48 protein-coding genes, 1 tRNA gene, 1 pseudogene and 1 riboswitch (2 of these 51 running past the window's edge) are annotated in these 57,671 nt (G+C 36.4%); of the genes and pseudogenes, 17 read left to right on the top strand and 33 right to left on the bottom strand.

What is annotated here, in order from left to right:
• Both KIK00_RS03380 and KIK00_RS03375 read right to left on the bottom strand, forming a co-directional pair.
• Nucleotides 1–255: the start of an HlyD family secretion protein gene (locus KIK00_RS03380; protein ID WP_255815143.1), read on the bottom strand. 792 nt of this gene lie to the left of the window's left edge; only the first 255 of its 1,047 coding nucleotides appear in the window; its start codon is at nucleotides 253–255; the stop codon falls past the left edge of the window.
• Between the two features lie 13 nt (nucleotides 256–268).
• Nucleotides 269–1,600 carry a TolC family protein gene (locus tag KIK00_RS03375; RefSeq protein WP_255815142.1) on the bottom strand — a complete coding sequence of 444 codons (1,332 nt, stop codon included), beginning with the start codon at nucleotides 1,598–1,600 and terminating at the stop codon, nucleotides 269–271.
• Nucleotides 1,601–1,926: 326 nt separating this feature from the next.
• Here KIK00_RS03375 and KIK00_RS03370 point away from each other — a divergent pair, with 326 nt between their 5' ends.
• Nucleotides 1,927–2,709 (top strand): AraC family transcriptional regulator, encoded by a 783-nt coding sequence (locus tag KIK00_RS03370; RefSeq protein ID WP_255815141.1) that lies wholly within the window; start codon nucleotides 1,927–1,929, stop codon nucleotides 2,707–2,709.
• Between the two features lie 162 nt (nucleotides 2,710–2,871).
• Here the strand turns inward: KIK00_RS03370 and KIK00_RS03365 are convergent.
• A tRNA-Ala gene (locus tag KIK00_RS03365) sits at nucleotides 2,872–2,945 on the bottom strand.
• A 940-nt stretch (nucleotides 2,946–3,885) separates the two neighbouring features.
• On the opposite strand from KIK00_RS03365, the gene KIK00_RS03360 reads away from it, so the two are divergent.
• A complete protein-coding gene (locus KIK00_RS03360; RefSeq protein ID WP_255816648.1) occupies nucleotides 3,886–4,674 on the top strand; it encodes a PhzF family phenazine biosynthesis protein in 789 nt (262 codons plus the stop codon).
• A 301-nt stretch (nucleotides 4,675–4,975) separates the two neighbouring features.
• Nucleotides 4,976–5,797, top strand: coding sequence for an alpha/beta fold hydrolase (locus KIK00_RS03355; protein ID WP_255815140.1), 822 nt, complete (start codon nucleotides 4,976–4,978; stop codon nucleotides 5,795–5,797).
• Between the two features lie 81 nt (nucleotides 5,798–5,878).
• Here the strand turns inward: KIK00_RS03355 and KIK00_RS03350 are convergent, their stop codons facing one another.
• From KIK00_RS03350 to KIK00_RS03315, 8 genes are all read right to left on the bottom strand, one after another.
• Nucleotides 5,879–6,757 (bottom strand): glycerophosphodiester phosphodiesterase family protein, encoded by an 879-nt coding sequence (locus KIK00_RS03350; RefSeq protein WP_255815139.1) that lies wholly within the window; start codon nucleotides 6,755–6,757, stop codon nucleotides 5,879–5,881.
• A 16-nt stretch (nucleotides 6,758–6,773) separates the two neighbouring features.
• Nucleotides 6,774–8,177: a RagB/SusD family nutrient uptake outer membrane protein gene (locus tag KIK00_RS03345; RefSeq protein WP_255815138.1), complete on the bottom strand. Its 1,404-nt coding sequence runs from the start codon at nucleotides 8,175–8,177 to the stop codon at nucleotides 6,774–6,776.
• A 4-nt stretch (nucleotides 8,178–8,181) separates the two neighbouring features.
• Nucleotides 8,182–11,406 (bottom strand): SusC/RagA family TonB-linked outer membrane protein, encoded by a 3,225-nt coding sequence (locus tag KIK00_RS03340; protein ID WP_255815137.1) that lies wholly within the window; start codon nucleotides 11,404–11,406, stop codon nucleotides 8,182–8,184.
• A 71-nt stretch (nucleotides 11,407–11,477) separates the two neighbouring features.
• Nucleotides 11,478–12,290 carry a FecR family protein gene (locus KIK00_RS03335; RefSeq protein WP_255815136.1) on the bottom strand — a complete coding sequence of 271 codons (813 nt, stop codon included), beginning with the start codon at nucleotides 12,288–12,290 and terminating at the stop codon, nucleotides 11,478–11,480.
• 146 nt (nucleotides 12,291–12,436) lie between these two features.
• Nucleotides 12,437–12,931, bottom strand: a complete 495-nt coding sequence (locus KIK00_RS03330) for an RNA polymerase sigma factor (RefSeq protein WP_255815135.1) — start codon at nucleotides 12,929–12,931, stop codon at nucleotides 12,437–12,439.
• A gap of 134 nt (nucleotides 12,932–13,065) precedes the next feature.
• Nucleotides 13,066–14,097, bottom strand: a complete 1,032-nt coding sequence (locus KIK00_RS03325; protein WP_255815134.1) for a hypothetical protein — start codon at nucleotides 14,095–14,097, stop codon at nucleotides 13,066–13,068.
• Nucleotides 14,084–14,680: a nicotinamide riboside transporter PnuC gene (pnuC, locus tag KIK00_RS03320; RefSeq protein ID WP_255815133.1), complete on the bottom strand. Its 597-nt coding sequence runs from the start codon at nucleotides 14,678–14,680 to the stop codon at nucleotides 14,084–14,086. Before pnuC ends, KIK00_RS03325 begins: the two co-directional genes overlap by 14 nt.
• Nucleotides 14,681–14,705: 25 nt before the next feature.
• Nucleotides 14,706–14,814: riboswitch (TPP riboswitch) on the bottom strand.
• Between the two features lie 89 nt (nucleotides 14,815–14,903).
• On the bottom strand, nucleotides 14,904–15,515 hold the full coding sequence (locus KIK00_RS03315) for an alpha-ketoglutarate-dependent dioxygenase AlkB (RefSeq protein WP_255815132.1): 612 nt from the start codon (nucleotides 15,513–15,515) through the stop codon (nucleotides 14,904–14,906).
• A gap of 435 nt (nucleotides 15,516–15,950) precedes the next feature.
• On the opposite strand from KIK00_RS03315, the gene KIK00_RS03310 reads away from it, so the two are divergent.
• The gene (locus KIK00_RS03310) at nucleotides 15,951–18,560 is read left to right on the top strand and encodes a TonB-dependent receptor (protein WP_255815131.1); all 2,610 of its coding nucleotides are present in this window, start codon (nucleotides 15,951–15,953) and stop codon (nucleotides 18,558–18,560) included.
• Between the two features lie 124 nt (nucleotides 18,561–18,684).
• Nucleotides 18,685–19,314 carry a hypothetical protein gene (locus tag KIK00_RS03305; protein ID WP_255815130.1) on the top strand — a complete coding sequence of 210 codons (630 nt, stop codon included), beginning with the start codon at nucleotides 18,685–18,687 and terminating at the stop codon, nucleotides 19,312–19,314.
• Nucleotides 19,315–19,363: 49 nt separating this feature from the next.
• Here KIK00_RS03305 and KIK00_RS03300 read toward each other — a convergent pair whose 3' ends face one another.
• Both KIK00_RS03300 and KIK00_RS03295 read right to left on the bottom strand, forming a co-directional pair.
• Nucleotides 19,364–19,843: a MarR family winged helix-turn-helix transcriptional regulator gene (locus tag KIK00_RS03300; RefSeq protein ID WP_255815129.1), complete on the bottom strand. Its 480-nt coding sequence runs from the start codon at nucleotides 19,841–19,843 to the stop codon at nucleotides 19,364–19,366.
• A gap of 2 nt (nucleotides 19,844–19,845) precedes the next feature.
• Entirely contained in the window at nucleotides 19,846–20,334 is a 489-nt protein-coding gene (locus KIK00_RS03295; RefSeq protein WP_255815128.1) for a GNAT family N-acetyltransferase, read from the bottom strand.
• Between the two features lie 161 nt (nucleotides 20,335–20,495).
• Here KIK00_RS03295 and KIK00_RS03290 point away from each other — a divergent pair, with 161 nt between their 5' ends.
• Complete coding sequence (locus KIK00_RS03290) at nucleotides 20,496–21,476, top strand: BtrH N-terminal domain-containing protein (protein WP_255815127.1); 981 nt, start codon at nucleotides 20,496–20,498, stop codon at nucleotides 21,474–21,476.
• Nucleotides 21,477–21,565: 89 nt separating this feature from the next.
• Here KIK00_RS03290 and KIK00_RS03285 read toward each other — a convergent pair whose 3' ends face one another.
• The 13 genes and pseudogenes from KIK00_RS03285 to KIK00_RS03225 all read right to left on the bottom strand — a co-directional run bounded on the left by KIK00_RS03285 (nucleotide 21,566) and on the right by KIK00_RS03225 (nucleotide 38,606).
• The gene (locus tag KIK00_RS03285; protein WP_255815126.1) at nucleotides 21,566–22,981 is read right to left on the bottom strand and encodes an efflux transporter outer membrane subunit; all 1,416 of its coding nucleotides are present in this window, start codon (nucleotides 22,979–22,981) and stop codon (nucleotides 21,566–21,568) included.
• Between the two features lie 90 nt (nucleotides 22,982–23,071).
• The gene (locus KIK00_RS03280; RefSeq protein WP_255815125.1) at nucleotides 23,072–26,218 is read right to left on the bottom strand and encodes an efflux RND transporter permease subunit; all 3,147 of its coding nucleotides are present in this window, start codon (nucleotides 26,216–26,218) and stop codon (nucleotides 23,072–23,074) included.
• The gene (locus KIK00_RS03275; RefSeq protein WP_255815124.1) at nucleotides 26,218–27,405 is read right to left on the bottom strand and encodes an efflux RND transporter periplasmic adaptor subunit; all 1,188 of its coding nucleotides are present in this window, start codon (nucleotides 27,403–27,405) and stop codon (nucleotides 26,218–26,220) included. Before KIK00_RS03275 ends, KIK00_RS03280 begins: the two co-directional genes overlap by 1 nt.
• Nucleotide 27,406: 1 nt before the next feature.
• Nucleotides 27,407–27,862: a transcriptional regulator gene (locus KIK00_RS03270; RefSeq protein WP_255815123.1), complete on the bottom strand. Its 456-nt coding sequence runs from the start codon at nucleotides 27,860–27,862 to the stop codon at nucleotides 27,407–27,409.
• Between the two features lie 115 nt (nucleotides 27,863–27,977).
• Nucleotides 27,978–28,490: a GNAT family N-acetyltransferase gene (locus KIK00_RS03265; protein WP_047375086.1), complete on the bottom strand. Its 513-nt coding sequence runs from the start codon at nucleotides 28,488–28,490 to the stop codon at nucleotides 27,978–27,980.
• Nucleotides 28,491–28,627: 137 nt separating this feature from the next.
• The gene (locus tag KIK00_RS03260) at nucleotides 28,628–28,858 is read right to left on the bottom strand and encodes a DUF2007 domain-containing protein (protein ID WP_255815122.1); all 231 of its coding nucleotides are present in this window, start codon (nucleotides 28,856–28,858) and stop codon (nucleotides 28,628–28,630) included.
• A gap of 61 nt (nucleotides 28,859–28,919) precedes the next feature.
• Nucleotides 28,920–30,245, bottom strand: coding sequence for an L-lysine 6-transaminase (gene lat / locus KIK00_RS03255; protein ID WP_255815121.1), 1,326 nt, complete (start codon nucleotides 30,243–30,245; stop codon nucleotides 28,920–28,922).
• 112 nt (nucleotides 30,246–30,357) lie between these two features.
• The gene (locus KIK00_RS03250) at nucleotides 30,358–31,908 is read right to left on the bottom strand and encodes an aldehyde dehydrogenase family protein (protein WP_255815120.1); all 1,551 of its coding nucleotides are present in this window, start codon (nucleotides 31,906–31,908) and stop codon (nucleotides 30,358–30,360) included.
• 474 nt (nucleotides 31,909–32,382) lie between these two features.
• Nucleotides 32,383–32,571: a hypothetical protein gene (locus tag KIK00_RS03245; protein ID WP_047375099.1), complete on the bottom strand. Its 189-nt coding sequence runs from the start codon at nucleotides 32,569–32,571 to the stop codon at nucleotides 32,383–32,385.
• Nucleotides 32,572–32,655: 84 nt separating this feature from the next.
• Entirely contained in the window at nucleotides 32,656–33,522 is an 867-nt protein-coding gene (locus KIK00_RS03240) for an SPFH domain-containing protein (RefSeq protein WP_255815119.1), read from the bottom strand.
• Nucleotides 33,523–33,760: 238 nt separating this feature from the next.
• Nucleotides 33,761–37,042: pseudogene (gene ccsA, locus KIK00_RS03235) on the bottom strand (cytochrome c biogenesis protein CcsA).
• A gap of 277 nt (nucleotides 37,043–37,319) precedes the next feature.
• Nucleotides 37,320–37,898, bottom strand: a complete 579-nt coding sequence (locus KIK00_RS03230; protein WP_255815118.1) for a Crp/Fnr family transcriptional regulator — start codon at nucleotides 37,896–37,898, stop codon at nucleotides 37,320–37,322.
• Nucleotides 37,899–37,964: 66 nt separating this feature from the next.
• On the bottom strand, nucleotides 37,965–38,606 hold the full coding sequence (locus tag KIK00_RS03225; protein WP_255815117.1) for a cysteine hydrolase family protein: 642 nt from the start codon (nucleotides 38,604–38,606) through the stop codon (nucleotides 37,965–37,967).
• A 372-nt stretch (nucleotides 38,607–38,978) separates the two neighbouring features.
• On the opposite strand from KIK00_RS03225, the gene KIK00_RS03220 reads away from it, so the two are divergent.
• From KIK00_RS03220 to KIK00_RS03205, 4 genes are all read left to right on the top strand, one after another.
• Complete coding sequence (locus KIK00_RS03220; protein WP_255815116.1) at nucleotides 38,979–41,549, top strand: DNA translocase FtsK; 2,571 nt, start codon at nucleotides 38,979–38,981, stop codon at nucleotides 41,547–41,549.
• A gap of 63 nt (nucleotides 41,550–41,612) precedes the next feature.
• The gene (locus KIK00_RS03215) at nucleotides 41,613–42,260 is read left to right on the top strand and encodes an outer membrane lipoprotein carrier protein LolA (RefSeq protein WP_255815115.1); all 648 of its coding nucleotides are present in this window, start codon (nucleotides 41,613–41,615) and stop codon (nucleotides 42,258–42,260) included.
• A gap of 110 nt (nucleotides 42,261–42,370) precedes the next feature.
• Nucleotides 42,371–43,828 carry an LptF/LptG family permease gene (locus KIK00_RS03210; RefSeq protein ID WP_255815114.1) on the top strand — a complete coding sequence of 486 codons (1,458 nt, stop codon included), beginning with the start codon at nucleotides 42,371–42,373 and terminating at the stop codon, nucleotides 43,826–43,828.
• Nucleotides 43,829–43,949: 121 nt separating this feature from the next.
• Complete coding sequence (locus KIK00_RS03205) at nucleotides 43,950–44,591, top strand: hypothetical protein (protein WP_255815113.1); 642 nt, start codon at nucleotides 43,950–43,952, stop codon at nucleotides 44,589–44,591.
• An 88-nt stretch (nucleotides 44,592–44,679) separates the two neighbouring features.
• On the opposite strand, the gene KIK00_RS03200 is transcribed toward KIK00_RS03205, so the two are convergent.
• The 4 genes from KIK00_RS03200 to KIK00_RS03185 all read right to left on the bottom strand — a co-directional run bounded on the left by KIK00_RS03200 (nucleotide 44,680) and on the right by KIK00_RS03185 (nucleotide 48,054).
• On the bottom strand, nucleotides 44,680–45,741 hold the full coding sequence (locus tag KIK00_RS03200; RefSeq protein ID WP_255815112.1) for a 3-oxoacyl-ACP synthase III family protein: 1,062 nt from the start codon (nucleotides 45,739–45,741) through the stop codon (nucleotides 44,680–44,682).
• 230 nt (nucleotides 45,742–45,971) lie between these two features.
• A complete protein-coding gene (gene frr / locus KIK00_RS03195) occupies nucleotides 45,972–46,526 on the bottom strand; it encodes a ribosome recycling factor (protein ID WP_255816647.1) in 555 nt (184 codons plus the stop codon).
• Nucleotides 46,527–47,093: 567 nt separating this feature from the next.
• Entirely contained in the window at nucleotides 47,094–47,738 is a 645-nt protein-coding gene (locus KIK00_RS03190) for a hypothetical protein (RefSeq protein WP_255815111.1), read from the bottom strand.
• A gap of 130 nt (nucleotides 47,739–47,868) precedes the next feature.
• A complete protein-coding gene (locus KIK00_RS03185; RefSeq protein ID WP_255815110.1) occupies nucleotides 47,869–48,054 on the bottom strand; it encodes a hypothetical protein in 186 nt (61 codons plus the stop codon).
• A 301-nt stretch (nucleotides 48,055–48,355) separates the two neighbouring features.
• On the opposite strand from KIK00_RS03185, the gene KIK00_RS03180 reads away from it, so the two are divergent.
• Nucleotides 48,356–49,714, top strand: a complete 1,359-nt coding sequence (locus tag KIK00_RS03180) for a lipase family protein (RefSeq protein ID WP_255815109.1) — start codon at nucleotides 48,356–48,358, stop codon at nucleotides 49,712–49,714.
• A gap of 81 nt (nucleotides 49,715–49,795) precedes the next feature.
• Here KIK00_RS03180 and pyrH read toward each other — a convergent pair whose 3' ends face one another.
• Nucleotides 49,796–50,503: a UMP kinase gene (gene pyrH / locus KIK00_RS03175; protein ID WP_255815108.1), complete on the bottom strand. Its 708-nt coding sequence runs from the start codon at nucleotides 50,501–50,503 to the stop codon at nucleotides 49,796–49,798.
• A 166-nt stretch (nucleotides 50,504–50,669) separates the two neighbouring features.
• On the opposite strand from pyrH, the gene porQ reads away from it, so the two are divergent.
• The 5 genes from porQ (at nucleotide 50,670) to KIK00_RS03150 (ending at nucleotide 53,760) form a co-directional block, all read left to right on the top strand.
• On the top strand, nucleotides 50,670–51,662 hold the full coding sequence (porQ, locus tag KIK00_RS03170; protein WP_255815107.1) for a type IX secretion system protein PorQ: 993 nt from the start codon (nucleotides 50,670–50,672) through the stop codon (nucleotides 51,660–51,662).
• Between the two features lie 84 nt (nucleotides 51,663–51,746).
• The gene (gene cmk, locus KIK00_RS03165; protein WP_255815106.1) at nucleotides 51,747–52,421 is read left to right on the top strand and encodes a (d)CMP kinase; all 675 of its coding nucleotides are present in this window, start codon (nucleotides 51,747–51,749) and stop codon (nucleotides 52,419–52,421) included.
• A gap of 95 nt (nucleotides 52,422–52,516) precedes the next feature.
• Nucleotides 52,517–52,867: a YtxH domain-containing protein gene (locus KIK00_RS03160; protein WP_255815105.1), complete on the top strand. Its 351-nt coding sequence runs from the start codon at nucleotides 52,517–52,519 to the stop codon at nucleotides 52,865–52,867.
• 80 nt (nucleotides 52,868–52,947) lie between these two features.
• The gene (locus KIK00_RS03155) at nucleotides 52,948–53,256 is read left to right on the top strand and encodes a phage holin family protein (RefSeq protein WP_255815104.1); all 309 of its coding nucleotides are present in this window, start codon (nucleotides 52,948–52,950) and stop codon (nucleotides 53,254–53,256) included.
• 3 nt (nucleotides 53,257–53,259) lie between these two features.
• Nucleotides 53,260–53,760: a hypothetical protein gene (locus KIK00_RS03150; RefSeq protein ID WP_047375134.1), complete on the top strand. Its 501-nt coding sequence runs from the start codon at nucleotides 53,260–53,262 to the stop codon at nucleotides 53,758–53,760.
• A gap of 76 nt (nucleotides 53,761–53,836) precedes the next feature.
• Here KIK00_RS03150 and KIK00_RS03145 read toward each other — a convergent pair whose 3' ends face one another.
• The gene (locus KIK00_RS03145) at nucleotides 53,837–54,562 is read right to left on the bottom strand and encodes an RNA methyltransferase (protein ID WP_255815103.1); all 726 of its coding nucleotides are present in this window, start codon (nucleotides 54,560–54,562) and stop codon (nucleotides 53,837–53,839) included.
• On the opposite strand from KIK00_RS03145, the gene KIK00_RS03140 reads away from it, so the two are divergent.
• Nucleotides 54,548–57,157 (top strand): BamA/TamA family outer membrane protein, encoded by a 2,610-nt coding sequence (locus KIK00_RS03140; RefSeq protein WP_255815102.1) that lies wholly within the window; start codon nucleotides 54,548–54,550, stop codon nucleotides 57,155–57,157. The genes KIK00_RS03145 and KIK00_RS03140 overlap by 15 nt on opposite strands.
• Here KIK00_RS03140 and KIK00_RS03135 read toward each other — a convergent pair.
• A protein-coding gene (locus KIK00_RS03135) for a vancomycin high temperature exclusion protein (RefSeq protein ID WP_370647742.1) crosses the window boundary here: on the bottom strand, nucleotides 57,154–57,671 show its 3' portion. It continues 40 nt past the right edge of the window; 518 of the gene's 558 nt are visible here — the last part of the coding sequence; its start codon lies beyond the right edge, outside the window; the stop codon is at nucleotides 57,154–57,156. The genes KIK00_RS03140 and KIK00_RS03135 overlap by 4 nt on opposite strands.

Below are 57,671 nucleotides of genomic sequence, written 5' to 3'. Positions count from 1 at the left end.
ATCCAGTTCGATTATGACCAGGGTATCTCCTTTTTTAAACTTCTGGTTATCTTTATAATAAATTTTGCTTATGTATCCTCCTACTTTCACATTTACTGGTGACAGATAAGCATCAATCTGCGCATCATTAGTATGCTGATAATGGTATCCTTTCCAGATGTAAATACTTCCCCATATCACTAATGCAGCCAATAATGCATTCCCCAACCATTGGGTTATTACTACAACTGTTTTATCTGTTTTATTTTTATTCATATTGTTAAATTCATTAAAGTATTCCTGTAATGGCCAATAATCTGATATGGCTTAGTTTTAGTTCAGCCTGAGCAGTGATCAGATTGAATTTTGCTTCAAGAAGGATATTTTCAGCATCCAGCAAATCTGTTAACAGTGATTCCTGATTCAGATAACTATTTCTGATTACCCTAACTGTTTCCGAGCTTTTTTTGATATTTTTCTCAGCCATTTCCACACTCTCAAACGCCTGTTGCTCCTGTAAATATGCCTCGTTAACCCGAAACGTGATTTCATCTTTTTGTATGCTGGCTTTTTCCTTCTGCTGCTCATATATATTTTGGGCACGGGCAATGGAATGCCGGCTTTTATAAAGATTGTCAATAGAGAACTGTACCTGAATTCCTGTCTGGCCGAATCCCCACAAATCATTAGAATAAGGATAGAAAGAAATCTGGGGAAAGGTATAATTGTACTTCGAATACAAAGAAACTTTTGGCTGTAAATCTGCCTTTGTCTGCCTGATATTCAATTCACTCAATATAATATTACTATAAGCAATTTTATATTGCGGAGAGTTGTTCAGAGCAATATCAATATAATCAGGATGGGCTTCGGTTATGGTTTCAGGTTCAAAAATATCCTGATATGATATATCAAAAGGTATGTTGCTTTCACGGCCCATCAATATATTGAGCCGCTGTCTTGCAAGATCTATTTTCTTTTCAATGTCAGAAAGGTTCAGCTCCATCTGTGATAATTTAACCGATATTCTTAACACATCACTTTTCATTATCACACCATTCTTATATAAATTTTCTACAAGGGTAAACTGTTTTTTCTCTGCCGAAATTTCAGCCGAAATAAACGTCCGAAAATGCAAAAATTTGTAAAGATCATAGTAGGCAACCGCAGCATTATATTTTATATTATTCTTCTGCAGGTCAAACTCATACTGTTTTACCAGTTCTTCTTCCTGCTTCATTTTAATATTTCTTGTTTCTTTACCCCCACTGTACAGATTCAGATTTAAATGATATCCTGCACTATATCCGTAATGGGAAACGTTTACATTTTGCGGGGAGGAAAACAAGCCATTTTCGTAAACAAGAAATTTTGAATTGAGTCTAAAGTCTCCCCCGACAGAAAGCTCGGGTAAGAGTCTATTTTTTGCTTCATCAGTACCTAGTCGACTTTCTTTCCGGCTCAGGTCTGATAACTTCAACTGTCTGTTATGGAGTGCTGAAATATTCCAAATCTTTTCAAGTGTCAGTAGCTCTGTACTATCCGAAATTTGTGATTCTACCTGTTGAGAACAAAGAACAGCTATCATACTTAACGAAGCTATCAAGTTAGAATGTTTCATGTGAAGGCCTATTAAACTGTTGTTGATTTCTTTGTTTCCAGTATTTTATGACTGCTCTCAGTTCATCTACTATAAATGTTAAATCAGTTATAGGAATGAAAGGATTTAAATACATTGAATTGAAAATGAATTTAATTTTCTGCACCTCGCATTGAGCTGGATATTTTCCATTATAATCCATTTTTCCAGGATCTTTATTTATTTTTCGCATGTGGTTATAGAAATTTTTTATAACTAAAATCTTATTATATCTTGTTTACAAAATTATTTTAAGAGCATCCATCTTATTTTATATAATAAGCCCAAATTTTGTTTATTTTAGCCAAATGAATTTTCTGGAAGAGCTTAACAGGATTGTAGATCAGTATGATAATTCAATTTTAGTAATGCGGCAGCAGACCGAACAACGTCTGCCCGCCCATCAGCATAAAAAGGGACAATTGCTTTTGGTGTTAGGCGGAATTGCTTATCTACAAACAAGTGAAAGGGATTATTATATTCCTTCCAATCATTATATATGGATTCCGCAGAATTTTCCGCATAACCTGATGTACAATGCACAGGACCTCCATATTATTAATATTTATTTCCCGGAGGCTTATGTAGAAGAATTTTATAATAATCTGGGAATTTATCCCGTAAGCAGACTGCTTTCCGAGATGCTTTTTTTCAGTGAAAAGTGGCAGGGAAATTTTTTCCCGGGAGATTGGGAATTTGAATTTTTAAAAACATTATGGGGTTTATTGCCAAAAGAAAACTTACAAAAATTTTCAATCCAGCTTCCTACCACAGATGATGAGCGACTCAATGATATAACATCTGATCTGAGGAAAAGAATCAGCGAACCCCTTACTCTGCAAGATATTGCTTCAAAATTTGGACTCAGTGTAAGAAGCCTGACCAGGTTATTTCAAAATAAACTGCATATATCATTTATCCAATATATCAAAATGCTCCGCATTATCAGGGCGATGGAGCTTATCAAAAATACCAACTTAACGGTTACAGAACTTGCTTATGAAGTTGGATATTCAAACATATCTGCTTTTAGTAATACTTTTTTCCAGCTGACCAATATGCGTCCCACTGAATTTAAAGCAATGCTGTAAAATATAAATAAGAAAGGACATTTTCAGAAAAGTTTGCTGCAAATTTTATGAGTTTATTTAAAAATTTGTTAGCTGGGAAATAAAAAAACCTGCAAAACTAGAAATTTTGCAGGTTTTATCAATTTTTTTGTGCATTTTGAAGATTTCATCAGTTGCACCAAGTGGAGAATACGGGATTCGAACCCGTGACCTTTTGACTGCCAGTCAAACGCGCTAGCCAACTGCGCCAATCCCCCGTATCTTCATTAATTGTGAAGCGGGTACAAAAGTAAGTATTTAAATAATATATGCAAATGTTTTGTGGTTTTTATTTTATAAAAATTTGAAGGATTATCTATCCAACAATTCTTTTGCTTTAGGAATGGATAAATTAATTATGACGAGTAAATGAAAAAGATAAAAGGTTTCGACGAACAAAATATTTATTTGAACACAATATTAGGATGCTCAGTTTTTTTTGAAAGGTTTGTTCCATAGATCCATTTCGATATATCCAGATTACCTCATTTATAACACTACAGTACTGTATATTTTTCATAAAATGGAGTAACTTTTGTCCTTACGATAATTAAAGTAACTAAATCATTACATATCAAACAGGAAATAGTTATTGTCTTGTAGTATTTTTTTATTGTAAAAGTAATCCAATCACCCTTTTCGATCAATTGGTACATTTTTTTTTTAAAGTACCTTATAATATGATCCTTCCTCTTTCCTTTTAGTGAAAATAAGTCCTTCATAATCTTTGATAATCTTTACTAATTTTTAGTTTAACAAGTTTTTATGTTATCCTTATTTCATGTATTAGTTTTATTATTCCAAACATAGTGAAATACAAGTAATATTATTATGACCCTGATCATAATATTATATTAAAATATGTTAAACTTCTTCTGCAAGGGAACTTTTATTTGTACATAACAGTGACGGAATTAAAAAATAAAGAAATAAAAGTGACATTTTTTGTTGTGTGTTTTATTAATTTTTTAATAAAAAGCCATTATTAACTCGAAAAATTTAAATACATGATAATAAATAAAGATTTATTAATAATCTACGCTACCATCTTATAAGCCAACTTCAAAAAATGATTAAAAAAACAGCAGAATGATAAATCTATCAACAGCTGTCCGAAAAATAAAGTATCTTCGTTACAGACAGAAATTTTTATCAATCATGAAGTTAGAATTATATCAAATAGATGCATTTACTGAAAAAATTTTCCATGGAAACCCTGCATGTGTCGTTCCTTTAAAAACCTGGTTAGCTGATGAATTGCTTTTAAAAATAGCCCGCGAAAATGCCGTAGCCGAAACAGCTTTCTTTATTGACAATGGCAATACAATTCATCTGAGATGGTTTACACCTGAAATAGAGATGGACTTATGCGGACATGCTACTCTGGCCACAGCTCATTGCTTGATTTCAATCTTAAACTATCAGAGCAATAGAATCATTTTTGAAACTAAAAGCGGTGAATTAATAGTTGATGTTAAAGATGACACTTATTATATGGATTTTCCTTCAAGAATGCCCGAAACAGCAGTTCTTCCAGACACTATATCCAGATCGCTGAATATACAGCCCAAAGAAGTTTTCAAATCAAGAGATTATATTCTGCTATATGATTCTGAGGATGACATCAAAAATATCAAGATTGAAAGATCTGTTTTTGACCTTATCAATCTGGATCCTGGCGGCCTTGTTGTGACGGCTGCCGGTACAGACAGTGATTTTGTTTCAAGATATTTTACTCCACAGTCATCTATTCTCGAAGATCCTGTAACCGGCTCTGCACACTGCTCGCTCATTCCGTTCTGGTCTTCAAGATTAGGAAAAGATACGCTTTTTGCCCGTCAGCTGTCTGAAAGAGGTGGACAGCTCTATTGTGAAAACAAAAATGAAAGGGTTATTGTTGCAGGTAAAGCCAAAACTTATTCTATGGGATATCTATGGATAGAATAATATGATCCTGATCAAACTGAATAGTCAAACAGCTCGTTCCGGCGAACGATGTATTAGATTGGCAGCAAACAAAAAGGCATTAACTATCTTTGGTTAGTGCCTTTTCTGTAAAAAATTTCGATTCTTCAAAAGGTTGCAGACAAAAACGGATCAGATATCAAATAAAAATTTTTTATTAAATATGGACGAAATTAATCTAGTTTAATTTCAGTGAACTCAAACTGTCCTACATTTGTTAAAGAATTAAGACAACAAAAAAATTATCATATAAATTAATAATTAACATTAAAAATTTAAAACTATGAGCACACTTACATTAAAAGACGGAACCGAGATTTTTTACAAAGACCAAGGACAAGGACCTGTATTAATGTTTCACCACGGATGGCCATTATCATCTGACGACTGGGATGCACAGGTTATCTTTTTCTTACAGAAAGGTTACAGAGTAATTTCTCATGACAGAAGAGGCCACGGCCGTTCAAGCCAGAATATCTATAACCATACCATTGAGCAATATGCTTCCGATGCTGCGGAACTTGTAGAATTTCTTGATTTGAAAGATGTTGTTCATATAGGACATTCTACAGGTGGTGGTGAGGTGATCCGCTATGTACATAAATATGCCAATGGCAGAGCAAAAAAAGCAGTATTAATCAGTGCTGTTCCTCCGGTTATGGTAAAAAGCGAGAACAATCCTGATGGAGTTCCGATGGAAGTTTTTGACAACATCAGAGAACAGACATTAAACAACAGACAGCAGTTTTATTTTGATCTGACATTTCCTTTCTATGGTTACAACAGAGAAGGAGCTGACATCAAAGACGGTATTCAGAGAAACTGGTGGAGACAGGGAATGATGGGAGGAATTGTTGCTCACTATGACGGTATTAAAGCATTTTCTGAAACCGATTTCACAGAAGATTTGAAAGCAGTTGATATTCCTGTTTTGGTATTACACGGAGAGGATGATCAGATTGTACCTATTGAAAATTCTGCTATAAAATCAGCGAAATTATTAAAGAACGGTAAACTGATTACCTACCCAGGTTTTCCACACGGAATGCCAACCACAGAACATGAAACTATAAATAAAGATCTTTTGGAATTTATCCAGTCTTAACAGAACATATCTATATATAAAGAAAGGTGGGCTGCAATAGTCCACCTTTTGTTTTTGGTCATATTATAAAAATTAAACTGATCAATAATAAAGCTTTTTACGCTTCAGATAATTAATAAGTTCTTTCGGGCGGTCAGTCTGAATAATGTTGACTCCTCTATTAATATACCAATCATAAACATCAGCATTTTCCAGAACCAGATCATCATTATTTCCTGCATTATGATGCGGCCACAATGAATTGACCCAGATTTTGACCTTTTTTTCTCTTAAAGATTTAAAATCAATCAGATTTTTTTCCGTTGTTCCTACTGTAAATTCAAAACCATAAATCTTATAGTTTTTAACATATTCTGAAATTTTTTTAAGATCTTCACTGTTGCTCAACTGGATAATCGGCATATAGTGGATATCATTTTTAATATCTCCGTATTTCTGGTTAAATTCAGCATAAGATTCGTGGCCTTTAAACAAAATCTGATCTAGCATATTTCGTTTTTTCACCAAAGGATAAACCTGTTTTATGTAATCAAAACCTTTATCCAGATTCAGAAGAATTTTACCGTCTGTGATTTCTAGGATTTCCTGTAATGTGGGAACTCTCATTTGGGTCTCCACTCCCAGCCCGTCTCTCAGATGCAGTTTCTTGATTTCAGCTAGTGTAAAATCAGACGGTTTTCCCTTTCCTGTTGTCGTTCTGTCGATCGTATTATCATGCATCAGGATCAAAACACTGTCTTTGGTCATGGCAAGATCTATTTCAGCCATATCCACTCCTTTTTCAATGGCTTTTTTCACGGCCCACACCGAATTTTCCGGAGCCTCTCTCCAGTCACCGCGGTGAGCTACCACCATTACTTTGTTATCAGGAAAATCAGAAAGTGAAATTTTCTTTTGCTGTGCAATGAACAGGGAAGAAAAAATAAGAAGAAACAGTGGTAATAATTTATTGTTTAGCATAATTTCAAATGTTTAATTAATATCCTGGATTTTGTTTAATAGCAGGGTCTGTATTGATCTGTCCCTGCGGAACCGGCATCAGAAGATGATGAGGTTTGATCTGTGCGGTACTGTATCCGGGATTATTATTAAAATGATCCGTCATTACCGAGATCGCTTTTCCGGTTCTCACGAGGTCAAACCAACGGTGTCCCTCTCCTACAAATTCCAGCCTTCTTTCACGGTCAATTTCATTAAGCAAAGCATCTTTTGTTGAAAGGTTGACAGCAGCAATTCCTGCTCTGGTTTTAATTTTATTTAGATATACATTGGCGTTGATAACGTCATTCTGTTCGGCAAAACATTCTGCCATCATCAGAAAAACATCGGCTAATCTCAGCACCACAAAATTGCTTCCTCCATCAGCAATAGTATTCGATGTTTTCACTAATTTTTTACTGAAAGGAATTCCGTTTGAAGTAAGCCCGATATATGCAGAACGTCTGGTATCACTGGCTGAATAAAGGTTGTAAACTTCCTTGGTCGGAAGATTGTGTCCTTTGGCTCCTGAAACCGATCCGGAAGGACTGAACATCTGAAATGCCGTACTTCCCTCCGAATTGCCATTCAATCCTGAGGTGAACTGTACATCAAAAATAATTTCAGCATTATTTTTATTGGTGACATCAAAAATTTTATTGACATCCGGCAAAAGCTGATAGCCCAAAGATTCAATCTGATTTAAATAAGTCAATGATTCAGTGAATTTCTTCTGTGTCAGAAGCACTTTACCCATAATTCCCAACGCTGCTCCTTTAGTCACTCTCCCCTTTTGCGTAGTTGTTACCGGTAAAAGGTCAATAGCTTCTTTCAAATCCTTTTCTATGGCTGAATACACCTCTGCAGCAGGAGTTCTTGACTGCCCGAAATAATCGTTAACATTCGTAGTTTCTTTTAAAACCAACGGAACATCACCATAAATTCGCACCAGATTAAAATACATCAACGCACGCAGAAATTTCATTTCGCCAATCCTTGTATTCTTCAGAGCATCCGTCATATCAGGAATTTTTCCAATCCTCGTCAGAATAATATTTGCCTGCTGAATGCCTATATAATGGTCCTTCCACGCGCTTGCAATAAGGCTGTTATTAGGCTGAATCGTGAAAAAATCCAATTCACCATACGTAAAAGAATCATTGGCAGGAACCTCATCATAAGTATTATCTGAAGGTAATTCTCCCAAAGCCGGCATAGCCAGCTGATACTGTCCGGTATACTGAAGAGCTCCATACACTGAAATAATACCCTGTTCAATTTCAGAGGAATTGGTATAAAATTGTGATGAAACTTTCTGTGCCTCAGGATTGACATTCAAAAGATCGGACGAGCATGAGCACATCACTGAAAGGCTGAATATTGTAATGAATATTTTTTTCATGATTTTAAAATTTAAGGTTAAAGCCCATAGAATAAATTTTAGCTACCGGATAATAAGCCTGATCAAAGCCTTGCGTAAGAACATTATCTGAAGTAGCATCGATGTTCATTCCTTTATATTTTGACAGCGTGAAAAGATTATTTCCTACCAGATAAATCTGTGCATTTTCTATCCCGATATTTTCAAGCATAGATTTGGGTAAATTAAAAGCCAGGCGAAGCGATCTCAGTCTTACATAATCTGCATTTTTAAAGTATAAATTTGAAGTTCTGGCCTCTTTTCTGTTATTGGAGAAATTCATATTCGGCATCCCGAAAAATCCATCAGGATTGGATACTGCGTTGTAACGATTGTCAAAATAATACTGTGAGGCCATTCCGAAGCCTTCTCCTGATTCTAAAGTGGTTACAGCATCAGCATTATAGATTTTCTTACCAATTTCGCTGTATAATGAGAAGCTCAGCTCAAAAAGTCCGTATCTGAAATTATTATTGAAACCAAGAATGTATTTCGGAACCCCGCTTCCAAAGCTTCTTTTATCGTTGACATCAATTTTCCCGTCGCCATTCAGATCTTCCATAATATAATCTCCGACCATTGTTCCGGTAATATGTGGTGAATTTTTGATCTGTTCCTGAGTTTTATAGATTCCAAGGATATTGTAGCCATACATTTCACCAATAGAGCCGCCTACTTTGGTTACAGAGAAGTTATTTTCTCCCGTGATGATCTGGTTCTGGCCGTTTGCCAGTGCTAATACTTCATTTTTGTTGGTTGAAAAATTAAAGCTTCCCGAATAGGTAAAGTCTTTAGCGATGGTAAAAGTTTTTGACGCAATCTGTAATTCAAAACCGGAATTTTTGATTTTACCAATATTTTGAAGTGAAGTACTGAAACCAGATTGCTGCGGAACGGGAACATCCAATAGCAAACCATCTCTGTTGAGGATATAATAATCTGCAGAAATGTTCAGTACATTTTTAAACAAAGAAAAATCGATTCCGAAGTTGTTTGATCTGGACTTTTCCCAGGAAATATTCGGATTGGGAGCTGTTGCCGTTGTATATCCAGGTACTAAAGTTCCCCCAAAGTTATAATTATCAGGATTCATCAGTGAAAGTGCTCCGAAATTAGGAATCTGATTATTTCCGTTGCTTCCCAGGCTGTATCTAAGCTTCAAATCAGTCACAATTGTATTTTCAGGAAAGAAATTTTCGTTACTGATTGTCCATCCTGCAGAAAATGCATAGAAATTTCCCCATTTAGAATTTTTTCCGAAACGTGAAGAACCATCTCTACGATAAGAAGCCATCAGGTTATACTTATTGTCAAAGGTGTAATTAACCCTGGAGAAATAAGAGAACAGCCTCCATTTGTATTGTGTTAATGTATTTTTAAATGAAGTTCCGCCCGCAATATTTCGGATACTGTTATCAGGAAATGCTGTGGCTTCGGTTAAAAGCTGCGTATTATCTTCCTGCTGAAAAGACTGTCCTGCAATAGCATCCACCCGGTGAGAGCCCCACTTTTGATCAAATGAAAGTAAGTTTTCAATTAAATAATTTTTGCGGATATATTCTGTTCTGTTGGCAAAAGTAACATCCGGAGCTGCCGCTCTGTAAGCTCCTACTGTAGAAGGATCGAAGAAATTGTATTCGTAATTTGAATAATCTCCACCTACAGATAATCTGTATTTCAGACCTTTCAACAATTCAAGCTCAGTGAAAATATTTCCGAATGTTTTAAATAAAGTATATTTTCTGTTGGTCATATCCTGAACGGCAACGGGATTTTCTACCAAAGCTCCGTCAGTTGGTGTATTTCCTAAGATCTGCTGGGAAATAGCAAGACTTCCGTCATCATTGTAAGGTTTAAAGAAAGGATACATTGCCGTAGCCATCTGCAAAGGATTGTAGCTTCTTGAGTTTTCTGCCGCATTGATCGTCCCCGTTGCATAAGACGGAGTCATGGTTACTCCCACTTTCCATCTGTCTGTAAGCTCTGTCGAAAGGTTGATGCTTGTGGAAAATTTTTCGTAATCTGTCCCGATAACCAATCCCTTTTGTTTAAAATAGCTCATAGTAAAAGCATATTTGCTCTTATCGCTTCCTCCGGTAATATTCAGTGAGGTCTGGCTGATAGGTGCTGGCTTCATCACGGTATTCAGCCAGTCAGTATCTGTTAATCCCGGCTGTTTTGCAAGGTAAGGCGCCAAATAATCAGGAATTAATTCTCTTAAAGAGGCTCCTTTGCTTATTCTTGTGGCGTTATTATCAGAAATACTTCTGTTGCTGCCTTTAGAAAGATAATTGTTATCTCTGGCTTCCTTCAGAAAAGTGGCCATATCATAAGCGTTGACCAGTTTCACATTATCACTTCTCATTTGCATTCCGTAGTAAGAATCGAAAGAAACAGCCATTCTCCCCTTTTTTCCCTGCTTTGTTTCTATGATAATTACTCCGTTTGCTCCTCTGGAACCGTAGATTGCGGCAGAAGCGGCATCCTTTAAAATATCAATTTTGGCAATGGAATTAGGATCAATGGCATTCAGGTTGGAACCTTCAGTTAAGGGAAGTCCGTCTACAACAATCAGAGGATTGGATCCTGCTGTCAACGTTCCAATGCCTCTCACTCTTATTGATGGTGAACCTCCCGGCGTTGCATTGGCCTGAGTGATCTGAACTCCTGTTGCTTTTCCGGCGATAATGTCTCCAAAATTACTGGAAGCTACCCCTTTCATCTGTTTCTCATCAATAGAAGAAATAGAACCCGAATTGTTTTTCTTGCTCTGCTTCCCATAACCGACCAAAACAACCTCATCAATGTTCTTTTCTCTGGATTTTACAGTGTCTTTAATTGGATTTAAATACTCTGCAGACTGTTGAGCATTGGTTCTCTGAATTTTTGCCATTGCTCTTGCATTGAGACGAACCGTCACCGTTTTTTGATCTACATTAAAATCCAGACCGATATTCTTTTTCAGATAGTCCAAAGATGCTGATAACGACTGATAGTTAACCTGAGATTCATCCACCTGGATATTTTTCAGGTCTGAAACTGAATAAAAGAATTTTACGCCATGCTCTTTTGAAAGTTTTTCAAAGATTGTAATCAAAGGCGTTCTCCGCTGAATAACGGACTGTTGAAAACATTTGTTAGCCTCTGCGTAGGTAAACTGTGGCGCACACAAAAGACCCAACAACATCATGCTAATTGTTGTTTTTTTCATAGCTTTGCTGAAATTAGTTGTTATTTGACTGATTTATTTTCAATGCATCGGTAACCCCAATTACTGGTGCATTATTTTTCTAAAATGATGTGATTTTCTGATTGTTTTCTTGCAGAAAGATTAAATGGAAATCCTATTGTTTTAATGACTTTATTAAGGTCTCCGGTGATATCTCCATCTATAATATTCTCTTTGTAATGCTGAGGATAAGTTATAGAGATATTGTACGTCTTCTCCAGTTGGGAAACCGCCTGCCCGAATTTCATTTCATTAAAATCAAATGTTCTTTCTACATCCTGATCGTAGAAATGCTTCTCTACTCCACCTTTATCAGCTAACCATGTTTCTTTGGGTAAAAGGTAAGTTGTATGACCATTGTAATCAATTTTCACTTTTCCTTCTTTCAGATAGACTTTTTTATCTACGGATCTCTGATCAAGCAAAAATTTTGTTCCCAATACTTTTACTTTAAATCCATTGGCATCAATAATAAAGGGCAATGCTTTATTTTTAGCAACACTGAAAAACGCTTTTCCTTTAAAAGAAACATTTCTGGTCTTCTTTCCGAAATCTTCAGTCAGTCTCAATTCACTTTCAGGTTCCAGTGTAATGATACTTCCATCAGATAATGTAAATTCTTTTTGAATCTTTTCTGCTCTGAAAACCATTTGCTGATGTTCCGAAGATTTCATTTCATTCCCAGTGGAAAATAAAGTAATCAGTGTAAATAAAGGTAAAAGAAGAGCTGCTGCCCATAAAAACCTTTTTGCATTGTTTCTTGATCGGATTTTATTTTCAAGTCCGTTCCAGATTCGCTGATCTGCTGAATCTTTCATTTTCCTGTTTTCATCTTTAACTGATTTCCATTGATTTTCGAAATCCATACGCTCCTGTTTGATCTTTATTAGAGAATACGCAGGAAGTATACAATCGTCAACCTCTATTTTTTTGATTTAACGATTTGTTCATATTGGACTAAAGTTGACTGAAGCCAGATTTATGGAAAGAAATTTGGAATGTTCAGAATAACCTAAAAGAAAAAATTCAAATTCGCTCTCAGAAATTTCAGAACCTTGTTAACATGTTTTTCAACGGCTGTTTTAGAAATATCATTTTCCTGAGCAATGGTAAAAAGACTGAGATTCTGGATTTTATTTTTGATGAAAAATTCGCGGCTTCTTTCGGGAACCTGTTCCAGAAGACTTTCTATTTTTTTAAGCTGATCTTCCTGCTGTACCTGTTTTTCAATTTCTGAGCTTTCTTCATCCTGACTTTCCTGCGAGTTTTCAAGAGGAACGAAAATCATTTTTCTTTTACGGTAGAAATTGGAGATTTCCTGTTTGGCAGATTTAAAGATAAGTGCTTCGATTTCTGACGGAGAATGGGCTTTGGATAAATACTTCCAGACGTGCATAAAAATATCCTGAACAATTTCTTCAATATCCTCTTCTTCCGAAAGATATTTTGCCACAAAGAAATACACCCTGTGCTTGTAACCGGAATATATTTCTTTAAAATGATCCATTCTTTAATACGTCTTTGAACTCAAAACTGGTGGTACAAAAGTATCCAAAAGCTATGGCAATCGTATTAAATTTATATTAAGTTTAAATCCTTAGCAATAACTCATCACCGGATTTTCACAGATATATTTTCTGCTCAGAAAGAAAAATCCAAATTATCAGCGGAAGGTCTGAAATTGGAATGCATTGCGGCTGTAAAATAATCACAAAACACCTGATACACTGCAGAATTGGTATCTGTTGCGCGGATTCCAAGCTGTGTATAAACAGAAAGAATTTGATGGGATAATTTATGAACCTGCTCTACTCCATATTGATGAATCTCATGTTGTTGATCTTCAGAAATCTCTTTGTGATCACCGAGTATATTTTCTACTTCTCTGGCAATGGTTAATACTTTTTTTAAATGCTTTTCAACAGACTCTGTGAAACTTTTGAAATTGATCTCAGGACGAATAAGTTGTGCTTCTTCAATAAAATGAGAAGCCATTCCAAGATAATTCACCAAAAGTGTCAAATCTGCAAAAACCCGAAACGGAATGCTGTCCAGAATATCATTTGTGAAAAAATGGTCATACACAAAACTGTAATCTTCGCTTACGATAACATTTTCGATGGTAAAGGAATATGTACCACTGGCTTTCATTCCCATAGATGTCCAGTTGGGGATAATTTCAGTCTGTTCTTTCGGAGCAATGAATGAGTGAATGATCTCATTGCCATTGTCATCAATTATTGGTTTCCCGTTTTCTGTAATTCTGGCATTCAATGTGAAATGGGTCAGATGAGGTGCTCCTGTTGCAAAATTCCATAAACCATTAATCAGATAGGTATTATCATTTTGCTTTTCTGCAGTTCCGCCAACCATTCCGCTTCCTCCAAAGCAGGTTTTAGAATGGAAAAACAGTAACTGAGCAACTTCAGGTTTAATATTTCTGGAAAAATAATTGGCTCCGGCACAAAGCGTCAGCATCCAGCCAAAACTTCCGTCGGTTTCAGCCCAACTAAATAATACTTTAAGTCCTTCTGCAAAACGATAGCCGAGTCCTCCATACTTTTGGGGAACCCAGATCTTAAGCAGTCCTTCATCATGAATATGTTGTATCACCTTATCAGAAATTAAAGAAGCTCCCTGAAGTTCCTGTCTGATGTCTTTAGTACTCAGCATTAGCCTTGGTTTTAATGATTTTCTGCCATTCTATATATCCAGAAATAGCCACTAAAAATAAAAATGAAGTTAAAACAGCATAGAGATATAATTCTTTATGAATCATTAAGGGAATAGAAATAATATTACTTACATTCAATATTACCCAGTTTTCAATTTTCCGTCTCGCCATGAGCCACATTCCTGCCCAGGCAAAAGCACTTACTAAGGAGTCCCAAACGGGAACATCCGAGTCTGTAAAATGAGTAAGAAAGAACCAAAATAAACTAAAGGTTCCCAGAACAATTCCTCCGGTGATCCACTTTTCAGAAGCAGAGGTCACAGAGATTTGCATTTCAGATTTCTGTTTCCCGAATTTCCAGTACAGCCATCCGTAGATGCTCATAATCAGATAATAAAGATTTAAGGTAAATTCAGCATAAAGCTTGGAGGTAAGCATCACATACAACGTAAGCAAAATACCTGCAATTCCGAAAAGATAGTTGTTGACATTGTTTTTACGGGCCAGTAAAACCTGAATCACTGAAAATAAGACTCCGAACCATTCCGGTAAGGTAATTTGTTTTAAAATGTCCTGCATCATATTAATTGTTGGAAATCAAATGATGAGATGATAAGTAAGCAATCCCTACGCCGGCATTATCCGGATCAGGTGTGGAAATATATTCCTGGGTATCATCTCAGCCACTGTTATCTGTAGCACCCCATTGTTGAGGCAAAGGTGCAGCTTTTTTGTGGAAAAAGAAAGCAGTTCAGCCTTTTATTTTGAAATATAATTCTTCTATTTATCCTTTAAAATGAATATTCTACAGCTGACGAACCAACCGGAATGTAAGATTAATACGTTCCTTCATAGAAGTTACAGATTTAGCGATCCGATGTTCCCAATGTTCCTGCAGATCTCCTTTCATAATCAGCAATGAGCCATGAGGAAGAGGCAGGCTGTATTTACTCTGATGATGATCTTTTTTCCGGAAATCAAAATTCCTTGTCTGTCCTAAACTTAAAGATGCAATCACCGGACGGCTGCCATATCTGCTTTCTTTATCCCGATGCCAGGCAACAGAGTCATTATGATCCCGGTAAAGATTAAGTAATACAGAATTGAACTGATATCCAAATGTTTCTTCTATTCTTTGTTTTAAAGAAAGCAGTTCAGGAATCCATGGATTGGTCTCCAATTCACCATTACCCGAAGGATAAGCATTTTCCTCATCTCCATACCATACTGTTAAACGCGGAGTGAGTACCGTCTTATCATACATTTTCTGGCTTCTTTGTTTCCAGGGAGCCGTTTCAAGAAGATGAATCTTAAGCAGGTCAGCCTCTTCCTGATTCAGGAAATGTTCTCTGTACTCCAGAAGATCTTTTGGAAATTCATACAAATCTTCTGAATCAAACAAACTAAGCTGGGTCATATTTTTTAACTTTTAAGTAATAAATTGATTCTTCTCTATTAAAGTATAGCTATACTTTATTATTCATAGGTTTTCTATAAAACTTTTTGCTATCTGAGAAAACCAATAATGATACAAATTATATCTACAAATTTACTTAAAATGATACAAAATAAATCAAGCCAACAGAAATCATTCAGGAAAAGGCAAACAGTGATGAAGTTAACAGGAATCACATAATTATTTTATGCATTTAAATACACTTCCAGTTTATGATAATTCACTTTTATAACAAATTGTAAATTAAATATCTGAAATAATTAATACACTCAAAAAAAATGAGTAATAATGCATTATATGCACACAATAGGAAGTCACTTCATCAAGATTTAATACTTAATTCAAAAATAATTATCCATCTTTGCAGCCTTAAATTCAAACACGCTAGTTTATTTCATGAGCATTATTTTTAAAAAGCGACTAATTATAGCGCTTGTATTACCTACGGCCGCCCTTTATTACGGGCAGAGTACGAAGGATTCTTTAGAGAAATCAAAATCTATTGATGAGGTGATGTTGGTTGGTAGAAACCTTTCCCAAACAGCCAAAGAAAGAAAAACTCCTGTTGCAGTTTCCACCATCAAGGCAGCAGAAATTCAGGAGAAGTTAGGAAACAGAGAATTTCCTGAGATTATGAAGTCTACCCCATCCGTGTATGTTACCAAAGTGGGCGGAGGTTTTGGAGACAGCAGAATCAACATGAGAGGTTTTGATGGGGCAAACATTGCAGTGATCATCAACGGGCAACCGGTGAATGACATGCAGGGAGGTACTGTATACTGGTCTAACTGGACCGGGTTGGCAGACATTGCGAGCAATATTCAGATCCAGAGAGGTTTGGGAGCTTCTAAATTTGTAGTTCCTTCTGTAGGAGGAACGATCAATATTGTGACCAAAGCTACCGATTCTGAGCAGAAAGCAATGATCAAAGGAGAAGTCGGCAACGATAACTATTCCAGAATATCTGCGATGTACTCTTCCGGTTTAAAAAACAAATGGGGAACTACCGTATTGCTTTCCCGCTGGCAAGGGGATGGTTATATCAATGGAACGAAAGGAGAAGGGTATTCTTGGTTTTTCTCAACCGGATTTAAGCCCAATGAAAAACATGCGTTCAATTTAATTGCAACCGGAGCACCACAGGTACATGACACAAGAAGGTCTTCGGCAACCGGAGCGAATGTGGCTACTCTGCAGCAATTCGATACCTATGGAAGAAGATACAACCCTCAGACAGGAATGTTGAATGGTTCTCAATTCAATCTGGCTCCTAACTTCTATCATAAGCCTATTGCATCATTGAACTGGGACTGGACCATGAATGATAACCTGAAACTTTCTACAGTTCTTTATGGTTCATGGGGACGTGGCGGCGGTGGTACCGGACTGAATGGTTCTATCAAAAACGGCAGCGGACAAACCATGAATTTCATGAATTACGGTGCGGGCGGAGACGGTACCATCAATTGGGATATGATTTACCGCTATAACAGAGGTGGTATGGTAACAGATTATAATGGAAATACTTTCCAGAAATCAACCTTTACTGCACCTGCAGGCTCTCCTACTGATTATAACGGACAATATGTAGCTACTCTGAACGGAACCAATGGTATCGTAAGAAAGCAAAGCATCAATGCTCATGACTGGTATGGAGTAATTGCAGATCTTAATTACAAAAAAAATAACTGGACCTTTAACGGAGGTATCGATCTTAAAACTTACAAAGGAGCACTTTATGACATCGTTACCGATATGTTGGGATCAGATGCATTATTTGTTTCCAGTACAGCAAATGCTCCAAAAGGATATTATATTAATCAAACTGTAAAGCCGGAACCTCTTACTAAGCTTAAAGATGCTCAAAAAGTTTCTGTACACAATGAAGGTCTGGTAAAATGGGCAGGTTTATATGGAATGGTTGAATACAGCTCTGAAAAACTAAGTGCATCTGTTCAGGGATCTGTTTCTGAACAATACTATAAAAGAAGAGACTACATGCTGTATACTCCAGGAAACCAGGAAACAAAATGGTATCACAAAACGGGTTATATTGTAAAAGGAGGTGCCAACTATAATATAGATGAGCATCATAATGTATTTTTCAATACAGGAGTTATTTCAAGACAGCCATTATTCAATGCGCTATTCCCTTCCAACCAAAATATTTATAATGATGCAAAGAATGAAAGAATTTTCTCTGTGGAGTTAGGGTATGGTTTCAAATCCCGTTATGTAGATGTGAATATCAATGCTTACAGGACGCAATGGGATGACAGATTTATTTCAAGAACATTTAATGCAGGAGCTGCAGATGTTGCCAACTTCCCGCAACTACAGCTTGGAAATGCTTATTTCTACAACGCACTGAACGTTGGACAGATACATCAGGGTGTTGAGTTGGAAGCGAAGGCAAGACCATTTGCTAACCTTAGACTGAGAGGAATGTTATCATTGGGGAACTGGAAGTATAAAGGAAATGCGAATTTCAACATTCTTGATGTTCAAAACAATCAGGAAGTAGCAGGCGCTACAGGGGTAATCAACATCAAAGATTTGAAGGTTGGAGATGCTGCACAAACTACTGCAAGCCTTGGAGTTGATTATAACATTACCAAAGCTTTCAGTATTGATGCCAACTGGGAATATTATGACAAGCTATATGCGCAATTTAACCCAATCAACTTCCTTACTGAGGCAGCAAGAGAAAAAGGAATTGTAAAATTGCCAAGCTATAATCTATTTGACGTAGGTGCTTCTTACAAATTCACGATTGATGCGAAAAAGTCTTTAACGTTGAGAGCTAATGTGTACAACTTATTCAACAAATATTATATTTCTGAATTAAGCTCCAATATTTTCGCAGGTGATAAAATTGCAAGCGGCCCAAATGCCGGGAAAACTTACCAGGAAACCGGAAGAGTTTATCAGGGTATTGCTGATGGCAACACAGGATTCCTTGGTTTTGGAAGAACCTGGTCTGTTGCAGCCACTTTAAGATTCTAAAACAGATCATTCCAAGAATGAATTAAATAAACCCCACCAAATCCTGGTGGGGTTTTCATTTTAATAAACTATTCTAAAGAAATAAATGATAATTTAGACAAAAACATTTACCTTTCAATCGAATATGAACAGAGAGATTATAGATTATATTATTAAATATTTCAGTGAATTAATGACTGACCATGAAAAGTTAGCATTGAAATATCATATGTATACTTCCAAAAGTTCTGAAAACGCCAAATTGAGAAGGATAATGACAGAGCGTGGATGGATAAACTCAGATCCTGAGATCATGGATCTATTAAAAAAAGGATATGAAGATTTTGAACATAATACAGTAAATCACATCATGACAGAAACTCGTGAAAAAGTTTTTCTCAATAATTGTCCAAAATGTGATAAGCTGGCTCGTACTCCGTATGCCAAGCAGTGCAAATACTGTGGTTATAACTGGCATCATTTAACTGTTGCTCAATTTAAGCTCAACGATACTTTACAAATTGCAGGAAGAAAATTTTTCTTAACAGGACAAATTATAGAGGGTGAAATCAAAGAAGGACAACGGATAGATTTGAGAATACTGGGGTTTAATAAAAAAATCAAAATTGAGTCTATTGAATTTGCTCTTAAACGCCAGGATGGAAAAGCCTGGGAAGATATTGCTCTTGGAACAGGTGAATTAACAGAACAAGACAAAGAATACCTAAAAAGTTTACATCCTTTCAAAAAGACGCTTGATATCATTATAGAATAAAAACAGCTATACCCTCGGTACAACTGTTTTTATATAACAAATAATCTACTTATTTGAAATTCTTCACCTGCAACGCCCTTTGATAAAAAGACTGGCTGGCAATTTTCTCTTCCGCTTCATCAATAGCTGCCAGCAGATTATTTTTATTGTCTGAAATGTCCCCTAAAATTTGTGACATCAGTTCCCAGACTGGTTTCATTTTCTCAATGAGTTCCTTTCCTTTGGTAGTTAGTATAAACATTCTTTTTCGCTCGTCCTGTTTATCTTTTTTCCATTGGATCAATTCCTGTTTTTCGAGTTCTTTTAGCAACGTTATCGTTGATGGATGGGTATATCCTATTTCGTTGGCAATCTCTACTACACTTGCAATTTCCTTTTTATAAATCGTAAAGATGACCGGAAACCATTTCAGTTCAAAATCAATTCCGAATGCCTTATAGATCAGTGCTCCGTCTTTTCTTAACTGTTCACTAAGACGATGGAGTCTGGTGGATATGGCAAGAATTCCTGCTTCGTTGATGACATTCATATTCAGTCAATATTTAAATGGTAAAAAATATCATCAGCACTCATTAAGGGGAATTTTACAGGAAGCTTTCCTTTTTCAATCTTCATAAAATGATTCCTTTCGTAGAAACGCTGTGCTGCTTTCAGAACTGTTATCGTTCCCAAATACAGATCATCAATTCCGTTTTCACGGCAAAAAGAAATTAAAACCTCCAATAACTCCTGGGCAATATTCAGTTCTTTTCCTCTGAATTCTTTTTTAACAAACATTTTTCTGATCGCTCCTGCCCTGTCATCAAACTTAACCAATGCAATGGAACCTACCAGCTCATTCCCCACAAAAGCACCCCAAAAGTTACCTCCTGCTTCCGTGTAAAAGCTTTCAATCTGCAAAAGATCAGGTTGATCCTGAATCGTAATCGGAATATTAAACTCCTTCTGTTGAATAGTCAAAATCAGGTCAATAGCCTGTTCCGAATAAGAATTTCCTATAGGCTGTATCTGCAATTTCATAGTGATTGAATTTTAAAGTACAAAACTACGTAGTTGAATACATAAATACAAATTGATTTTACTTTTTAAAGAATTTTAACACAACTTAATTCTAAAACAGGAATTTCTATATTTGATGGCATTTATACAATTTTCTTTCATCAAAAATTAATAATCTAAAAATGAAAATAGAAAATCTAAAACCTTTTGAAGGGCAGCATTGCGAAACTACAACCACAGGAACTCTATTGCTGCAACTTGGAATTGAACTTTCCGAACCCATGCTTTTCGGACTGGGTGAAGGACTTGGTTTTATCTATTGGAATATGAAAACAATGGACTTTCCATTTATTGGTGGGCGGGTAAAGCCTGATGTACTGACAAAAAATTTAGCCCAAAATCTAAATCTTGAATTAACGGTTAAAGAGACTTCTTCACAATCAAAGGCCTGGGATCAGGTAAAAGAACTTATTGATAATAAGCAGGTAGTAGGATTGAAAATGGATTGCTACCATCTGGAATATTTTTCAAATCCTTTTCATTTTGCAGGACACTATGCTGCCATTTACGGTTATGATAGTGAAAATGCTTTTCTGGTGGATACCAGACAACAGGGAGGCCAGGTACAAACTTCTTTAAAAAGTCTGGCAATGGCACGTGCTGAAAAAGGACCTATGTCTTCTAAAAATCTATATTACACAATCCAAAAAAAAAATAAAAAATTCGATTTGGAAAAAGCAATATTGACAGCAATCAAAAATAACGCTGTGGAATATCTGAGTCCTCCCATTATGAATATATCTTACAAAGGGATCTTGAAAACAAGCAGTGAAATCATCAAATGGTTCAATACAAGTAAAAACATTGAAGGAGAATTTAAGCAAGCAGCCCTGTTAATGGAAAAAGCAGGAACAGGTGGTGCATTGTTCAGGAATTTATACCGTGATTTTTTGAAAGAAAGCTATGAATTGCTCCAGCTGGATCAGTTAAAAACAGGGTATGAAGGATTCACTGAAATTGCAGAACTCTGGACTACTGTATCTCGGCTATTTGAAAAGATAAGCCAAACAAAGGAAATGAAACATATTCAACAGGCTTCAGATATTCTCAAAACAATATCAGCTAAGGAGAAAAGAACCATGGAAGTCCTTTCTACCCTATAAAAGCCATTTACAGACTCTTAAAATTCACAATAAAAAAGCGTATGCCATTACTGGCATACGCTTTTGTTATATTATCGTACAAAATACGGTTATTTCCAGCCTCCGCCTAAAGCCTGATAAAGCTCTACAGCTGCTTTCATTTTACTGTATCTTGCATTGGAAATATTAAGTTCCGCATTCAATGAATTCACGCTTGCATTCAATACTTCAAGATAGTTTGCCATACCGTAGTTCACCAATTCCTGAGAATAGTCGACAGATTTTTTGTAGGCATCCAGTTCTTTTTGTTTTAATTCAATAAATGAATCCTGTACAGAAAAAACCCTGATGGCATCTGAAACTTCTTTACCGGCAGTAAGAACGGTCTTTCTGAAGTTCAGATAAGCCGTTTCCTGATTCGCAAGACTCACATCATAGTTGGTCTTGATCTGTCTTTTGTTCAAAATTGGCTGAGCCAGTCCTGCTACTACATTTGCAAATAATGAATTTACACTGAATAAGTGATCAATATCCACAGACTGAAGTCCTCCGCTGCCTGTCAATTTTAAAGTTGGATAAAACTGAGCTTTAGCAGCATTCGTCAGTTCAAAAGCATTCATCAAGCTGTATTCCGCTCTCATTACATCCGGACGGTTAGCCAGAAGCTGAGTGGGATATCCCAATTTTAAATCAATCGGAAGGTTCTGCCCTTCCAAGGTAGATCTTTCAATAGAATGAGAAGATTCTCCCATTAAAAGACTCATGGTATTCTCAAGAAGCTGGATCTGTGTATCAATATCAATCAGTAATGATTTGGCATTGAAAACAAGAGCCTCGCTCTGCTGTACCGCTACTTCAGTAACTGTTCCGGCAGTTTTTAAAGCCTTTGTAGCTTCTAAGTTTTTCTCTCTTACAGCAATGGTTTCTGTAATGATTCTCTTCTGTGCATCAAAAGTTAACAATTGATAGTAAGCAGAAGCGATGGAAGATACCAGACTGCTTTTAACAGCTTTATGGGCTGCAACAGTTCCTAAATATGTGGCGATCTGTGCTTTTTCCTGTGCTCTTAATTTCCCCCAGATATCTGCTTCCCATCCAATACTTGCCGTGATGTCAAACTGGTTTACATAACGTCTTTCTCCAATGATCTGCCCAAATTGGGTATTGATAGATTGAGTCTGGAAAGTATAGTTGGGTCCTATAGAAAGTGTCGGCTGATAGGCCGCTTTACTTTGTTTCAGATAAGCTTCTGCAGAATTGATACTTTGCAGTGCGATTCTGATATCAAGGTTGTTTTCCAACGCTTTAGAAATATGCCCCTGCAGTATCGGATCTGTAAATATCTCTTTCCATGAAATATTGGCGATACTGGTACTGTCTGAAGGAAGCATATCTGTACGAAATAATTTTTCGTCCACAACGTTCTTCGGTCTTTCATATTCTTTTCTTGCCATACATGATGAGATGGCTCCGAGTATGAAAACTGAAAAAGTGATTCCTTTTATGATGTTTAATAAACTCTTCATTATTTTTATTTAGAAGTTAGAGTTTAGAAGTTAGAAGTTAGTTTTTAGACTTATCTCTAATTTCTAACTTCTAATTTCTAAATCTTAATTTTATTCTGCTAAACTGATATCTTCTTTTTTGAGAGGCTTAATTTTTTCCTGCAGTGTTTCAAAAATCACATACAGAACCGGAATTACAAATAATCCCAAAACAGTTCCTATCAATAGTCCAATTGCCGCACCCGTAGCAATAGATCTGTTACCTACTGCCCCAATTCCACTTGCCAGAACCAACGGAAGTAAACCGAAGATAAAGGCGAAAGATGTCATTAGAATAGGTCTCACCCTGGCTTTCGCTGCATTGATGGCTGACATTACAATGGTTTCTCCATGATGTCTTCTCTGAACAGCAAATTCGACAATAAGGATCGCATTTTTCGCCAGTAATCCCACGAGCATGATCAGGGCAATCTGGAAGTAAATATTATTCTCCAATCCCATAATCTTCTGTCCGAAGTAAGCTCCCATTACCCCAAGAGGAAGAGAAATAATAACGATCAGCGGAAGGATATAACTTTCATACTGTGCAGAAAGGATAAAGTAAACGAAGATCAAACTTAGCCCGAAAATCAGAAGTGTTTGAGATCCTGAATTTAATTCTTCTCTGGTCAGCCCAGTAAATTCTACTGCATAGTTTTGATTCAGAGTTTCATCAGCCACCTGCTGTACTGCAGCAATCGCATCCCCGGAGCTGTATCCGTCAGAGTTTGCTCCTGTTACCTTCACTGAAGTAAACAGGTTATAACGGCTTACAGATTGTGGTCCGTAGGCTTTTGTCAGTGTTACAAACTGTGAAATCGGAGACATGATACCTGATCCTGTTCTGACATAGAGCTGGTTCAGATTTTCAATATTTTTTCTGTTCTCAGGAAGAGCCTGCACCATCACCCTGAATTGCTTTCCATACTTGGTAAAGTCGGCAGTATAAATACCACCAATATACCCCTGCATGGTAGCCAGAATGTCATTTACAGAAACCCCAAGCTGTTTGCTTAAAGGAACATTAATCTCCATCTGATACTGAGGATATTTAGTATTGAATGAAGTCTGTGCAAACTGAATTTCCGGTCTCTGCATCAGCTTACCGATGAATTCATTGGTTTTAGCATCCAGATCTGCATATTCTCCACCTGACTTGTCCAGCAATACCATTTCAAAACCTGCACTGTTACCAAATCCTGGTACACTTGGCGGTTGAAAGAATACAACTTTGGCATCAGGAACAGATCCTACAATTCCAAATAATTTTTTGGTAATATCTTCAGAAGTCTGTCCGTCTTTTTTTCTTTCTTCAAATGGTTTTAGTTTCACAAAGGCAAGACCGTTGTTACTTCCGTTTCCGGATAAGAATCCTCTTCCCGTGGAAATCGTTACATTCTGTACTCCCGGAACTTTCAATGCTTTAGCCTGAAGTGTTTTCAAAGCGTTATAAGTTCTTTCCATAGAAGCTCCCGGAGGAAGCTGAACATCTGTAAAGATAATCCCTCTGTCTTCTGTAGGTACAAACCCTTTCTTCATACTGCTGCTTGCCCAGAATAAGATACCCCCGGTAACAGCAAAAATAATCAGGGTTACCCATTTATGTCTTAAAAGAAACACAAATCCTCTTCCGTAACGTTCAGTAGTTGTTTTAAAAGCAATATTAAACTTATAGAAGAACTTCTGTAACAGATTTAAATTTTTATATTCTTGATGATGCTCTGCGTGAGGTTTTAGGAATAGTGAACATAAAACCGGACTCAGGGTTAATGCATTAATCGCAGAAATGATGATTGCTATAATCAGCGTAATACCAAACTGTTGGTAGAATACCCCTGTAGGCCCCGTAATGAACGTCACCGGAATAAATACTGCAGCCATTACCAAAGTAATAGAAATAATAGCTCCTGTAATCTCATCCATTGCTTCTACTGTAGCTTTTTTAGCATCTGAAATACCATGTTCCATCTTGGCATGAACGGCCTCGACGACGACGATGGCATCATCCACCACAATACCGATAGCCAGTACCAATGCAAAAAGGGTTAACAGGTTTAATGAATATCCGAAAAGATTCAGGAAGAAGAACGCCCCTACAATAGATACCGGAACCGCGATGGCCGGGATCAGCGTAGATCTGAAGTCCTGAAGGAAAATATATACTACAATAAATACCAAAATGAAGGCTTCAATCAGGGTGTGTACTACCTTTTCAATAGAAGCTTCCAGGAATTCGTTGGTATCAAAGTTGAAAGTATACTTTACACCCTTTGGAAAAGTTCCCTCTGCTGATTTCAGATATGCTTTGATATTTTTAATAATCTCCTGTGCGTTGGATCCCGGAGTCTGGAAGATCCCCATACTGATGGAAGGATTGTTTCCGTTCTCCCCGATTCCTGTATAAGACTGTCCTGCCAGTTCTACTTTTGCAACGTCTTTCAGCATCAGGTTTTGTCCGTTTGCAAGAGATTTGATGATGATATTATCGTACTGTTCTTTATCGTTGAATTTACCTACGTATTTGATGATATATTCAAAAGAACTACCGCTGTTCTGTCCAATAGAACCCGCAGCAGCTTCTCTACTCTGCTCATTGATGGCATTGGTAACATCCGTAGGAGTTACACTGTAGGCGGCCATTTTTGCAGGATCCAGCCAGATTCTCATTGAGTAATTTTTACCACCGAAAACGTTGGCATCCCCTACACCATTTACCCTTTTCAGGTTGGGAATAATATTAATATTCAAAAAGTTCTGAAGGTATACGTCATCAAGGTCTTTATTTTCAGAATAGAAAGACATATACATCAGGGCACTGGTCTGCTGTTTCTGGGTTACAACCCCTGAACGCGTTACTTCAGACGGCAGAAGAGGTGTCGCTCTGGCCACACGGTTCTGTACGTTTACCGCTGCAATATCCGGATCTATTCCTTGTTTGAAGAAAACCTGGATCTGAGCAGAACCGTCGTTCCCGGCACTGGAAGTGATATAATCCATACCTTCCACCCCGTTGATCTGTTCTTCCAGAGGTACTACTACACTTTTCATTACCGTCTCAGCATTGGCTCCTGTATAGTTTGCGGAAACACTTACCGTGGGCGGTGCAATATCCGGATACTGTGTAACGGGTAACGAGATCAGTCCCAGCACACCGAGAATCACAATCAAGATTGAGATTACGGTAGATAAAACCGGTCTGTTAATAAAGTTTTTTATCATTAGAATTTCGGTTTTATTGATTGAACAAGACTATCCATTTTAATGGGCTTCGGTTTCACTGCTGTTCCCGGTTTCAGACCTCCGATACCAGCTGCAACAACTGTTTCGCCTTTATTAATTCCTGATTTGATAAGCGCTAAATTGTCGATTCTGTCAATAACATTTACAACAACGTTTCTGGCAGTATCTCCTTTTTCTACTTTGTATACGTAAACAATACCCTGCTGCTCATAAGTAGCACTTTCAGGTACAACAAGAACATTATCATAACGCTGAGGGAATCTGATGGTTCCACTGTTACCATTACTTAATAATTTCTGAGCATTTGGGAAAGCAACTCTGAACTGAATGGTCCCAGTTGTAGGATCAATCTGACCGGTGATAGCCTCAATTTTCCCTTTTTCAGGATAAAGACTTCCATTGGCCAGCTGAAGCTCAACCATTGGTAAGTTTTTGATTTTCTCAGGCATAGAAGCTCCCGGAGATTTTTCAAGGAAATCAAAATATTCTTTTTCATTCATTGCAAAGTAAGCATAGATCTCAGACGTATCAGAAATCGTTGTCAGAGGTGTCTGATCAGACGGTCCTACCAAGCTTCCTACTTTTAACGGCAGTCTTCCGATTACCCCTGAAATAGGAGCACGAATGATAGAATATTCGATATTGGCTTCTACTCCTTTATAATTGGCTTGTGCCTGTCTTTTGGAAGCATTGGCCTGTTGTAACTGGGCTTGAGCCTGCGCCAGCTGAGCCTGTGCGGTCTGTAGCTGTACGTTGCTGATGATGTTTTTCTGAACCAAAGGTTTTAGTTTATTCACTTCAACCTGAGCAGCATTTACAGAAGCCTGAGCAGCAGCAACACTGGATTCAGCAGCACCGATTCCTGCTTTGGAAGCGGCCGCATTTTCGTTCAGAATATTGGTTTCCAGACGGAACAAAGGCTGTCCTTTTGTAACATATTGTCCTTCGTCTACCAATACCTGGGTAATATATCCCTGTATTTTTGCACGTACATCATTGTTTACCCTACCTTGGATAGTAGCCGGAAACGTCTGATAGCCCACTATATTTTTTGACTCCACGGAAACAACAGGATACGGCTTGGCACCATCCTGTTTTGGAGCTTCTTTTTTGCAGGCAGTCAGTGAAAGCGCTGCAATGGAAAGTATAACTAGCTTATTATTCATTTTATAGTTTATTAAGAGATTCCTGTATATTTTCTATGTTTTTGTTTAAGAGTGCTTTGTAAACTTCTATTCTTTCATTGTATCCATCGTCTTTACTTTTTTTAAAATTGTTTAAATCATCTAATAGTTTCAATTCGTCCTGCATTTTCTGGACAATTTTCTCGAATCGTATTTTTCTGTATTCATCATTGATGAAAAAATACCGCCTCCGCTCATCCATTTTGCTATGATCTACAATGAGCTGAGCATTTAACAATAGTGAAATGCTAGTAGAAACGGAGCTTTTGCTCGCGGAGAGCACTTCAACAAATTCGTCAAAAGTAATTCCTACTTTCTCATAGTCAAAAAGAAGGTAGGAATAGATTTTCGATGCTAAAGGGGGTAAGCTGAACACAATGCCATAAAATCTTACGGCATTCTGAAAAATTTTTTCATCAATTTCTATACTTTGGTGCATATATAAAAATTTGAACAAAAGTAAAAATTAGTTCAGAACCAAACGAACAAACCTGATAGAGTTTATAAATACAGGCCGGTTTAAAAATTCAATGAAAGATGATTTAACTTTTCGCTTAAATTATAATCTTCTCAAAAGCTTTCCTCATGCCGTCTCTCAAAAGAACCTCTCCGCAATAGGAATACCCCCTGCCTTCAAGGATTTTCAACATCGCAATATTATCATGGTTGGTATCTACTTTAATACTCTGAATGTCATGGGATTTGGTAAATTCTTCGATATGATCAAAAAATTTCTTCACCATTCCCTGCCCTGCAAATTTTTCATCCACAGCCACTCTGTGAACCACTACAAATTCACCATCACTCAGCCAAGCTCCTTCAATGGTACTGTAAGCAGGTTCGTCATTCAGAATCAGGGCGCCATATACTGCAATTTCTCCATCTACTGTCAAAACATGTCCGAAGCCTTTAGCAATATCACTTTCTACCGTCCCCAAATTAGGATATCCATTCTGCCATTGGGTACTTCCGTCTTGTCTTCTTCTTTCAATAGATTGCTGGATAATTTCCCAAATCCTGTTTCTGTCTTCAATTTGCGATTGTCTTAGTTTGATCTCTGGGTTCATGCTGTAATAAAGTTTGATTAAAAATAAAAGATTGAATGATCAATAATCTCTTATAGTTTGTAATTAATTAAAAAACCGAAAATTAATTAAGATTAATTTTCGGTTCGAAGTAGTAAAATTTAAAATTATGAAATTGTTTATTGATTTTCACTTTGTTGAAGGTAAGCATCAATAATTTCAAATGCTTTTTTTTCTTCTTCCAGATCTACCATTAGCTTCAGCGAAGTTGCTGTTGGTGTTGTGGTAAACGTAAGATAGTTATTTTCAACAGTGTTTGTAATTTGCGCGTCATCTAATTTAGACTTAACCAACTGAATTTCTGAAGGATTATCACTTTCATAAACTGATACTCTCGTACTTCTTTCCATATTCTAATTGTTTGAGTATCTAAATATACGATGTTTTTTTTAAAATTACAAATCCCGGGTTTTAAATTTTATTAATATTGCTTTCAATTTTGTCCAGAGCAAGTTGAATTTCTTCCTTTGTCACATTCAAATGAGGTCTGAAACGAAGAGACTGATCTCCACATGGAAGAATGATTAATCCATCATTGAAAAGCTCATTCATCAGGTGATTTCTCTGTTCTGCAGATGGCAGATCAACAGCACACATTAAGCCTCTTCCTCTTGCATTTGAAATTTTTTCAGGATATTTTTCAGCAAGGGCTTTCAAGCTTTCCAATAAGAAGTCGCCAACCACTCTTGCATTTTCAACCAGGTTTTCTTTTTCGATTACTTCCATTACCAGCTGGAAACGAAGCATATCAATAAAGTTTCCTCCGAATGTAGAATTGATTCTTGAGCTTTCTTTGAAAACGTTATTCGGAACTTCATCAAACTTTTCTTTATTGGCTAAAACACCACAAACCTGTGCTTTTTTACCGAAAGAAATGATGTCCGGTTTTGCTGTAAAGTGCTGGAATGCCCACATTTTTCCTGTAATGGCAATACCTGTCTGAACTTCATCAAAAATAAGTAAGATTTCGTTGTCATCACAGATTCTTCTTAATCCCAACAGGAATTCGTCTCTGAAATGATTGTCACCTCCTTCTGCCTGAATAGGTTCTATGATGATACAAGCCACTTTATCAGGGTGCATCAGAATAGCTTCTTCAATCTGAAGTAAAGCAAGATTTTCATTTTTGATTGTTTCTTCAAGGTTTTCTTCTGTAATCGGGAACTTTAATTTAGGATTTAAAATTCTCGGCCAGTTGAACATCGGGAAATATTGGTACTTTCTTGGGTCAGAAGTATTGGTTAAACTTAAGGTATAACCGCTTCTTCCATGGAAAGCCTGTTTGAAGTGGATACAGATTCCTGCTTCAGTATCTAGTCCTTTAGCAAAGTTTTTGCGGGTTTTCCAGTCGAAGCATGCTTTCATAGCATTTTCAACGCCCAGAGTTCCGCCTTCGATAAAGAAAGCATATTGTAATTCTTCAGGAATAACCACTCTTTCAAATACTTCAAGGAAATGAGCATATTCTTCCGAGTAAACGTCAGCCAAAGTAGGTTTGTTCACAGCCATTCTTCCCAACCATTCTGATCTCTCTACAAGATAAGGGTGATTGTAACCAACGGATGCTGATGCAAACATAGAGAACATATCCAGGTATTCTTTGTCTGTAAGTTTATCATAAAGCCATGAACCGTGTGATTTTTCAATATCCATCACAAAATCGAAACCGTCTGCCAACACGTGTCTTCCTACTGTTTCTTTTACTTTATTTGCTTTTATATCTAATGTTTGTTCCATAATAAATTTGTAGTGTGATTTAATAAGTGAATGATTAAATGGTCCAAAGAATGAAACATTTAATCATTCAGGTTATTAAGTTTTATGTTTTTTTGCGCTTTAAGCAAAGCTTTTATAAATCGAATTTAATTCCTTGTGCTAAAGGAAGTTGTGCGGTGTAATTTATAGTATTAGTTTGTCTTCTCATATAGTATTTCCAAGCGTCTGATCCAGACTCTCTTCCTCCTCCGGTTTCTTTTTCGCCACCGAAAGCACCACCAATTTCAGCTCCAGAAGTTCCAATATTTACATTGGCAATACCACAGTCTGAACCTGCATGAGAAAGGAATAATTCTGCTTCTCTTAAGTTCTGGGTCATAATCGCAGAAGATAGTCCTTGTGGAACATCATTCTGAATAGCAATCGCTTCTTCCAGTGTTTTGTATTTGATAAGATATAAGATTGGTGCAAATGTTTCATGCTGAACGATCTCATAAGAGTTTTTCACTTCAGCAACGCAAGGCTTCACATAGCATCCGGATTCGTACTCTTTTCCAGTTAAAACTCCGCCCTCAACAACAAATTTACCACCTTCTTTTTTACATTTCTTAATGGCCTCTTCATATTGATTTACAGCATCAGTATCAATCAAAGGACCTACATGGTTATTTTCATCCAATGGATTTCCGATTTTCAGCTGCCCGTAAGCTTTTGTCAATCTTGTTTTCACTTCATTGTATACGCTTTCGTGGATAATCAGTCTTCTTGTTGAAGTACATCTCTGTCCTGCAGTTCCTACAGCCCCAAAAACAGCTCCAATGATAGACATATCAATATCAGCTTCTTTTGTAATGATAATTGCGTTGTTTCCACCTAATTCAAGGATAGATTTCCCGAATCTTTCTGCCACTTTAGAAGAAACCATTCTTCCTACTCTTGTAGATCCTGTGAAAGAAACAAGGGCTACTCTTTTATCATCTACTAATTTCTGTCCGATTTCGTGGTCTGATACCAATACACTTGAAACACCTTCAGGAAGGTTATTTTCCTTTATAACCTCCATCATGATATTCTGACACGCAATAGCACAAAGCGGTGTTTTTTCAGATGGCTTCCAGATGGTAACGTTACCACAGATCCAAGCCAATGCTGTATTCCAAGACCATACAGCTACCGGGAAATTGAATGCAGTAATAATTCCTACTACTCCCAGCGGATGATACTGTTCGTACATTCTGTGTCCAGGTCTTTCAGAGTGCATCGTGTACCCCTGAAGCTGTCTTGAAAGTCCTACAGCGAAGTCACAGATGTCAATCATCTCCTGAACTTCTCCAAGTCCTTCCTGTAATGATTTACCCATCTCGTAAGAAACAAGTTTACCAAGATCTTCTTTATATTCTCTTAATTTTAAGCCCAGCTGTCTTACGATCTCTCCTCTTTTGGGAGCCGGGATCAGCCTGAATTCCTGAAACGCTCTTTGAGCAGTTTCAATTACTTTGTCATAATCACTTTCTCCGGAAGTTTTTACTTTAGCGATCAACTTTCCGTCTACAGGAGAAATGCTTTCTATCACCTTTCCTGAAGCGAAATATTTTCCGCCCACTGAAGTCCCTTTGTTCTCTTCTTTAATACCAAGGTTTTTGAGTGTTTTTTCGATTCCGAAATCCTTTACTTTTTTTGACATAAAATCTTACTTTTCGTTCTCTCTAAAGATAAAAATATTATGTGAACCTCAAAACTTTAATTTTTAATGTGTTTTTTATTTGGACTAATTATAAACATGCTTATCTTTGCAGGGTAATCATTTTGATAATCACCAAATGGAAAATTCACAAGAAAATAACTCAAAGCTTAAGAAGTGGTTCAAGCGTGTGGGATGGGCAGGACTTGCTTTCTTTACCATTAAAGGCTTAATTTGGCTCGTCATATTCTACGTTGGAGCAGATAGTCTTCAAAGTTGTATAAAATAAAAAGCAGAGAAAATTTCTCTGCTTTCTTTTTGGTATAAGGTTAATTGAATTATTATTTATTTATTGAAAAGCTAAAAAAAGAATCCTTTTTTTTATTTTCTGTAATTTAAAAAAGAGAAGAAGTACTATTTTTTTAAAGCTTTATTCCCTGAAAATAGCATTTAAACTCCTCGAATCATCTTTTTAAATTACTCTTTCTTCTTCCTCCCTGCATTAACCAGACTTTCATGCAGCAGATATTCAATCTGCCCGTTCACACTTCTGAATTCATCACCCGCCCACTTTTCAAGGAGTTTGTAAGTAGACTCGTCTATCCTTATCACAAAAGACTTTTTGCTTTTATTTTCTGAAGAGTTCTGAGCTTTTTCCGATTTCATTTTATAAAATTCTCTAACATTATTTCTGACTATTCCAACGTAGAAAAGATCTACAGTAGAATCTACTTGTTAATTTTTCACTTCTTAATTATAAAGTGTTCCCGCATTTAATATCGGAGTCGCAGCTTTTTCACCACAAAGAACTACCATTAAATTGCTTACCATTGCCGCCTTCCTTTCGTCATCAAGCTCAACAATATTGTCTTCTGAAAGCTTTTTCAAGGCAAGATCTACCATTCCGACAGCACCTTCTACGATTTTTGTTCTTGCAGCAACGATTGCTGTTGCCTGTTGTCTCTGAAGCATTGCCCCCGCGATTTCGGATGCATAAGCCAAGTGTGAAATTCTTGCTTCCTGAATAACAATTCCCGCTTTTGAAAGTCGGTCTGTTAATTCCTGTTCTAAAATTGAATTAATTTTGTCACCACCTTCTCTTAAAGTAATCGGAGCATGATCATCTTCCAGATTGTCATAAGGAAAACTCATGGCCAAATGGCGTACTGCTGCTTCACTCTGCATTTTTACAAAGTCCGAGTAACGTTCTACATCAAAAGCGGCTTTGTAAGTATCTCCCACTTTCCATACGATGACAACCGCAATTTCAATAGGGTTTCCCATTTTATCATTCACTTTCAAAGTCTGTCCTTGTAAATTCTCGGAACGCAAAGACATTTTCTGTGATGAATACAAAGGATTGATAAAGAATAATCCGTTCTCTTTTACACTCCCTACATATTTTCCAAAAAAGTTTAACACTCTTGAGTGATTAGGCTGAATGATCATTAATCCTTTCAGAAAAAAGCAGGAAGTAAGGAAGCAAATCATCGACAAAACTACGAAAGTAATACTTTGATCTACCCCACTCACGAAGAAATAAACAGCGGCTACAAACAAAATGAGACAAATCACTAATGTCAAATAACCGGACATAGGTTTTAAGGTTTTTTCCATGATTGAATTTTAATTTGATATTATTTTGATATCATAAAGATGACGATAATTTTTGAATTATGAATTATAAATGATGAGTTTTTTGAATGCAAGTTTCGAGATTGGGAATTCGGAATACAGATTTCAGATTGGCGATGCTGGATAAGGAAAATGAACATTTAGGTTATTCTTTATCTCGAACAGCACAAAAAAATCCCGGAAAGTGAATTCCGGGATTTTAATTTATATATTCAAAAGCCTATTTCTTCGTTAAGGTTTTAAACTTGAAATAAGAAACAGCTGATAAAAGAATCATTGTCCCTATTCCGATGTATACCCAAGCCGGAACCGGAACCGGATCTCCTGCTGCATAAGAGTGAAGTCCGCTTAAGTAATAGTTTACCCCAAAATAAGTCATTACCATTGAGCAGAACGCAAACATTGTTGCTATGTGAAATGCCCATCTGCTTCTCAATCCTGGTACTAATCTCATGTGTAATACAAATGCATATACCATGATGGAAATGAAGGCCCATGTTTCTTTCGGGTCCCAGCTCCAGTATCTTCCCCATGATTCGTTTGCCCAGATTCCTCCTAAGAAGTTTCCTACCGTTAATGCAAACAATCCAATAGTTAATGACATTTCAGAAACGATTACCAATTCTTTCAATGTAGTATCATGGTGAATTTTATACGTTTCTTTATTGGATATAATATAGAATACCAATGAGATTACAGCGATGATCATCGATAGGGCAAAGAACCCGTAACTGGATGTAATAATGGCTACGTGAACAATTAACCAATAAGACTTCAGTACCGGAACCAGCGGTGTGATCTGCGGATCAAGGGCAGAACCTCCGTGCGCAAATCCCATCATAATAACAGCCACCATAAATCCGGCTGCAGGAATCAATGCATTGGAGTTTCTATATAATAATAAACCTGCTGTAATACCTACCCAGGAGATGAAGATAATTGCTTCATTTCATATCCGTTACTCCATGGTGCGTGTCCTGAGATATACCATCTTGCAACAAGGCCTAAGAAATGGCATAGATATCCTACTAAACCAACTGCAATGATTACTTTAATAACTTTATTTAAAACTTTGTTGGGTTTAAACAGCTCAACAAATCCTAAGATTAAAAGAAACCCTCCAATAAGAGTATAGAAAATTAATAGCTTAAAGTTAATATCTGCTTTATTCATGAAAACCTCAAGATCAACTTTAGATTTTGCAGGAACTACTGCTTTACCCCCATTTCTGCTGGTATTCTGAAAGCTTCGCCAATTCTTTATCTGCCTTGCTCCAATCACCGGTTTTCTGCGCGGTAAGGGCTTCTGCAAAATAAGGTCCCATTACCTGCTGAGATTCCATGTCCGGCTCAAATTTCTGATCTAACCATGAATGCCACGTGTGGTTGGCATCATTTTTCACAGGAACAATTCTCATAAACTGACCACTGAAGAACTCATTGAAGATCTGTACTCTTTCGTTTACAGCAATTACTTCTTTATCATAGTTCGTTTGTTCAGCTGGTTTTTTACGGAATGCAGTGTTGTAATCATGTTCTAAAATGTAGGTTAAATTACCATTGGCATCTGCCGGGAAAAGGTTCATCAGTGAAGTATAGCCATCTTCATCTGCCTTTGTTTTATTTTTCAGTTCATCACCTCCTTTCGTTCCTACTTTGATCATAGGAACCATAGTCCAGCTTGGGGTATCTGTATTGATTGAAAGGAACCATTGGTTGGCAGTCAGATACTTTCCGTCAGTTCCTTTGAATTTATCTTTTTTGTATAGTTTTCTTAAAACATCCAATGCTTCAGTATTGATAGGAACAATTCTTCCTTCAAAACTTTGCACCAAAAGGTATCCGAATTTTTCTGCATGCTCTTCACTGATTTTGTTTCTCGCAATGATTTCATCCGGAGAGATAGATCTCATTTTTCCCATCGGTGTAGCCAGAGAATTCTGCTTTGGAGCAGCGCCATCAAGCGGCTGGGCAGATGGAGCCGGAGCGTGAGAATGATTGTCTCCTTCCACATGAATGTGTTCTCTGCTTCCGTCCGTAGTTCCGTGAGTTTCAATTTTCTGTGCATTTAAACCTAAGCTCAAGAACACTAAAAGCATTGTTGCTGCTCTTGTTTTCTTTTTGTTTGCATCTGTCAGCATTTTATTTAATTTCCAGAAATGAGTTCCTTTCCAGAAGAAGATCACAAACATTCCGAAGAATAAAAGTCCATATCCGATATAAGAAATCAAAGTTCCCCAGTAATCGTGGTTTACAGAAAGAACTGTTCCCATTCTGTCCGGATCAAAGCTTGACTGGAAGAAACGGTATCCTTTATGGTTAAGAACGTGGTTCATATAGATTTTATAAGGAGTTTCTTTACCTTCGTCAATGATTTTCACATGACTTTCATAAGCACTTGGAGATGAACTTCCCGGATAAGTTTCCATAACGAAATCATCCAGCTTCAATGCAAAAGGTGTATTGTATACTTTAGGTCCGAACCCTACCATGATATTTAAACCATCCATAGTAACCTGTTTGTAGGCATTAGGATTTCCTTTTTCAACAGAAAGATCTACCAACTGTTTTGTTTTTGGCCCCTGAAGCTCAACCTGAAGCATATCCGGCACATTAGCATCTTTCTTTCTGTCACCTTCAATGGCCATCAGTCTTCCCTTTTTAAGACCTTCTGGAACTACAAGCTTCAGTTCGTTGATTGTATATAAGCTTCTCAATGCCAAAGGCTGGAATTCATCTTTCACGGTACTTCCGGTTGCCTGAGTAGCCATCGTCATATAACTTGCATCTACAGGTGTTTTGATGAATAATTTCCCTCCCTCATTTTTGAATTCAACCGCTCCTTCAATAGCTCTGTTGAATGTCACTAAAGTCCCGTTGATTGATTTCGTCTCACCCGGTTTAATATAAATATTTTGTCTTCCAGTGTTTCCCGTAGATACCAAATGAAGATACTCTGCACCGTTTGGCTCAGCTACAAGGCTGTCTTTTTTTCTTTGAATGTATTCCTTGGCAAAGACTTTCACTTCTTTTCCGTGGAAGTCATAGGTTGCTTTGAAATCTTTATTCAATGGGGACATCAGATAAGGAACATCCTGATAATTAAGAACATCACCTTTTTCTTCGATCTGGATTTTAAAGAAATTTTTATCCGTTACGATTTCGTTTGAAGTTTCACCTTCTCTGATGTGCATAGTTCCTTCAAAACTGATGTATCTTGTGATGGCACCACCAATAAAAATAAAAATAAAAGCAAGGTGGAAAACAAGAACCGGCCATTTCTCCCTTTTCCATAGTCTGTATCTTCCAATATTTCCTATGAAATTAAGAATGAGCAGGACCATGATCAGTTCGAACCACTTAGCCTCATAAATTAATGCTTTTGCTGTGGGAGTTCCGTAGTCGTTTTCTAAGAACGTTGCATAGGCCATCGCGAATGCATAAACCAGCAGCAATACAGCCATTGTCCTGGTTGAGATAAGAATATCTTGGAGCTTCTTCATGATTTATTGTACTTGACATGCAAAAATAAGAATGATAAACCATAAAGAGCTTAAAAAAAGCTGTTTTTTGTCACTTTGGCCTCTGTTTTGCTTATTTTGAAACATTCTTAATAAGCCTGAAGACTTTAGGAAAAATTCAATTCTTAAAACCGAAAAAATACAGATTCATAATACCTATATCCGTGATTGAAGGCTTCTATTTTTAATCTCAAGACATGTACCCGGAAAACTTTCAAAAACAATCCATATTCTGAATTATTCCGAAACCATTTTTTAATTATTTTTCAAAGATTTTCTTCCTGATTTTACTTAAAAATTCATGAGTAATTCCCAAATAAGAAGCCACCTGCTGCTGGGTAATTTTCTGTTCCAATCCGGGGTACTTTTCAAGAAATTCAAGATAGCGCTTATCTGCCGTTTTCCCCGTTAAAGAAAGTATCCTTCTCTGCAATGCTACTGAAGATTTCTGGTTCATTATCCTGAAAAGTTTTTCTATCTGAGGCATGGTCTCATACAAATATTCTTTGTCTTTTTTGGAAATCATCAATACTTCACTGTCTTCAAGGGCTTCAATATTCAGAATGCTCGGTACATTATTGATAAGACTGTCAATATCTGTGATCCACCATCCTTCTACCGCGAAATACAGGGTTTGTTCAAATCCGTTTTCGTTCAGGTAATAAATTTTAAAACAGCCATTCAGAACAAATCCTTCAAAAGCACAATAATCTCCTTCTTTGAGAACAACTTCCTTCTTTTTAAACTTTCGGCATTCAAAAGGTTTTATAAACTGATTGAAATCTTCTTTGGAAAGATTTACATATTTGCTGATGTTTTTATATAGCAGATCGGACATTATGTTATTTAAGCAAAATAAAGGTATCAAATTATTGACACCTTTACAAAACTAAGTTATGTTAAGTTATTTTCTGTTTAAAAAATCATTGGTATTAACTACACGGGCATAAAGATTCCCAAGAGCGGAAATTCCCGCTAAAAAAGATCTTTGAACTTCCGCAGCATTTACCACTTCCCCATTCAGTTCACGATTTCTGGTAGCTGTAGCATCTCCAATTATTGTATTATTAAATCCAAAATCAAAAGCCGCTCTGGTAGTTGCCTCTACACAAACATCCGTCATCATTCCTGTAATCACCAGATTTTTGATTTTCTTTGACTGGAGATAGTTCATGAGATCCGTTTCTCTGAAGCTGTTGGGAAAATGCTTGGTAATTATTTTCTCATCCTCTCCCGGCAAAACCAACTGATTAATCTTAGCTCCATCTGTATCCGGAAGAAAAAAAGTAGCCCCTTCATTCGTTGAGATATGTTTGACATGAATGACAGGAAGATTGCTGCTCCTGAAATATTCTAAAATTCTCCTGGTGTTTTCTCCAGCCTGCTCAGCTTTCTCCAATGTCATTTTTCCTCCCGGGAAATAATCATTTTGTACGTCGATAATTAATAATGCTGTGTTTTCCATTTTTTGTTTTTGTGCATTCATTGTAATCAGTGAAATAAATATCAGACCTAAGGTCAGAATTGTTTTGAATTTATTTTCCATGTGTGAAATTTCTGAGACAAAATTATAATTGTTACCAATCCTGACCTTTGAACTAGTTCAAAAAATGCACCTGACCTTCAATAATATCAATCATAATTTTTAATATTATTATTTTTTTCATTTCTCTAAATTTAAATCAGAAATTGTATTATCTTTTTTAAAGAAAAACAAATATGATTAGTTAATATAATTTAACAGCATCAGATTTGCATAAACAAAAAAAATAGCCCTATTTTTATTTTATAATTGCGAACAATATTTTTTAATCAAATTTTAAATAATCGTTGTAAAAAGTGGGATTTCCAAAATGTTTTTTGGAGAAAAAAGATTCTTTTAGTGTTGAAAAAACATTAAATTTGCGACATTGATATTATGGATAAAAAGACACAAAAAAAACAGACTGAATCGCCTGAAACAGGCAAAATTTTATCTAAGCCACGTATTTTTTCCGGGCTTACTTTTATACTTTTATCGGCTGTTCTTGCATTCTCATTCATTTCTTATTTAATGAACTGGAAAGCAGATCAAAGCCAGGCAGGAACGATGCTGGACAAGACTATAAAATCTTCAAATATCTTTGGCAAGGCTGGTGACTGGCTGGGAAATATCTTCATTTTCGAAAGTATTGGTATTGCTTCATTCATCATTGCATTTTTATTTCTTGTAGTTGGCACTCTAATCCTTAAGAAGAAAATCTTCAAACCATGGAAAACCTTCGGGCACTCTTTGTTTTTTATCTGCTGGCTTCCAATTTTTATGGGAGCACTTACTAAAGGACAAGGTGTTTTAGGAGGCGTATATGGATATCAGATTATGGATTACCTTAATTCTATTATTGGAGCGGTAGGTCTGTGGACTGTGTTGGTGGCAAGTATTCTTTTGTATTTTATTCTAGAATTTAATCTTCGTCCAAGTTCTATCAAAGCAAAATTGGATAAGATCAATGAAAATACTATTGGAAAAGTAAAATCGATGATTCCGGACTCTAACGATGATTTCGAGGCAGATGAGGAATTGAAAGAAGAAACTGAAGAAGCGGCAGCATCCCGCGTTACGGTAAGTGATATTACCAACGGTACTTCCAATAATTCAATCAATACAATGAGAGAACCAGAACCTGTAAGCATTCCGAAAGGATTTCCAGAAGTTCCGGTTTCCACTGATATAGAGACCATTGCTACTCCTAACCACACTTCTTTTGAAGCAGAGCCAAGAGAGGCTGCTCAACCAGTAAGTTTAAATCTTTCTACAAAACCCATTGTCCCGGTTTCTACTCCGGAAGAAGCATTTGATATCAGACCATCTGCTCCGTCTTCTGTTGTAAATACTGCACCTGCACAGGAAAACATTAAATTCAATGTAGAAGTAGCTCCTGTAATTGACATTCTGGATGATTCTGAGAAGCAGTCACAGGAACTTGTAGAAAAACACGGTTTATATGATCACAAGCTTGATCTGGCTAAATTTCAAATGCCACCTGTAGAATTACTGAAAGATTATGGCAGTGAAGAAATTTCCATCAATAAAGAAGAATTAGAAGAAAATAAAAATAAGATCGTTGGCCTTCTGAAAAACTTCAATGTAGGAATCGCAGAAATCAAGGCGACAATTGGTCCTACCGTTACCTTATATGAAATTGTACCGGAAGCAGGAATCCGAGTAGCCGCAATTAAAAAACTGCAGGATGATATCGCATTGAACCTTTCCGCTTTAGGAATCAGGATTATTGCTCCAATGCCCGGAAAAGGAACAATTGGTATTGAAGTACCAAGAAAAAACCCTACGATGGTTTCTATGCGTTCTGTAATTGCTTCTCAGAAATTCCAGAATACAGACATGGATCTTCCCGTGGTTTTCGGAAAAACGATCTCTAATGAAATTTTCATGGCCGATCTTTCAAAGATGCCTCACTTATTGATGGCCGGAGCAACAGGTCAGGGTAAATCTGTAGGGATTAATGCCATTCTTACTTCCCTTCTTTATAAAAAACACCCAAGCGAGCTGAAATTCGTGATGGTAGACCCTAAGAAAGTTGAACTTTCATTGTATTCAAAAATTGAAAGACATTATCTGGCAAAACTGCCGGATGCAGAGGAAGCAATCATTACAGACACCAATAAAGTAATCAATACCCTGAACTCTCTGTGTATTGAGATGGATACCCGATATGACCTTCTTAAAAATGCTTTCTGTAAAAACTTAAAGGAATACAATAAGAAATTTGCAGAAAGAAAATTAAATCCTGAGAACGGCCACCGTTTCTTACCTTATATTGTATTGGTAGTAGACGAGTTTGCAGATTTGATCATGACAGCAGGAAAAGAGGTTGAACTACCTATTGCCAGACTGGCACAGCTTGCAAGAGCCGTAGGTATTCACCTTATCGTAGCAACACAGAGACCATCTGTAAACGTAATTACAGGTATGATCAAAGCCAACTTCCCTGCGAGAGCAGCCTTCAGGGTAATCTCCAGTGTAGACTCCAGAACCATTCTTGATTCTCCGGGAGCAGATCAGCTGATTGGTAAGGGAGATATGCTTTATTTCAACGGAAATGAGATTCTGAGACTTCAGTGTGCATTCGTAGATACTCCGGAAGTGGAAAGACTTGCAGAATTTATTGGTGAGCAGAAAGGATATGCTTCAGCATTCTTACTTCCTGAATATGTTTCTGAAGATTCTACAAGCTCAGTAGGTACTTTTGATCCGAACGAAAAAGATGCTCTTTTTGAAGATGCAGCAAGAATTATTGTTTCTACTCAGCAAGGATCTACATCAATGCTTCAGAGACAATTGAAGCTGGGTTACAACAGAGCTGGAAGAATAATGGATCAGCTGGAAGCCAGCGGTATTGTTGGAGGCTTTAACGGAGCTAAAGCAAGAGAGGTCCTGATCAGTGATCTGCATTCTTTGGAACAGTTTTTGGAAGATCTGCGTAGTTAAGGGAAAAATCGAATAATTTAACCTTTCAAAATTTAAAATGTCTAAAGATTATTAAATAAAAAAATGAAAAATATTATTTCAAAAGTTATATTAGGAAGTTTTGTTGTAGGTGCAGTAGGTATGGCCAATGCTCAGAAGATTGATGCTAAGGCTAAAAAGATATTGGATGATATTACAGCCAACTATAATTCTAAAAAGAATTCTTACTTCAAATTTTCTTTTGGAAGCGGTCTTAACGGGCAGGTTACGAAAACCGAACCAGGTATTTATTACGCTGCAGGAGAGAAATACAAACTGAAGATCATGGACACGGAACAGATCTTCGACGGAAACAAGATCTACAATATCAATGCGGATGATATGGAAGTTACAATTGCTAAGCCTAACGGAAGCGGTACCATGTTCTCCCCTATCAATTACCTTACGACTTACAGAAACGATTATAATGTAACATATAATGGTAAGAAGATGGTCAATGGTGTGAATGCTGATTTTATTAAACTGACACCGGTAAAAGCAAATGGAATACAGTTCGTATATCTTTTTGTAGATTCTGCTAAAAAGCAAATGGTAAAACTGGAACAACACGGAAACAATAAAGATGTGGCAGTAATTGCGATTAAAGAATACAAAGAAAATCAGCAACTGGACCCTAATATGTTTGTTTTTGACAAGAATAAGTTTAAAAATTACGTAATTACAGAGCTTTAAAAAGCTGAAAGTGAATTGGCAAATAAGCAAATTTGCTTTTTAAGTTAAAAAAATAACAAAATATAAAAAGCCACAAGTAAACTTTGTGGCTTTTTGATTAATTTTGGCGCATGTTAAAAATACTAGACCGATATATCATAAAAACCTTCTTTGGACCGTTTTTCTTTATATTCAGCGTATTGTTTTTTATTTTTATTGTAAACATTATCTGGGTTCAGTTAGGACAGTTTATGGGAAAAGGATTAAGCTACTGGCAAATCCTCAAACTTCTTTTTTATCTTGGGGTAAACGTCATCAGTATGGTGCTGCCGCTTACCATTCTCCTTGCGAGCATTATGTCGTTCGGAGAATTTGGAGAACGGTATGAGCTTGCAGCAATGAAAGCGGCAGGTATTCCTTTGACTAGGGTTATGACTCCCTTGTTTGGAATTTCAACTGCACTTGCCATTATGCTGTTTTTCTTCTCCAATAATATTATCCCGGATTTTCAGAAAAAAGCCAAAAACATGCTTTTCAATATTGCCCAGACAAAACCGGCAATCAACTTTACTCCAGGCCAGTTTATTGATCAGATTCCCGGGTATATGGTAAAGTTTGATAAAATATACGGGGAAAACGGAGAAAATATTGAAGGGGTTTTTGTCCATAAAAAAGCCAATGCTTACGAAAATCAACAATCTGTTGTAGCAGAAAAAGGGAAGTTTGTTCCGGCAGCTAATAAGAATTTCCTGAAACTTGTATTGTATAACGGATATGTCTTTGAAGATGCCTTTGCCGGAAAAGGAGATAATGTAAGACAGAAACAACCCGATCAGGCCATTAAATTTGACACATTGGTTTCACACTTTGACATCAGTGAAATCATTAATAAAGCAATCGAAAAAGAGCAGATCACGGATGACTACCGTTTTCAGACCTATAATCAGCTTGACGGTACGATTAACAAGAACAAAAAAGATAATAAGCAGTTCTTTGATAATATCGGTTCCGAGGTTCTTAACCAGACCAATTCCGTTGTAACTTATATGGATAAGGGCAACAAGCATAAAGTAGCTCCAAAAACACAGATCAAACTGGATACGATAAAAGGAGAGAAAAAACTGGAAATTATTTATAACTCTTACAACAGGCTGGATAATTTGAAATCTACACTGGAGTCTAAAAAGAATGAATACAGTTCTAATGTAAAATATTTCAGCAAGGTTGTCATTTATCAGCAGAGGATTGTAGCTTATTCGGTAACCTGTATTATCTTCTTCCTGATTGGAGCAAGTTTAGGTTCTATTATCAGAAAAGGAGGAATGGGACTTCCTGTAATCATTGCAATTGTGATTTTCATTATCTTTTATGTAATGAATGTCGGGGTAGAAAACATGTCCTGGAGCGGGAAAATGAATCCTTATCTTGCAGCGTGGCTTCCTAACCTAATCCTTCTTCCTTTTGGAGTATGGATGACGTATAAAGCCCTTACGGATTCACAATTATTTGATGCTGAAAAATACAAAGCATTATTCAAACCTATTACCAAAAGGTTTACCAAAAGTAAAGAACATCAGAGATACCAATAATTCTGATACAGAAATAAAATGAAAGCTTCGGAGGAATTCCGGAGCTTTTTTATTACATGATAATATAAAAGAAATCTTACCTTAAAATTTTTGTATTTTTATCAAATACCAAATCATTATTATGAGAGCCTTACTTCTGACAGCGAGTCTGCTTCTTATTTTTTCCTGTAAAAATGAAAAAGACCAAACTCCCCATAAAGAATCTATTTCAAAAGATAGTTTAGTTATGAAAAAGGATTCAGTGAAGACCAGTACTTCAGAAGATCCCATTGATCAGATTAAAAAAGAATATGCTGCTCTTCAGACCCAACTGGAGGCTAAAAAGCTAGGTCAATCAAAGTTTATTTATGATTGTAATGATGAACCTTCAGGTGAAGTTACTTTTCATTCAGATAAAAATGAGATCAAAGTGATAGAGCATTTTTACGCAGAGCACAGCCATTTCTCCGGATCTGAAAAATATTTTATAAAAGATGGAAAGCCTTTCTTTATATTCAGACAGGAAACTGTATGGAATTTTGACGGCGGTACTCCGGAAAAACCTGTTACTAAAGATGATATTACAGAAACCCGTATTTATCTTCAGAATGGCAAACCCCTGAAGTGCCTTGAAAAGAAATACAGCATAAAATCTGATCAAAAAGAAAAAACAGCGGATAATATTCCAAGTAAAGAAGTACAGTGCAATATTGATAAATTGCTTACAACGTTTCAATCTCTGTTACAGCATAAAGATCAGAAAGGACAAATCAAATGTCTGTAAAAATAAAAGAGGTCTCCATTGGAAACCTCTTTTTATATTTTTAAAACTGAAGAATACGCTTCATGATTTCAGTTTTTTCATGCTCAGTTTAAAACTTATAAACAAAGGCATTAATGTTCATTCCCGCACCAACAGAAGCAAATAAAACCACATCATTTTTCTGGATTTTATGATGCTCCAGTTCATCCTTTAAAATCATAGTCAATAAAGACGGAATGGTAGCCACACTGCTGTTTCCCAGTTTATGAATGACCATTGGCATTATATTTTCAGGAACTGGTGTATGATACAACTGGTAAAACCTGTTAACAATAGCCTCATCCATTTTTTCATTAGCCTGATGAATAATAATTTTATTTAATTGACTGATGGAATATCCGCTGCTGTCCAGACATTTTTTCATGGCATCAGGAACATTTACTAAGGCAAACTCATAAATTTTTCGCCCATCCATTTTGATGTATTTTGTATCCTGACATTTCTCGTTGTTGTAAGATTTCCCAAAATACAGATAATCTTTCTCCTCAAAAGTATAAGAGGCTGACAGATGTGCCTTTATTCCAGAGTCATCATCGTTGTTAACTTCCAACACAGCAGCCCCTGCTCCATCAGCATAGATCATACTGTCTCTGTCATGAATATCCACTACACGGGAAAGAGTTTCCCCGCCAATTACCAAACATCGTTTTGCAATACCGGCTTTAATAAATGCATTAGCCTGTATCACTCCTTCAATCCAACCAGGACATCCAAAAAGAACATCATACGCCACGCAGAAGTTATTTCTTATTCCTAATAAATGCTTTACCCTTGCCGCAAGACTTGGAACCGCATCAGATTGAATTGTTCCAAAACGAACATCTCCAAAATTATGGGCAAAAATAATATAGTCTAATGTTTCAGGATCTATTCCTGCATTTTCAATGGCAGCCTTAGCTGCGATAAATCCAAGATCTGAAGTAACCTCTGTACTATGAGCATATCTTCTTTCTTCAATACCTGTAATTTTTTTTAACTTATCTGTAATAGATGTATTATTCTCTTTTAATAATATTCCTTTTTCATTAAGAAAAATATGCTTATCAAAAAATAGATTAGTTATCGTTTCAGATGGTATGTAGTTGCCTACACCAATAATCTTCGTCATCACTTTTAAAATGTTTAATTTCCTGTTTTAAATTAAGTTTGCAGGAATAATTCTATAAATATAATGAATTAACGCAAATACTCACCAATATATTATGGAATGAGACATTTTTACAATAAAGTTCTAACCAAAAACAATAAATACATAACCCAAAAGCAATAGAACAAGCTTATTTAAAAGAAAAAAAGAGGCTTCCCATCGGAAACCTCTTTATTATTTTCAAAAACTGAAAATTATACTTTCATAATTTCAGCTTCTTTTGTCTTAAGATGCTCATCACAAAGCTTTACATATTTGTCCGTATAAGTCTGGATTTCTTCTTCCACTCCTTTTACAACATCTTCAGAAACTCCCTCTATTTTTTTTAGTTCTTTCAAACCATCCTGTCTTGCGTTTCTTACTGTTACTTTAGTCTGCTCAGCTTCCACTTTAGCCTGTTTTGCAAGTTCTTTTCTTCTTTCCTCTGTTAAAGGCGGAACGTTCAGAATAATGTTCTCTCCATTATTAGAAGGTGCAAAACCTAAGTTTGAATTGATGATCGCTTTTTCAATCGCATTGATTGCAGTTCTGTCCCAAGGTTGAATAGAGATTGTCATTGCATCCGGAACAGAAACATTCGCAACCTGGTTGATAGGAGTCATTGCTCCATAGTATTCTACCATTACATCCTGAACCATTGATGTAGAAGCACGTCCTGCTCTAATTCTTTGAAATGCGTGATCCAGGTGCTTTACAGCTGCATCCATGTCTTGTTTTACAGATTCTAATATAAGATCTAATTCTTCCATTATTATATTAAAGTTTGATAAATTACACATATTTTCATACCCACTGATAATCAAATAGTTAAATTTCATAAATCGCCTGTTTTCAAGCTGTTTTTTACTGTTTTTTTACTATTTTTTACTATTCAGTGCTGCAAAAATAATGATTATTTCCATATTTTGGTAAGACTGCCTTCTGTATTTCAAGAAAACTAGAATATTTTTCAAATACAAGTACTCTGATATATATTTATGACTTCTCTTTCATTCTTGTTAGAAGTAATTTCGTAATCGTATTTTCTTATAAAATTACGTGAATAATTATAAATATGCATCCTGTTAGACTGTAAGTCAACTAATTTTGCTTTTATTTCTTTTAATTCTCTACGCCTAATTTAAACATGGTTTTGACATCTTATTCCTTTTCTGGCCAGTATTAATGCATAATAATCGTATCCAAGTAATCTGAAATAGGACTTAGCTTCATCAAAGTCATCAAAACGCAATTTTTCCATAGTAATAGTTTTCCACAATATAACAAAAAGCCCTCTCAAAGAGAAGGCTACTATTACTATTAAGGTAAGAAAATATTTAATTACTAAATTTCAATCTTATTCTTATACCTTTTGCGGCAGGTATACAAAGATAGCTTTCAGTAAAAATGTGTACTGCTACTACATGCTTACCTTGAGATGTCCATTGGTCAATATAAGTCTTAAAATGATGATAAACAGTATTAGCCGCATCATTCGTCATTGATGCATTATAAGGGAATATATCTCCGTAGTATAACGCATTATCCTCGTCTTGCCCGTACGAATACTCGGCATTATTATCATAAGGGGTAGGATCGCTTAGGTAATCTCCATATGCATTATATCCATAGTAAATTGTCGGACCACCTAGAAAAGGACCATTTATAGACGGAAATAAAGCTTGCGCAACAAATTTATCAAGGTATATTTGGTTTCTTCCCCACATTGGAGTTCCTTCCTTGTATAGTACCTCGTAATTACTGATGTACGGATAGTTTGGATTTACGTTGATAGGATTAATGAAGCTGGTCGAACCACACTTAAAAGTAGTAGGATCACCAGACGAACCTTTCTCCGAACCTTTTTTAAAAGCTTGAATTTTTGATTCAGATAGTGTAGATTTTTCCTGATTTCCTATTTCTTCATTTGTTGAACAAGAAAATAGCAACACACTGCTTGCTAGCAGAAGTAATTTTTTCATAGTTATTAGTTTAGTTAAGTCTCAAAGATAGAAATATTATTGAATATATAAAATACCACACAATATATATTTATTTTCATCAAAGAAATAAGGTTTATTTTTTTGGATCAGCAATTGCCTTTTTCTCCATTTAAGAATTTATTTCCTCTTGCATTTTATCCACATTCTTTATTCCTGCTTTTTCCATAGTTGATTTTTGACTGAATAATGGTTGATTTCCGTTTACTGACATTAGCATTTCGCAGAACTTGGCTTCGTTGTTTATGATGTAAGGAGTGATAATTGGTTCTGCATCTAGATCATATTTCGGAATCATGATTGTTTTCGAATAATACCTATTTCCAATATGGATTTTATGTACTTGTCTTCTCTTTGGAAAAAAGAACGTTGTTTTATCTGAAAATTATCTTACAGCAAAATTTTCGGGTATAAATACCTATGGGATATTTTGGTTATTTCTACTTAGTGTGATATCATTTTTAATGACTTCCTTTACTCTATCTTTTAAACAAAACTTCAGCAGGTATTCTAAATATAATATCTGCAATGACAATGGAAAATCTTAGAGAAGATATTTTTTAGAAAAACAATTATAAACTAATTAAACCAATCACATTATGACAAATCCATCTTTAGATGCCTATCAACAAGTATTTGGTATGGCAGGTCTTGCCAACCGTGCCGGAGGTTACAACGGTTTTGGCATTCAACTACAGCAACAGCTTCAGTATGATTTATCTTTTTATTTTAATAATGTTCCTCCTGTTAAAATAATGGACCAAAAAACACCTTCAACAGCTGACCCTTCAGTTCTACCGGTATTAGGAAGCTGGGATCTTGTCTGGGGACCTGCACTGATTGAAGAAAAAAATGAAAAGGGTGTACCTACAGGAGTTGCAGATAATGCATTATATGTAGCTAAATGTGATGCTGTTGCATTTCCTGGAGGTCCTACATTGCCTACTTACGTTGTAGCTATTGCAGCAACTAATCCTTCGTCACTTTACGATTGGGAAACAGAAGATTTCTCAGTTTCAGAAGTGGTAAACTGGACGACTTATAATCCTTCCAATTTCGCTCCATCAGCTTATAATGGCACTGACCCTTATATTTCAAAAGGTACTGCTACCGGTGTAAGTATCCTTCTCGGACTTGAAAGCCCTCAATCTGCAGCTTCACCTAATACTACACTGCAGCAGTTTCTTGCAGGGTTAAATCCGGAACCAGGTACAGCTATTATATTTTGCGGACACAGTCTTGCAGGAGCATTATCTCCTACACTTGCCCTTTATCTGAAAGAAAATAAAGATCTGAATGCATTCGGTGTAACGCTTGTATACCCTACCGCAGGGCCAACTCCAGGTGAGACAGCATTTGCCAGCCTGTTCAATAGTAAATTTCCACCGTTACCTCCAGGATGGCAGCAACAAACAGGTACTTACCAAAGCTGGAATACCATGCACTGGAATGATTTGGATGTAGTGCCTCATGCGTGGCCGGTATCAGAACTGGGAAAGATCGCAACTATATACGGCCAGGCACCTACAAATATGACGGCCTCCATATTAAATGCTTTACAGAAAATGGCTATCGATGATTCTTCAAAATCAGGAGCCAGTTATACAAGAATACAAAACAAATCACTTCCAGGTCAACTACAGCACTCAAGCAGCTCCTCGATCAGTATCAAAACACCTCCTGAAACTTTGCAAGACTATATGCTTCAGCTATCAGTACAACATGTGGGGATGTATAATGGTATTCCTGCGGCAGGGTCTAATCCAGAAGTAAAAGGTCTTATTTTATCACAGCCATTACCCAAACCAAACGTTGTGAAGTTGGTACCGGGAGTAACTGCTGTCACCGAATTTGAGATGATCATGAAAATAATAAATCAGATCATTGAATGGGTTTTCTCCCATTACACTTTGGTTGAAAAGGAAAATGCCAAGCAGAACATTGAGGCAGATAAATAATTATTAAAACTACTATAAAAACAAAAACACCTGTCACGATTATCGTGGCAGGTGTTTTTTATATTTTCATACAAAAGTTGATTACAAATCAACCAAAGTACCCACATTTTCTCCGTCTACAATTTTTGACAGGTTACCCTCTTTATTCATATCGAATACGATGATTGGCAATTTGTTTTCATGGCTCAAAGTAAAGGCAGTCATATCCATTACTTTAAGGTTTTTTTCAAATACTTCATCGAAAGATAATGAATTGTATTTTACAGCATCAGCATTTTTTTCAGGATCGCTGTCATAGATTCCGTCTACTCTTGTTCCTTTTAAGATCACATCAGCTCCAATTTCGATAGCTCTTAAAGTAGCTGCTGTATCTGTAGTAAAATAAGGATTTCCTGTTCCTGCTCCGAAGATCACTACTCTTCCTTTTTCAAGGTGTCTTACTGCTCTTCTTTTGATGAAAGGTTCAGCTACTTTATCCATTTCGATAGCAGACTGAAGTCTTGTTTTGATTCCTGCATCTTCCAATGCTCCCTGCAGTGCCATACCATTGATGACAGTTGCCAGCATTCCCATATAGTCTCCCTGTACTCTGTCCATTCCTTTTGCAGCTCCTGCAACACCACGGAAAATATTTCCTCCTCCAATGACGATCGCAACTTCACAGCCTTTTTCGACTACTTTCTTGATCTCAACAGCATATTCCTGCAGTCTTTCGGTATCAATACCATATTGTCTGTTTCCCATTAAGGCCTCACCGCTTAGTTTCAGAAGGATTCTTTTATATTTCATCTTTTATTTTTAATAACTTTTTACTAGTAGGGTTTCCCCAGAATTTGATTTTGCAAATATAATCATTAAAGATATTGATAAAAGAAAAATATTTAAATAGAAATAATGTAAGAAATATTTTGAAAAGTACGAAAAAGGATTATTTTTGCATTAATTATAAATTGAGTTGAAGAAAATTATCATTTTTTCATTATTTCTATCAGGAATTGTTTCTTATGCGCAAACAGGAACAAATGTTTATCCGTTCTTAAATGTACCTGTATCTGCAAGACAGGCTGCTTTGGGTGGTGATGCAATTTCGATAAGAGATTATGATGTTTCCTTTGCTATTGCAAACCCTGCCCTGTTAAATAAAGATTCTGACAAACAGCTTTCTGTAAACGCAACAGCTTATCTTGCCGATTCAAAATACGGAACTATTGCTTATGCCAAAGACTTTGAGAACGGCCACATGGCTACCATCAATGCCAGGTATATGAGCTATGGAAGTACACCGAGAACGGATGAAAGCGGTTTCGAAAACGGAGAATTCAAAGCGTCAGATGTAGCTATTGGTGCAGGCTATGCCTACCAGTTTGAAGAAGACTGGACGATTGGTGGAGGACTTAATTTCGTTACCTCAAAAATTGACAACTATACTTCTTCCGCAATTTCAGGAACAGCGGGCGTTACCTATCATAATAAAAAAAATAAAGAAGTACTTTCTCTGGTGATGAGAAATTTCGGTTTCCAGCTGAAATCATTCAATGGAACTAGAGAAAATCTTCCTTTCAGAATTGATCTGGGGTATACCAAAATAATCAAGAACTTCCCTCTTGCGATCACTATTACAGCGCATGATCTTCAGAAATTCGATATTTCTTCAGAATATAACCTTGACGGACAGGAAGTAAATGCCGGCAGAAAAATTGCAGACCACTTTTCATTGGGAGCTGAACTGTTTCCGGAAAAGAATTTCAACATCCGATTGGGTTATAATGTAAAAAGAGGAAATGAACTGGCTGTTGCAGATCAAAGAAACTTCTCGGGACTTTCTGCAGGATTTGGAGTAAAAGTTTCCAGATTCCGTATAGATTATGCACACGTAAGATATCACAACTCTTCAAATGTCAATCAGATAGGAATCTCCATGGACCTTTCCAGCCACAGAGGAGAGTAATCTTTCCGGCTGAAATTTTCTTAATTATTCTGAAATTTTCTTACTTCCTCTTGATTTTTAAGAAAAAATCTTGAAATTTGCAGTATGAAAAAACCTGTAATTGCTATCGATGGGTACTCGTCTACCGGAAAAAGTTCTATCTCTAAAATCATTGCAGATAAACTGGGACTTATTCATATGGATACAGGAGCTCTCTACCGAGGAGTTACCTGGTATGCATTGCAGCATTGTCTGGACGAAAATGGAGGAATTGATCTCAATACCCTATTCTCTTCTTTAGACCAGATCAGCCTTGAGTTTAAAAGCAACGATGGAACACTTATCCTTTTTCTTAATGACACGGATATCTCTAAAGAAATCCGCACCAATATAGTATCTGACAATGTAAGCCTTGTTGCCAAGCAGAAAGAGGTAAGAGATTTTTTACTGCAGTCACAGCGCACTTTGGCAGAAAAAGGAGGTGTCATTATGGACGGACGTGACATTGGGACAGTAGTTCTGCCAAATGCGGACTATAAATTCTTTCTTACTGCCAGTATTGACGAAAGAACCAGTAGAAGGTTCCTGGAACTGCAAGGCATGGGAATTGAAGCAGATAAAGAGCAGGTAAAGCAAAACCTTATAGAACGGGACAAGATTGACAGTGAGCGTGAAATAGCCCCATTGAAGCAGGCTGAAGACGCTATCATTATTGATAATTCGGAATTGACCAAAGAAGAAACTATAGAACTTATTTTATCTCACATCGAAAAGATTTAACAATTTTTAATAGGCTTAAAGCCTCCTTTGGTATACAAATTGTAAGTTTTATTACTGTAAAAACTAATCTATTATTAATTATTAAAAAACTTAAAATGTCTAGAAAAGGAAATAATACAGCAGGTATATTGGCAGGACTTCTTGCAGGTGCTGCAGCAGGTGTAATCTTAGGAATGCTTTACGCACCGGAAGAAGGTAAAGAAACCAGAAAAAAGATAAAAGATAAGGCAAATGATCTTAAAGATCAGGCTAAAAATAAATACGGAGAGGTTTCTGAAAAAGTAAAAGACCAATATGGCAATATTTCTTCTACTTTCAAAGAAACTGCAAACAGCGTAGCACATACTGTGAAAGACGGATATGACAAATACAAAGATCAGATTGTTTCTAAAACTGCAGACGTAGTAAAGGATGTAGAAGCAGAACTGAACGATCTAAAAAAATAAGTAATTTATCTTTTTCAAGTAAATTACAGAAAGGAACTTTTGTGCGAAAGTTCCTTTTTTTGTAACTTTAAAAAAAAACAATGATAGAAACTATTAAAGAATACGCCTCCAAGAGAATAGATCTTCTGAAAATTGAAGCTACTGAAAAGTCTTCTCTTTCTGCCGGGCTCATTACTTACTTTGTAGTACTGCTTGTTGCTTTTGCTTTTTTCATTATCCTTTTCAATTTTGGAATCGCTTTCCTTATCGGAAAAGCACTGGATAATTACTCTTACGGATTCTTAATTGTTGCTGCATTCTATGCATTGGTAATGGCGTTTGTCATTGCCTTCAAAACTAAGATTGTCAATACTGTTGCAGATCAGGTTATTAAATTTTTAAATCATTAAACTATGGGCAGAAAATACGAAAGCATAGAAGAATTAAGAAGAAAGAAAAAACTGCTTCAAGGTGAAATAAGTGATCTGGAGAATCTTCTTACCTTCAAAAACACGAAGGAAAGCTTAAGTGCATTTACCAATGGATTAAGTGACCAATACCTTCAGGAAAAGATAGATGAAGACGGCGATGAAAAAGTGGTTCTGAGAAAGGACGTCATTGCTAAACAGCTTACCTCAGAAGTAAAAGATCTGCTGATTAACAAAAATACAGCTGTAGGAATTGCAAGCTCCGCTTTTAAAGGAGGGAATATTACAGACAGCCTTGTTAAATTAGGGGTTACTGCTATCGTAGGAAACTACGCAAAAAAGAATATGAAAAGCTCCAACTGGAAGAAAAAACTGATTGGTGCTGCATTGATCTACCTCGCACCTATAGCGCTGAAATATGTCAGAAAAAAGATGGAAGTATATCAGAAAAATAAAAGTGTTTCCAGCATGGAACAGTTGATATAGAAATTAGATGTTAGAAACTAGAAGTTAGAGAATATCCAGTGATTTATACTAATTTCTAACCTCTAGTTTATAGCTTCTATTTTGAAAATAACTGTCCTAAAATAATCCCGGCAGCCATTGATACATTCAGGCTTTCTGTAGACTGGGATTTTCCGAACCTCGGAATGCTGATACTTTTTTGTAAAAGCTTTTCAGTTTCCGGTCTCATTCCGTTCCCTTCATTTCCTAAGATCAGATTGATCTTTTCGGGTTTTTCAAATGTATAGATATTTTCTCCTTCCATATCAGTTCCGATATTTACATTCTCAGTTGCGGAAAGATATTCCACAAGATCAGTATAAACAACATTAACTCTGGTAAAAGAGCCCATAGTAGCCTGAATAACTTTCGGATTGTAAACATCCACCGTATCTTCACTACAGATAATCTGCTCTATACCGAACCAGTCTGCCAGCCGTATAATCGTACCTAAATTTCCGGGATCCTGTATCCCATCCAAAACCAACTGTATATTCTTATCCGTTAATTTTTCTTCCTCAGCGAGATAACATACCGCTACGGAATCTTTTGGCGTTTTAAGAAAACTAATTTTTTTTAATTCATTTTCAGAGATATGGGTCACAGGAATATCAGTACGGTCCAATTTTTGCGGATCGGTTGACAATATTTCTTTAACTTTAAAGTTAGAATTAAAAAGTTCACAAATGATTTTATTACCTTCAACCAAAAACAAATTGTATTTTTGTCTGAACTTCTTTTTATCTAAAGATTGTAAAACTTTTATTGTATGAGCTGTAAGCATTATAAGAATTCTCCTCAAAAATATTATAAAATTATCTCATTTGCAACATTTGTTGGTCTCCTTTATGCTTGTAGTACAACAAAAAAAGTTCCTGAAGGCGAATATCTGCTTACCAAGAACACATTAGGGTTCGAGGATAAAAAAGAATTTTTCGATGAGGAACTTAAAGATTATATTCAGCAAAAGCCCAATAAAAAGCAATTCCTTTTCATGCCATTAAGTCTTCTTCTGTACAATATGGCTGATACAAAATACGATACAATACTTAACGAATATATGACCTATCCCGGTGAGATGAGGAATCAGAAACTGAGAGACTCTTTATTCCTTAAATATAATATGAAAAGCAGTGTCGGAAAAAGTCTGCTGTTCGATCGTTTATTGCACAATTGGGGAACACCGCCGGTAATACTTGATCAGACAAGAAGCGAAAAAAGTGCTGAATCTATCAAGAAAAGACTTACCTACAGAGGGTACTGGGATGCTGATGTAACATACAAACATACTCTGGATTCTGCTTCTAAAAAAGCATCTGTTAATTATTCTATTAAGCATAATGATCCTACCCGGATTAAAGATTACTTTTACAATATTCCGGATCAGGGGATCAAAGGTTATTATAACTATAATCTGAACAGAAGTCTTATAAGATCCGGACAGATTCTTGATCAGACTGTTCTGGAAAGAGAAGTAACCCGAATTACTGATCTGATGAGGGAGTTTGGGTTCTATAGATTCAATGCTTCCAATGATGAGGTTTATTTTGTAGCTGACTCTCTTAAAAGCAGAAAACAAGTTCCGTTAACTCTCGAAATTCATAAAGACTCTCTGGATACTCCTTATAAAATTTCAACCTTCGGAAATATAGATGTTGCTATTATAGATGAACCGGGTGATTACCCTAAAAATACCAAAAAAGACAGTTTAAGAAGAATAAGATTCCATACGATGAATGATAAATATAAACTTTCATCCATATGGAGAGCTATTATTCCGGACAATAAAAAGGTTTTCGACCAGACCAAGCTTGATGTTACTAAGAGAAATCTTTTGGCGATGAACAATTTTAGCATCGTTAAGGCAAGAGACTCACTGAGACAAGGAGGAATGGCTTCTCCTAACGACAGTATTGTTGATGTTTTATATGTACTGAAACCACTTCCTAAGTACGAGTTTAAACTGGGAACGGATATTAATTATTCCCAGATTCTAAATCTCGGAATTTCTCCTTCCGTAGATCTTACCACCAGAAATGTTTTCAGGGGGGCAGAAAACCTTTCTACAAGCCTTTCGGGGACATTTGGATCTATCAGAAGTACAAAAGATATTGATAAGAGAGTTGCAGCATACGAAATATCAGCTCAGGCATCTTTGAATTTTCCGAGACTTTTGCTTCCATTTAATTATTATAAATTTATCCCTAAACGATATACGCCTACATCTTCTATTCTGTTGGGGGCATCTATACAGAACAACATTGGTTTGGGAAGAATTATCTTTAATACAGGACTTAATTATCAGGCCAGTGTAAATGACCAGGTATATCATAAGCTTACTTTGTTCAATACCCAGGTCAGTCTGACTAAAAATAAAGATGCATACTACGATTACTTTGTGAATGACGGAAGGGTAAAAGATGAGGTTTTCGGGAATTACTTTATGTTTAATCCGGAAACTCAACAAACCGGACAAGATTATAGAGATGGAAAACTCAGCGTAGATGAGGTTTCTAAAAAGATTATCGAGAACGAAGCCTACCGTGGAAGTCTTAATCAGCAGGGAACTGATCTTTTGACAGCGTTCAGAGGAACTTTGGTTAATAAAGACAGACAGACTCAGGATGTGCTTATTTCTTCCATGATTTATAACTTTGTATACAGTGAAATCGGGAAAAAAGAATATCCAAATGCATTTTACTTTAATGGGAAAGTTGAGCTTGCGGGTAACATTTTAAGTTTATTCAACAAAAAAGATAACAGCGGAGGGGTTGTTACCGGCCCTCAAAAAACCATTTTCGGGTTACCGTACGCACAGTTTGTAAAATTTGATATTGATGCCAGAAAATATTTCAAATTCAATGGCAACCAGACATTGGTACTTCGTCAGTTTATCGGGATTGGAATACCGTATGGAAATTCTGAAGATATGCCGATCATCAAGTCTTATTTCAATGGGGGTTCCAACGATATCAGAGCCTGGGTAGCATTTGGAGGGCTAGGTCCTGCAGATTCTCAGGTGGACGAAAGAGTACGTACTTATATGACAGATAATTTAAAGCTTACCACCAATATTGAATACCGAATTCCATTCAATAAGACCTATGAGGGAGCTTTATTTACAGATATAGGAAATACCTGGAGTCTTCGTAACTATAATGACGGATATGGAGATGAGTTTAAATTCAATAAGTTTCTGAAGCAGGTAGGTATCGGAAGTGGATTCGGTTTAAGATTGAATATCGCGTATGTTACGGCAAGAATTGACCTTGCTTATAAAATATATGACCCTAATAAACCTGAAGGAGACCGATGGAGATTCAAATATTTCCAGCCTTTTAAACCTACTGTTAATATTGCGTTCGGATATCCTTTCTAATCCGGAGAAACGCCTAAAATAAAATAGACTACAGCAATCACACGGGCGAGGATTTCCCTCGTCTGATTCCTGTAGAAGCTTTCAGATTTTGTGACATCCTGAGCATCAAATCCCAAAGCATTCATATCATTATTTCTCGCAAAAAATAAGGCCCTCAGGTTATGATATCCCTGAGATACAATAATGACATTTTTCTTTTTATAAACATCCTTACAACGGAGAATACTTTTATAGGTATTGAAACCTTTAGGATCTTCCACAATAATATCTTCCGGAACACCTTCCAGATAAACCAGGTAATTTTTCATTGCTCTCGGTTCATTGTAACCTTTACTCTTCTCACCGCTCACTATGATTTTCTTGATTTTCCCATGATGGTAAAGAAGAGCTGCTGCATCCATTCTTTTTGTGAAATAAGGATTAGATTTTCCAGATCTCATTTTCGGAGATGTTCCCAGAACCAATGCTATTTCTCTTGGTGGAATTTTTGAGATTTTGGTATAGGTTCTCCCGT

Source organism: Chryseobacterium sp. MA9 (assembly GCF_024399315.1).
Classification (GTDB): domain Bacteria; phylum Bacteroidota; class Bacteroidia; order Flavobacteriales; family Weeksellaceae; genus Chryseobacterium.
Note: the sequence above shows the minus strand (reverse complement) of the source record. Positions and strands in the feature narration are given on the sequence as shown.

Coding starts and splice junctions, on each gene's coding strand:
- KIK00_RS03290 (WP_255815127.1), top strand. CDS start 20,496: ATGAAAATAGAAAATCTAAAACCTTTTGAAGGGCAGCATTGCGAAACT.
- KIK00_RS03360 (WP_255816648.1), top strand. CDS start 3,886: ATGAAGTTAGAATTATATCAAATAGATGCATTTACTGAAAAAATTTTC.
- KIK00_RS03355 (WP_255815140.1), top strand. CDS start 4,976: ATGAGCACACTTACATTAAAAGACGGAACCGAGATTTTTTACAAAGAC.
- KIK00_RS03350 (WP_255815139.1), bottom strand. CDS start 6,757: ATGCTAAACAATAAATTATTACCACTGTTTCTTCTTATTTTTTCTTCC.
- KIK00_RS03160 (WP_255815105.1), top strand. CDS start 52,517: ATGTCTAGAAAAGGAAATAATACAGCAGGTATATTGGCAGGACTTCTT.
- KIK00_RS03180 (WP_255815109.1), top strand. CDS start 48,356: ATGACAAATCCATCTTTAGATGCCTATCAACAAGTATTTGGTATGGCA.
- KIK00_RS03325 (WP_255815134.1), bottom strand. CDS start 14,097: ATGCTGAGTACTAAAGACATCAGACAGGAACTTCAGGGAGCTTCTTTA.
- KIK00_RS03375 (WP_255815142.1), bottom strand. CDS start 1,600: ATGAAACATTCTAACTTGATAGCTTCGTTAAGTATGATAGCTGTTCTT.
- KIK00_RS03220 (WP_255815116.1), top strand. CDS start 38,979: ATGGATAAAAAGACACAAAAAAAACAGACTGAATCGCCTGAAACAGGC.
- frr (WP_255816647.1), bottom strand. CDS start 46,526: ATGGAAGAATTAGATCTTATATTAGAATCTGTAAAACAAGACATGGAT.
- KIK00_RS03310 (WP_255815131.1), top strand. CDS start 15,951: ATGAGCATTATTTTTAAAAAGCGACTAATTATAGCGCTTGTATTACCT.
- KIK00_RS03265 (WP_047375086.1), bottom strand. CDS start 28,490: ATGAACCCAGAGATCAAACTAAGACAATCGCAAATTGAAGACAGAAAC.
- KIK00_RS03260 (WP_255815122.1), bottom strand. CDS start 28,858: ATGGAAAGAAGTACGAGAGTATCAGTTTATGAAAGTGATAATCCTTCA.
- KIK00_RS03140 (WP_255815102.1), top strand. CDS start 54,548: ATGAGCTGTAAGCATTATAAGAATTCTCCTCAAAAATATTATAAAATT.
- KIK00_RS03285 (WP_255815126.1), bottom strand. CDS start 22,981: ATGAAGAGTTTATTAAACATCATAAAAGGAATCACTTTTTCAGTTTTC.
- pyrH (WP_255815108.1), bottom strand. CDS start 50,503: ATGAAATATAAAAGAATCCTTCTGAAACTAAGCGGTGAGGCCTTAATG.
- KIK00_RS03315 (WP_255815132.1), bottom strand. CDS start 15,515: ATGACCCAGCTTAGTTTGTTTGATTCAGAAGATTTGTATGAATTTCCA.
- KIK00_RS03145 (WP_255815103.1), bottom strand. CDS start 54,562: ATGCTTACAGCTCATACAATAAAAGTTTTACAATCTTTAGATAAAAAG.
- KIK00_RS03240 (WP_255815119.1), bottom strand. CDS start 33,522: ATGGAAAAAACCTTAAAACCTATGTCCGGTTATTTGACATTAGTGATT.
- KIK00_RS03205 (WP_255815113.1), top strand. CDS start 43,950: ATGAGAGCCTTACTTCTGACAGCGAGTCTGCTTCTTATTTTTTCCTGT.
- KIK00_RS03230 (WP_255815118.1), bottom strand. CDS start 37,898: ATGTCCGATCTGCTATATAAAAACATCAGCAAATATGTAAATCTTTCC.
- KIK00_RS03295 (WP_255815128.1), bottom strand. CDS start 20,334: ATGAAATTGCAGATACAGCCTATAGGAAATTCTTATTCGGAACAGGCT.
- KIK00_RS03245 (WP_047375099.1), bottom strand. CDS start 32,571: ATGAAATCGGAAAAAGCTCAGAACTCTTCAGAAAATAAAAGCAAAAAG.
- KIK00_RS03280 (WP_255815125.1), bottom strand. CDS start 26,218: ATGATAAAAAACTTTATTAACAGACCGGTTTTATCTACCGTAATCTCA.
- cmk (WP_255815106.1), top strand. CDS start 51,747: ATGAAAAAACCTGTAATTGCTATCGATGGGTACTCGTCTACCGGAAAA.
- KIK00_RS03345 (WP_255815138.1), bottom strand. CDS start 8,177: ATGAAAAAAATATTCATTACAATATTCAGCCTTTCAGTGATGTGCTCA.
- KIK00_RS03190 (WP_255815111.1), bottom strand. CDS start 47,738: ATGAAAAAATTACTTCTGCTAGCAAGCAGTGTGTTGCTATTTTCTTGT.
- KIK00_RS03330 (WP_255815135.1), bottom strand. CDS start 12,931: ATGGATCATTTTAAAGAAATATATTCCGGTTACAAGCACAGGGTGTAT.
- KIK00_RS03155 (WP_255815104.1), top strand. CDS start 52,948: ATGATAGAAACTATTAAAGAATACGCCTCCAAGAGAATAGATCTTCTG.
- KIK00_RS03185 (WP_255815110.1), bottom strand. CDS start 48,054: ATGATTCCGAAATATGATCTAGATGCAGAACCAATTATCACTCCTTAC.
- pnuC (WP_255815133.1), bottom strand. CDS start 14,680: ATGATGCAGGACATTTTAAAACAAATTACCTTACCGGAATGGTTCGGA.
- KIK00_RS03210 (WP_255815114.1), top strand. CDS start 42,371: ATGTTAAAAATACTAGACCGATATATCATAAAAACCTTCTTTGGACCG.
- KIK00_RS03300 (WP_255815129.1), bottom strand. CDS start 19,843: ATGAATGTCATCAACGAAGCAGGAATTCTTGCCATATCCACCAGACTC.
- lat (WP_255815121.1), bottom strand. CDS start 30,245: ATGGAACAAACATTAGATATAAAAGCAAATAAAGTAAAAGAAACAGTA.
- KIK00_RS03150 (WP_047375134.1), top strand. CDS start 53,260: ATGGGCAGAAAATACGAAAGCATAGAAGAATTAAGAAGAAAGAAAAAA.
- KIK00_RS03270 (WP_255815123.1), bottom strand. CDS start 27,862: ATGCACCAAAGTATAGAAATTGATGAAAAAATTTTTCAGAATGCCGTA.
- KIK00_RS03370 (WP_255815141.1), top strand. CDS start 1,927: ATGAATTTTCTGGAAGAGCTTAACAGGATTGTAGATCAGTATGATAAT.
- KIK00_RS03225 (WP_255815117.1), bottom strand. CDS start 38,606: ATGGAAAATAAATTCAAAACAATTCTGACCTTAGGTCTGATATTTATT.
- KIK00_RS03335 (WP_255815136.1), bottom strand. CDS start 12,290: ATGGATTTCGAAAATCAATGGAAATCAGTTAAAGATGAAAACAGGAAA.
- KIK00_RS03250 (WP_255815120.1), bottom strand. CDS start 31,908: ATGTCAAAAAAAGTAAAGGATTTCGGAATCGAAAAAACACTCAAAAAC.
- KIK00_RS03215 (WP_255815115.1), top strand. CDS start 41,613: ATGAAAAATATTATTTCAAAAGTTATATTAGGAAGTTTTGTTGTAGGT.
- KIK00_RS03275 (WP_255815124.1), bottom strand. CDS start 27,405: ATGAATAATAAGCTAGTTATACTTTCCATTGCAGCGCTTTCACTGACT.
- KIK00_RS03340 (WP_255815137.1), bottom strand. CDS start 11,406: ATGAAAAAAACAACAATTAGCATGATGTTGTTGGGTCTTTTGTGTGCG.
- KIK00_RS03305 (WP_255815130.1), top strand. CDS start 18,685: ATGAACAGAGAGATTATAGATTATATTATTAAATATTTCAGTGAATTA.